The 56871-nt window shown below is 70.2% G+C and carries 55 protein-coding genes and 1 pseudogene (1 of these 56 only partly in view); 33 read left to right on the top strand and 23 right to left on the bottom strand.

From position 1 onward, the window contains the following. Both AB0M88_RS05750 and AB0M88_RS05745 read left to right on the top strand, forming a co-directional pair. Window positions 1-617: the 3' portion of a peptidoglycan recognition protein gene (locus tag AB0M88_RS05750; protein ID WP_364095919.1), read on the top strand. The gene continues 1321 nt to the left of window position 1, outside the view; the window shows 617 of its 1938 coding nt (coding positions 1322-1938); its start codon lies beyond the left edge, outside the window; it ends in the stop codon at window positions 615-617. A 46-nt stretch (window positions 618-663) separates the two neighbouring features. Next, the gene (locus tag AB0M88_RS05745) at window positions 664-1029 is read left to right on the top strand and encodes a VOC family protein (protein ID WP_364095916.1); all 366 of its coding nucleotides are present in this window, start codon (window positions 664-666) and stop codon (window positions 1027-1029) included. On the opposite strand, the gene AB0M88_RS05740 is transcribed toward AB0M88_RS05745, so the two are convergent. The 4 genes from AB0M88_RS05740 to AB0M88_RS05725 all read right to left on the bottom strand — a co-directional run bounded on the left by AB0M88_RS05740 (window position 1026) and on the right by AB0M88_RS05725 (window position 4507). Then, window positions 1026-1460 carry an SRPBCC family protein gene (locus AB0M88_RS05740; protein WP_364095913.1) on the bottom strand — a complete coding sequence of 145 codons (435 nt, stop codon included), beginning with the start codon at window positions 1458-1460 and terminating at the stop codon, window positions 1026-1028. The genes AB0M88_RS05745 and AB0M88_RS05740 overlap by 4 nt on opposite strands. Next, complete coding sequence (locus AB0M88_RS05735; RefSeq protein ID WP_364095910.1) at window positions 1457-1930, bottom strand: MarR family transcriptional regulator; 474 nt, start codon at window positions 1928-1930, stop codon at window positions 1457-1459. Before AB0M88_RS05735 ends, AB0M88_RS05740 begins: the two co-directional genes overlap by 4 nt. A 78-nt stretch (window positions 1931-2008) precedes the next feature. Next, the gene (locus tag AB0M88_RS05730; protein WP_364095907.1) at window positions 2009-3277 is read right to left on the bottom strand and encodes an MFS transporter; all 1269 of its coding nucleotides are present in this window, start codon (window positions 3275-3277) and stop codon (window positions 2009-2011) included. Between the two features lie 9 nt (window positions 3278-3286). Continuing rightward, complete coding sequence (locus AB0M88_RS05725) at window positions 3287-4507, bottom strand: FAD-dependent monooxygenase (protein WP_364095904.1); 1221 nt, start codon at window positions 4505-4507, stop codon at window positions 3287-3289. 115 nt (window positions 4508-4622) lie between these two features. On the opposite strand from AB0M88_RS05725, the gene AB0M88_RS05720 reads away from it, so the two are divergent. Continuing rightward, complete coding sequence (locus tag AB0M88_RS05720) at window positions 4623-5501, top strand: TetR/AcrR family transcriptional regulator C-terminal domain-containing protein (protein WP_364095901.1); 879 nt, start codon at window positions 4623-4625, stop codon at window positions 5499-5501. Window positions 5502-5561: 60 nt separating this feature from the next. Beyond that, window positions 5562-5897: a hypothetical protein gene (locus AB0M88_RS05715; protein ID WP_364095898.1), complete on the top strand. Its 336-nt coding sequence runs from the start codon at window positions 5562-5564 to the stop codon at window positions 5895-5897. Window positions 5898-6040: 143 nt separating this feature from the next. Here AB0M88_RS05715 and AB0M88_RS05710 read toward each other — a convergent pair whose 3' ends face one another. Next, window positions 6041-7045, bottom strand: a complete 1005-nt coding sequence (locus AB0M88_RS05710) for an NADP-dependent oxidoreductase (protein WP_364095895.1) — start codon at window positions 7043-7045, stop codon at window positions 6041-6043. 33 nt (window positions 7046-7078) lie between these two features. Then, on the bottom strand, window positions 7079-7537 hold the full coding sequence (locus AB0M88_RS05705) for a MaoC family dehydratase (RefSeq protein WP_364095892.1): 459 nt from the start codon (window positions 7535-7537) through the stop codon (window positions 7079-7081). A gap of 126 nt (window positions 7538-7663) precedes the next feature. Between AB0M88_RS05705 and AB0M88_RS05700 the strand changes: the two genes are divergently transcribed. Genes AB0M88_RS05700 through AB0M88_RS05690 form a run of 3 tightly spaced genes read left to right on the top strand, consistent with a single transcriptional unit; the run spans window position 7664 to window position 9827 of the window. Beyond that, the gene (locus tag AB0M88_RS05700; protein ID WP_364095890.1) at window positions 7664-8236 is read left to right on the top strand and encodes a hypothetical protein; all 573 of its coding nucleotides are present in this window, start codon (window positions 7664-7666) and stop codon (window positions 8234-8236) included. Window positions 8237-8265: 29 nt separating this feature from the next. Beyond that, window positions 8266-8901, top strand: a complete 636-nt coding sequence (locus AB0M88_RS05695) for a bifunctional 4-hydroxy-2-oxoglutarate aldolase/2-dehydro-3-deoxy-phosphogluconate aldolase (protein WP_364095887.1) — start codon at window positions 8266-8268, stop codon at window positions 8899-8901. Continuing rightward, window positions 8898-9827, top strand: a complete 930-nt coding sequence (locus tag AB0M88_RS05690) for a sugar kinase (protein ID WP_364095884.1) — start codon at window positions 8898-8900, stop codon at window positions 9825-9827. Before AB0M88_RS05695 ends, AB0M88_RS05690 begins: the two co-directional genes overlap by 4 nt. Here AB0M88_RS05690 and AB0M88_RS05685 read toward each other — a convergent pair. After that, window positions 9824-11143: an alpha/beta hydrolase gene (locus AB0M88_RS05685; protein WP_364095881.1), complete on the bottom strand. Its 1320-nt coding sequence runs from the start codon at window positions 11141-11143 to the stop codon at window positions 9824-9826. The two genes, AB0M88_RS05690 and AB0M88_RS05685, sit on opposite strands and share 4 nt — an antisense overlap. A 140-nt stretch (window positions 11144-11283) precedes the next feature. Between AB0M88_RS05685 and AB0M88_RS05680 the strand changes: the two genes are divergently transcribed. From AB0M88_RS05680 to AB0M88_RS05670, 3 genes are all read left to right on the top strand, one after another. Beyond that, window positions 11284-11868 carry an isochorismatase family protein gene (locus AB0M88_RS05680; RefSeq protein WP_364095879.1) on the top strand — a complete coding sequence of 195 codons (585 nt, stop codon included), beginning with the start codon at window positions 11284-11286 and terminating at the stop codon, window positions 11866-11868. Window positions 11869-11875: 7 nt separating this feature from the next. Further along, window positions 11876-12796: a DJ-1/PfpI family protein gene (locus AB0M88_RS05675; protein WP_364095876.1), complete on the top strand. Its 921-nt coding sequence runs from the start codon at window positions 11876-11878 to the stop codon at window positions 12794-12796. A 138-nt stretch (window positions 12797-12934) separates the two neighbouring features. Then, window positions 12935-13306, top strand: coding sequence for a hypothetical protein (locus AB0M88_RS05670; RefSeq protein ID WP_364095874.1), 372 nt, complete (start codon window positions 12935-12937; stop codon window positions 13304-13306). Between the two features lie 19 nt (window positions 13307-13325). Here AB0M88_RS05670 and AB0M88_RS05665 read toward each other — a convergent pair whose 3' ends face one another. Further along, on the bottom strand, window positions 13326-14189 hold the full coding sequence (locus AB0M88_RS05665; protein ID WP_364095871.1) for a pyridoxal-phosphate dependent enzyme: 864 nt from the start codon (window positions 14187-14189) through the stop codon (window positions 13326-13328). Window positions 14190-14219: 30 nt separating this feature from the next. On the opposite strand from AB0M88_RS05665, the gene AB0M88_RS05660 reads away from it, so the two are divergent. From AB0M88_RS05660 to AB0M88_RS05650, 3 genes are read left to right on the top strand one after another with little or no spacing between them, the layout of a single operon-like run. Beyond that, window positions 14220-14912, top strand: coding sequence for an HAD family hydrolase (locus tag AB0M88_RS05660; RefSeq protein WP_364095868.1), 693 nt, complete (start codon window positions 14220-14222; stop codon window positions 14910-14912). Next, window positions 14913-15929 (top strand): RNA polymerase subunit sigma-70, encoded by a 1017-nt coding sequence (locus AB0M88_RS05655; RefSeq protein WP_364095865.1) that lies wholly within the window; start codon window positions 14913-14915, stop codon window positions 15927-15929. Between the two features lie 37 nt (window positions 15930-15966). Beyond that, window positions 15967-16953, top strand: a complete 987-nt coding sequence (locus tag AB0M88_RS05650; protein ID WP_364095862.1) for an NADPH:quinone oxidoreductase family protein — start codon at window positions 15967-15969, stop codon at window positions 16951-16953. Here the strand turns inward: AB0M88_RS05650 and AB0M88_RS05645 are convergent. Continuing rightward, window positions 16950-17525, bottom strand: coding sequence for a GNAT family N-acetyltransferase (locus AB0M88_RS05645; protein WP_364095859.1), 576 nt, complete (start codon window positions 17523-17525; stop codon window positions 16950-16952). The genes AB0M88_RS05650 and AB0M88_RS05645 overlap by 4 nt on opposite strands. A 31-nt stretch (window positions 17526-17556) precedes the next feature. Here AB0M88_RS05645 and AB0M88_RS05640 point away from each other — a divergent pair, with 31 nt between their 5' ends. Continuing rightward, the gene (locus AB0M88_RS05640) at window positions 17557-18600 is read left to right on the top strand and encodes an amidohydrolase family protein (RefSeq protein ID WP_364095856.1); all 1044 of its coding nucleotides are present in this window, start codon (window positions 17557-17559) and stop codon (window positions 18598-18600) included. A gap of 110 nt (window positions 18601-18710) precedes the next feature. On the opposite strand, the gene AB0M88_RS05635 is transcribed toward AB0M88_RS05640, so the two are convergent. After that, window positions 18711-19277 carry a nucleotidyltransferase family protein gene (locus tag AB0M88_RS05635; protein ID WP_364095853.1) on the bottom strand — a complete coding sequence of 189 codons (567 nt, stop codon included), beginning with the start codon at window positions 19275-19277 and terminating at the stop codon, window positions 18711-18713. A gap of 144 nt (window positions 19278-19421) precedes the next feature. Between AB0M88_RS05635 and AB0M88_RS05630 the strand changes: the two genes are divergently transcribed. Next, complete coding sequence (locus tag AB0M88_RS05630; protein WP_364095850.1) at window positions 19422-19568, top strand: hypothetical protein; 147 nt, start codon at window positions 19422-19424, stop codon at window positions 19566-19568. On the opposite strand, the gene AB0M88_RS05625 is transcribed toward AB0M88_RS05630, so the two are convergent. Continuing rightward, window positions 19558-21270, bottom strand: coding sequence for an alpha-glucosidase (locus AB0M88_RS05625; protein ID WP_364095847.1), 1713 nt, complete (start codon window positions 21268-21270; stop codon window positions 19558-19560). The two genes, AB0M88_RS05630 and AB0M88_RS05625, sit on opposite strands and share 11 nt — an antisense overlap. Window positions 21271-21352: 82 nt before the next feature. Between AB0M88_RS05625 and AB0M88_RS05620 the strand changes: the two genes are divergently transcribed. The 7 genes from AB0M88_RS05620 (at window position 21353) to AB0M88_RS05590 (ending at window position 29763) form a co-directional block, all read left to right on the top strand. Continuing rightward, entirely contained in the window at window positions 21353-22369 is a 1017-nt protein-coding gene (locus AB0M88_RS05620; RefSeq protein WP_364095844.1) for a glycosyltransferase family 4 protein, read from the top strand. Between the two features lie 140 nt (window positions 22370-22509). Beyond that, window positions 22510-23652, top strand: coding sequence for a glycosyltransferase (locus AB0M88_RS05615; RefSeq protein WP_364095841.1), 1143 nt, complete (start codon window positions 22510-22512; stop codon window positions 23650-23652). A gap of 40 nt (window positions 23653-23692) precedes the next feature. Further along, window positions 23693-24790 carry a glycosyltransferase gene (locus AB0M88_RS05610; RefSeq protein ID WP_364095838.1) on the top strand — a complete coding sequence of 366 codons (1098 nt, stop codon included), beginning with the start codon at window positions 23693-23695 and terminating at the stop codon, window positions 24788-24790. Window positions 24791-24798: 8 nt separating this feature from the next. Further along, window positions 24799-26277, top strand: a complete 1479-nt coding sequence (locus AB0M88_RS05605; protein WP_364095835.1) for a glycoside hydrolase family 130 protein — start codon at window positions 24799-24801, stop codon at window positions 26275-26277. A gap of 73 nt (window positions 26278-26350) precedes the next feature. Further along, window positions 26351-27436 carry an SPFH domain-containing protein gene (locus AB0M88_RS05600; protein WP_364095833.1) on the top strand — a complete coding sequence of 362 codons (1086 nt, stop codon included), beginning with the start codon at window positions 26351-26353 and terminating at the stop codon, window positions 27434-27436. After that, window positions 27433-28512: a hypothetical protein gene (locus AB0M88_RS05595; RefSeq protein WP_364095831.1), complete on the top strand. Its 1080-nt coding sequence runs from the start codon at window positions 27433-27435 to the stop codon at window positions 28510-28512. Before AB0M88_RS05600 ends, AB0M88_RS05595 begins: the two co-directional genes overlap by 4 nt. Window positions 28513-28563: 51 nt before the next feature. Beyond that, window positions 28564-29763 (top strand): GDSL-type esterase/lipase family protein, encoded by a 1200-nt coding sequence (locus AB0M88_RS05590; protein ID WP_364095827.1) that lies wholly within the window; start codon window positions 28564-28566, stop codon window positions 29761-29763. On the opposite strand, the gene AB0M88_RS05585 is transcribed toward AB0M88_RS05590, so the two are convergent. Further along, entirely contained in the window at window positions 29757-30584 is an 828-nt protein-coding gene (locus tag AB0M88_RS05585) for a methyltransferase domain-containing protein (RefSeq protein WP_364095824.1), read from the bottom strand. The genes AB0M88_RS05590 and AB0M88_RS05585 overlap by 7 nt on opposite strands. 202 nt (window positions 30585-30786) lie before the next feature. On the opposite strand from AB0M88_RS05585, the gene AB0M88_RS05580 reads away from it, so the two are divergent. Beyond that, entirely contained in the window at window positions 30787-31818 is a 1032-nt protein-coding gene (locus AB0M88_RS05580; RefSeq protein WP_364095821.1) for a Gfo/Idh/MocA family oxidoreductase, read from the top strand. 96 nt (window positions 31819-31914) lie between these two features. Here AB0M88_RS05580 and AB0M88_RS05575 read toward each other — a convergent pair whose 3' ends face one another. Further along, entirely contained in the window at window positions 31915-32463 is a 549-nt protein-coding gene (locus tag AB0M88_RS05575; protein ID WP_364095819.1) for a helix-turn-helix domain-containing protein, read from the bottom strand. A 62-nt stretch (window positions 32464-32525) separates the two neighbouring features. On the opposite strand from AB0M88_RS05575, the gene AB0M88_RS05570 reads away from it, so the two are divergent. Continuing rightward, complete coding sequence (locus AB0M88_RS05570) at window positions 32526-33968, top strand: MFS transporter (protein WP_364095816.1); 1443 nt, start codon at window positions 32526-32528, stop codon at window positions 33966-33968. Between the two features lie 122 nt (window positions 33969-34090). On the opposite strand, the gene AB0M88_RS05565 is transcribed toward AB0M88_RS05570, so the two are convergent. From AB0M88_RS05565 to AB0M88_RS05535, 7 genes are all read right to left on the bottom strand, one after another. Beyond that, window positions 34091-34954, bottom strand: a complete 864-nt coding sequence (locus AB0M88_RS05565) for an alpha/beta hydrolase (protein ID WP_364095813.1) — start codon at window positions 34952-34954, stop codon at window positions 34091-34093. 52 nt (window positions 34955-35006) lie between these two features. Beyond that, on the bottom strand, window positions 35007-38834 hold the full coding sequence (locus AB0M88_RS05560; RefSeq protein WP_364095810.1) for a discoidin domain-containing protein: 3828 nt from the start codon (window positions 38832-38834) through the stop codon (window positions 35007-35009). Between the two features lie 97 nt (window positions 38835-38931). Continuing rightward, window positions 38932-40566: a glycoside hydrolase family 13 protein gene (locus AB0M88_RS05555; protein WP_364095807.1), complete on the bottom strand. Its 1635-nt coding sequence runs from the start codon at window positions 40564-40566 to the stop codon at window positions 38932-38934. A gap of 37 nt (window positions 40567-40603) precedes the next feature. Continuing rightward, a complete protein-coding gene (locus AB0M88_RS05550; protein ID WP_364095804.1) occupies window positions 40604-41497 on the bottom strand; it encodes a carbohydrate ABC transporter permease in 894 nt (297 codons plus the stop codon). Next, window positions 41497-42456, bottom strand: coding sequence for a sugar ABC transporter permease (locus AB0M88_RS05545; RefSeq protein ID WP_364095801.1), 960 nt, complete (start codon window positions 42454-42456; stop codon window positions 41497-41499). The genes AB0M88_RS05550 and AB0M88_RS05545 overlap by 1 nt, the downstream gene beginning before the upstream one ends. 57 nt (window positions 42457-42513) lie before the next feature. Then, the gene (locus tag AB0M88_RS05540) at window positions 42514-43899 is read right to left on the bottom strand and encodes an extracellular solute-binding protein (RefSeq protein ID WP_364095798.1); all 1386 of its coding nucleotides are present in this window, start codon (window positions 43897-43899) and stop codon (window positions 42514-42516) included. A 251-nt stretch (window positions 43900-44150) separates the two neighbouring features. Next, on the bottom strand, window positions 44151-45155 hold the full coding sequence (locus tag AB0M88_RS05535; RefSeq protein WP_364095795.1) for a LacI family DNA-binding transcriptional regulator: 1005 nt from the start codon (window positions 45153-45155) through the stop codon (window positions 44151-44153). Between the two features lie 343 nt (window positions 45156-45498). Here AB0M88_RS05535 and AB0M88_RS05530 point away from each other — a divergent pair, with 343 nt between their 5' ends. The 8 genes from AB0M88_RS05530 (at window position 45499) to AB0M88_RS05495 (ending at window position 52666) form a co-directional block, all read left to right on the top strand. Then, a complete protein-coding gene (locus tag AB0M88_RS05530) occupies window positions 45499-46986 on the top strand; it encodes a HEAT repeat domain-containing protein (protein WP_364095792.1) in 1488 nt (495 codons plus the stop codon). A gap of 100 nt (window positions 46987-47086) precedes the next feature. After that, window positions 47087-47596 (top strand): methyl-accepting chemotaxis protein, encoded by a 510-nt coding sequence (locus AB0M88_RS05525; protein WP_364095789.1) that lies wholly within the window; start codon window positions 47087-47089, stop codon window positions 47594-47596. Window positions 47597-47609: 13 nt separating this feature from the next. Then, the gene (locus AB0M88_RS05520) at window positions 47610-47843 is read left to right on the top strand and encodes a YchJ family metal-binding protein (RefSeq protein WP_364095786.1); all 234 of its coding nucleotides are present in this window, start codon (window positions 47610-47612) and stop codon (window positions 47841-47843) included. A 22-nt stretch (window positions 47844-47865) separates the two neighbouring features. Beyond that, window positions 47866-48720, top strand: coding sequence for a tryptophan 2,3-dioxygenase family protein (locus tag AB0M88_RS05515; RefSeq protein WP_364095783.1), 855 nt, complete (start codon window positions 47866-47868; stop codon window positions 48718-48720). Next, entirely contained in the window at window positions 48717-49946 is a 1230-nt protein-coding gene (kynU, locus tag AB0M88_RS05510) for a kynureninase (protein WP_364095780.1), read from the top strand. Before AB0M88_RS05515 ends, kynU begins: the two co-directional genes overlap by 4 nt. Then, window positions 49943-50986, top strand: coding sequence for an amidohydrolase (locus AB0M88_RS05505; protein ID WP_364095777.1), 1044 nt, complete (start codon window positions 49943-49945; stop codon window positions 50984-50986). Before kynU ends, AB0M88_RS05505 begins: the two co-directional genes overlap by 4 nt. Before the next feature lie 391 nt (window positions 50987-51377). Continuing rightward, window positions 51378-51737, top strand: coding sequence for a hypothetical protein (locus tag AB0M88_RS05500; protein WP_364095774.1), 360 nt, complete (start codon window positions 51378-51380; stop codon window positions 51735-51737). Between the two features lie 344 nt (window positions 51738-52081). Then, on the top strand, window positions 52082-52666 hold the full coding sequence (locus AB0M88_RS05495) for a GAF domain-containing protein (protein WP_364095771.1): 585 nt from the start codon (window positions 52082-52084) through the stop codon (window positions 52664-52666). Window positions 52667-53045: 379 nt separating this feature from the next. Here the strand turns inward: AB0M88_RS05495 and AB0M88_RS05490 are convergent, their stop codons facing one another. The 3 genes and pseudogenes from AB0M88_RS05490 to AB0M88_RS05480 all read right to left on the bottom strand — a co-directional run. Then, the gene (locus AB0M88_RS05490) at window positions 53046-53558 is read right to left on the bottom strand and encodes a SigE family RNA polymerase sigma factor (protein WP_364095768.1); all 513 of its coding nucleotides are present in this window, start codon (window positions 53556-53558) and stop codon (window positions 53046-53048) included. Continuing rightward, on the bottom strand, window positions 53555-54295 hold the full coding sequence (locus AB0M88_RS05485; protein ID WP_364095765.1) for a hypothetical protein: 741 nt from the start codon (window positions 54293-54295) through the stop codon (window positions 53555-53557). Before AB0M88_RS05485 ends, AB0M88_RS05490 begins: the two co-directional genes overlap by 4 nt. A 613-nt stretch (window positions 54296-54908) precedes the next feature. Beyond that, window positions 54909-55445, bottom strand: a pseudogene (locus AB0M88_RS05480) (DnaA/Hda family protein); the annotation flags it as partial. A gap of 331 nt (window positions 55446-55776) precedes the next feature. Here AB0M88_RS05480 and AB0M88_RS05475 point away from each other — a divergent pair. Continuing rightward, window positions 55777-56727 (top strand): aminoglycoside phosphotransferase family protein, encoded by a 951-nt coding sequence (locus AB0M88_RS05475; protein WP_364095762.1) that lies wholly within the window; start codon window positions 55777-55779, stop codon window positions 56725-56727. Window positions 56728-56871: the final 144 nt, after the last annotated feature.

Genomic DNA, 56871 nt, shown 5'->3' with positions numbered 1-56871 from the left:
CGGACGCCACGGCTCCGGTCTTCACGGCCGGGCCCGAGGTGGCGCTGCGGACGGGCGCGCTCGACGGCACGGTTCCGATCCGGCTCGGCTGGGCGGCGTCGGACGTCAACGGGCTGAGCTCGGTCCGGCTGCTGCGCCCGAGCGCGGTCGACCTGGGCACCGTCACCCACGGCCGGGACGGCACCCTGCGGCCCGGTGTCCCGGCCACCTTCACCGTGGCGGCGACGGACCGGTCGGGGAATGTCGCGAGCGGGTCGGTGACGCGTACGCCGGTGGTTGTCTCGGAAGCCGGATCACAACGGACCGGAACCTGGCGCACCCTGAGCAACCCGAATTATCTGGGCGGGGTCGCTCTGGGCAGCACCGCTGCCGGAGCGACCGCGAGCTGGACCTTCACCGGCCGCTCGGCCGCGTTGGTCTTCGGCCGGGGCGCCGACTCGGGCCGGGTGCGGATCTTCGTCGACGGCACCGATGCCGGCCTCGTCGACCTGCGGTCGACGTCGACCGTCTATCGCCAGGCGGTCTGGTCACGGTCGTTCGACGACGACGGCTCCCATTCCGTACGCGTGGAGCTGGAAGGTCCCGCCGTGCTCGACGGCCTGGTCTATCTCCATTGAGAAAGCCTGACAGCAGGTGTCAGCCTCGGCGTCCAGGATCGGTCTCATGAGTGGATTCGCATCGCTAGCCATGATCAATCTGGACGCCGAGGATCCGGCGGCCCTGGCCGTCTTCTATTCGCGGGTGCTGGGCTGGGAGGTGCTGCACACCTCCGACGAGTACGCCATGATCGGCGACGGCTCGACCAGCATCGGGTGGGGCAGACTGCCCGGCTATTCGGCCCCGGGCTGGCCGGTCGAGAGCGCGCCCAAGCGCTACCACCTCGACTTCTACGTCGACGACCTCGACAAGGCCGAGGAGCAGGCGCTGGCCCTGGGCGCGACCAAGCCGTCGGACCAGCCGAACGCCGAGCGCTGGCGCGTCCTGCTCGACCCGGGCGGCCACCCCTTCGACCTCTGCGTCCGAAGTTAGCCGCGCAGGAGCGCCGCGAGCGTGCCGAGGTTCTCCCGCATCCCGCGCTTGAAGAGCTTCTCGGCCAGCGGTCCGAGCAGCCCGGCCGGCCCCGGGAGGCCGGCGCCGCTGATCGTCCCTTCGAGGATCAGCCGCGTCGCGTCGCCCCGGGGCTCGACCCGGTAGTGGTAGGTGAACGGGGTCGGCCCGGTCAGCGAGGTGAAGGTGACCTCCTCGCCGGCGGTCAGGCCGGTGATCGCCACCTCGTTGAGGGCGGGGCCACCGGGCAGGTCGCGGTGCACCTCGTAGCGCGTCCCGAGGTCGCCCGTGCCGTCGACGCGCTCGACGCGCCGGACGGCGGAATACCACCTGGGCATGGTGGTGAAGTCGGCCACGAAGGCGAACACGCGCGGCGCGGGAGCGGCGATGTCGACGGTCAGTTCGAAGGTCACGGTGTCGGCCCTTCTTGGGCGGCCAGGCGTCGGTCGAGGGCGAGCCCGGCCGGCGACTGGTGGGTGAACGCGCTGAGGAACGCGATGAAGGCGCCGACGTCAGTGCCCTCGACGGCGTGGTCGAGCAGGTCGTACAGCCGGTTCTCGATCTCGGCGACGCGCCGGGCCCGGTCGCGGCCGGCGGCGGTGAGCGTGAGCCGGACCTGCCGCCGGTCGTGCTCGCCGACGGTTCGTTCGACCAGGCCGACGGCGACCAGCCGGTCGACGATCCGGCTCGGGCTCTGGCCGGTGTCGCACACGAGCATGTCGCCGAGCTCCCGCAGGGCGAGCGGCCCGTGGTCGGCGATGATGCGCAACGCCTCGGACTGGGCCGGCGTCACCCCGATCTCCGACAGCATCACGGTCAGCCGGCGGTTGCCCTCCCGCTGGGCCGCGAGGATGAGGTATCGCAGTTGCTCAGCCGTGCGCATCGGGCCGGCCCATTAGATGTCGCGACATGTGTGTCACGACATGGATTAGATGCCCGCCGAGCCCCAAGTCAATGGCTCTCAGGTTCTCGCCGGCTCGGTGATGCCGCTGGTCGCCTCCGTGCCGAACTCGACGCCGCGGTTCTCCTTGCCCAGCGCGGTCAGCACCGCGACCGCGATCAGCACCGGCACGACCGTCACCGCGAGGGCGAACGGGTAGCCGTGCGAGTCGGCCAGCGACTCCTGGATCGGCAGGTTGAAGGCGGCCAGGCAGTTGCCCAGCTGGTAGGTCACGCCCGGGTAGAAGCCGCGGATCTCGTCCGGCGAGAGCTCGGTCAGGTGGGCCGGGATCACGCCCCACGCCCCCTGCACCATGATCTGCATCAGGAACGAGCCCAGGCACAGCAGGCCGGCTGTGTGCGAGTACGCGAAGATCGGCACGATCGGCAGGCCGAGCACGGCCGCGATCACGATGATCCGGCGCCGGCCGAAGCGCTGGGACATGGTGCCGAACACCGTGCCGCCGATGATCGCGCCGACGTTGTAGATGACCGCGATCCAGGTCGCCGTGGTCGCCGACAGGCCGATGCCGGTCTTCAGGAAGGTCGGGTAGATGTCCTGCGTGCCGTGGCTCATCCAGTTGAACGCGGTCATCAGCAGCACCAGGTAGACGAACCGGCGCACGATCTTGCCGTTGAGCAGGATCTGCCGGATGCCGACCTTGGTGACCCGCGCGCGGGCCACCTCCCAGACCTCGGACTCCTTGACCCGGGCCCGGATCAGCAACGAGATCAGCGCCGGGATGATGCTGAGCGCGAACAGCCACCGCCACGACAGGCCGAAGACCGAGTGCACGAGCAGGAAGGCGAGCGAGGCCAGCAGGTAGCCGGTCGAGTAGCCCTCCTGGAGGACGCCGGAGAAGAAGCCGCGGCGCTTGGCCGGGATCTTCTCCATCGCCAGCGCCGCGCCGAGACCCCACTCGCCGCCCATCCCGATGCCGTAGGCCAGGCGCAGGATCAGCAGAACGGTGAAGTTCGGCGCGAACGCGCAGGCGAAGCCGATGACCGAATAGAAGCAGACGTCGACGATCAGCGGGATCCGCCGGCCCACCCGGTCGGCCCAGAGTCCGAAGATCAACGCGCCGACCGGCCGCATCAGCAGCGTGACGGTGGTGAGGAACGCCATGCGCTCCAGGGAGACGCCGAAGTCCTTGGCGATCTCGGCGTAGACGAGCACGACGATGAAGTAGTCGAAGGCGTCCATGGTCCAGCCGAGAAAGGCGGCCAGAAAGGCGTTGCGCTGGTCGGGCCTTAAGCGGCCCTCCTCGGGCGGGGCGGCGGCGGTGTCCATGAACGCCGGTTAACCACCGGCGCTCATCGATAAACGCGATTCCCCTTCCACGGCGTAATCCGGCAGGGTGATGGCATCGGACCGGCTCGCGATCCGGCGCATGACGGCCGACCACGGCCAGTGGTTCATCAGGTTCATCGACCGGGCGCGCAGCCAGATCATCGTCCGGGTCCGCGGGGCGAACCCCTTGATGCCGCCGGGCGGCAATTCCATCGCCGCCTTCGCGTACGGGTGGAGAACGCGCTGATAGGCCGGGAGCCCCGCCTCGTGGTCGCCACCCGCCGCCGCCAGCTCGCCGGCCAGCACGTACGCCCCGACCAGCGCGACGCTCGTGCCGAGCCCGGACAGGGGCGAACCGCAGGTGGCGGCGTCGCCGAGCAGCACCACCCGGCCGCGGTGCCAGGTCTCGACGGTGACCTGGTTGGTGGAGTCGAAGTAGAAGTCGTCGGCCCCCGGCATCGCGGCCAGGAAGTCGCCGACCCGCCAGCCCGCCCCGGCGAGCCGCTCGGCCAGCAGCTTCTCGGCCTCGGCGCGCGTGATCCGCTCGTACCGCGGCTCCGGTTCGAGGAAGCTCAGGCTGGCCTTGGCCGTACCGCCGTGCTCCGGGCGCAGGCCCGCGACCAGCCCGCCCGGAGCGTTGTACATGTAGAAGTAGTTCTCGGTGTCGCCCGGGTCGGGCACGGTGAAGTACGCGCCGTAGGCACCCAGGTAGTTCACGAACTCCTTCTCCGGCCCGAAGGCGATCGCCCGCACCCCGGAGTGCACGCCGTCGGCCCCGACCACCAGGTCGAACCGCTCGGTGCCGCCGCTGCGGAAGGTGACGTCGACCCCGGCGGCGTGCTGCTCCAGCCGCACGATCCGGTCGCCGAACCGGTAGTCGGTGTAGTCGGCGGTGGCGTCGTAGAGGATGCGGCCGAGGTCGCCCCGCGCGATCTCGATCTCGGCCACGATGCCCTCGCCGCCGAACGCGTCGGCCGTCATGACGGCGAGCCGCCGGTTGTCGCGGTCGACCATCGCGACGCCCCGCTCGTCGACCCGGTTCGCCTTGATCGTGTCGAGCAGCCCCATGCGCTCGACGACGGTGCGCGCGATGCCGCGTACGTCGACCGCGTGCCCGCCCGGCCGCGGGCCGGGAGCCGTTTCCACGATCGTCACCTCGGCGCCCGCCCGGTGCAGCCAGAACGCCGCCGCCGGACCGGCAATGCCCCCGCCGGAGATCAGAACCCGCATTTCCCCGCTCCTCTGCGTACGCTGTAATTGATGTACTAGCGACGGTAGGACAGCGCTTGAAGGCTGGCAAACTGCACTAGTACAGTGCGCTCAGGAACCGGGAGGTGTACTAGCCGTGGAACCGCCCTACCGCCAGATCGTCAGCGACGTGCGCCGCCGCATCGAGGCGGGCGAGCTGCGACCGGGCGACCGTGTGCCGTCGGCCCGGGCGATCACCCGCGAGTGGGGCGTCGCCATCGCGACCGCGACGAAGGCGCACGCGGCGCTGCGCGAGGAGGGCCTGACCGTGGCCCGCCCCGGTGTCGGCACCGTGGTGGCCGGCCCGTCGGCCGCCCGCGACCACGAGCTCACCCTTCCCCGCATGGTCGCCGCCGCGATCACCCTGGCCGACCGCGACGGCCTGGCCGACCTCTCGATGCGCCGCCTCGCAGGCGAACTGGGGGTGGCCACGATGTCGCTCTACCGCCACGTCGCCGGCCGCGACGACCTGCTGCTCGCCATGATCGACGCGACGCTCGGCACGGTCTCGCTGCCGCCGCGGCCGCCGCGCGGATGGCGTACCGCCCTGGAGCTGGTCGCCCGCGGCGAGTGGGCCCTCTTCCAGCGGCACCCGTGGCTCGGCCCGTCGATGTCGCTGACCCGGCCCCAGATGGCCCCGAACGCCATGCGCCTCACCGAGTGGGTGCTGGCCGCCTTCGACGGCACCCGGCTGGGTTTCACCGAGCGGATGTATGTGCAGGTGCTGCTGTTCAGCTTCGTCCGCGGCCTGGCCAGCGCCCTCGAGCCGGAGGTCGAGGCCCAGCGCGAGAGCGGCCTGACCGCCGACGAGTGGATGCAGATCCAGGAACCGGCCCTGGTCCAGATCATGCGAAGCGACGCCTTCCCCCACTTCAACGCCCTGGCCGAGGAGGAGTTCGACCTCGACCTCGACCGCCTGTTCGAGTTCGGCCTGGCCCGCCTGCTCGACGGCATCGAACCCCTGATGAAGGGTTGAACCTTCGCGATCTTCCGACGTTCAGACCTTCGCCAGTCCTTTCCCGACGGAGGTAGAACGATGACCGGTGTCACCACGACCACGACCGCCGGGGGCTCGTTCCGGCGCGGCCTCCTCGTCGGGCTGCTCGGCCAGGTGGCGGTGGCCGCGCTGGCGAGCCTCGGCCTGTTCCTGGCCGCCCGCCTCGGCGGCGAGGGCGGCGCGACGGCGGGCGCCCTGATCTTCCTACCGGTGCTGGTCGTGCTGTCTCTCGCCGGGCTGGTCATCGACGTGATCCTGGTGCTGATCCCGTCGGTGCGGGCCCGGATCGGCTCCGCCGGCGGCCTGTTCGCGGGCTGGCTGGCCGGCGCGGCCGGCATCGCGGCCGCGCTGGCGCTCCTGTTCCGGCTCGCCTGAGCTGGCCCGCGCCGCCGCTGAATCCGACCGGGCCGAGCCGATCTCGGGCCGACCTCGGGCCGACCTCGGGCCGACCTCGGACCGACCTCGGACCGACCTCGGACCGACCTCGGACCGACCTCGGGCCGGCGCCGAATCCGGCGTCAGGCCGACTCGACGATCAGCACCACCTTGCCGCGGCCGTGCCGGGACTCGACCGCGGCGTGCGCGGCCGCCACGTCGGACAGGGGGTAGGCGCGGACCGGCATCGAGAGAACACCACGGGCGGCCAGTTCGGCCACCTCGGCGAGGCGAAGCGGGTCGCGCGGGGCGCGGACCACCCGGGCGCCGTGCTCGGCCGCCGCGCGGTCGTCCACGATGGTGCCGATCCGCTCCGGCGGCACCCCGAGGGCCACCGACTGGGCGATCGCCTCGCCGCCCGCGGCGTCCAGGACCACGGTCGGGAGACGCTTGGCGATCAGCCGCACGCTGTGCGGCAGGCTTTCCCCGTACGCGACCGGGATGGCGCCGATGCCGCGCAGGTAGTCGTGGTTGGCCGGACTCGCCGTGCCGATCACCGTGGCCCCGGCCAGGCGGGCCAGTTGCACCGCGAGAGTGCCGACGCTGCCCGCCGCCGCGTGCACCAGCAGCACGTCCCCGGCCCGCACGCCGAGCTCCCGCAGCGCCCCGCTCGCCGTCTGGGCCGCCGCGACCAGGGCGGCCGCGGTCGGGAAGTCGAGATGGCCGGGCTTGCGGACCGCGTTGACGGCCGGCACCACGACCGCCGAGGCCTGCCCGTTGAACATCGTCGAGCCGAGCACCGCGTCACCGACCGCCCATGTCGTCTCGGAACCCGGGGTCGTCTCGGAACCCGGGGTCGTCTCGGAACCCGGGGTCGTCTCGGAAACCGGGGTTGTCTCGGAAACCGGGGTCGTCTCGGGATCTGGGCCCACGGCGTCGACGACCCCGGCGTACTCCTGGCCCACCTGCTGCGGGAACGAGGCCCGGTCGCGCGCCAGCCGGCCCTGCCGGAACGCGACGTCGAACGGCTGGACCCCGGCGGCCCTCACCCGTACGCGAATCTCGCCCGGACCGGGAACCGGGTCCGGAAGCTCGGCCACCCGCAGAACCGATGGCGGGCCGAAACGGTCGAAGACGGCGGCTCTCATGCCATCAGCCTGCAAGTTGAAGCTGGATTCAGGTCAAGGCCGCTTGGCGACCATGTTGACCGCGAGCAGGCTCATGACCACCACATCATCCTGGTTGAGCAGCTCGGCCCGGGTGCGGATGACACCACGATCGGGCTTCGAGCGCGACTCCCGGGCCTCGACGATCTCGACCCGCAGGCGGAGCACGTCGCCCGCGCGCACCGGGTGGGGCCAGCGCAACTCGTCGACGCCGGGTGAGGCCAGGCTGGCGACCTTGGAGAGGTAGTTGTCGGCGAGCAGCCGCATCATCAGCCCGGCGGTGTGCCAGCCGCTGGCGATCAGCCCCCCGAACGGGCCCGACGACGCGTAGGCCGGATCGATGTGCATGGGCTGCGGATCGAACTTACGGGCGAAATCCAGCAGTTCGTCCTCGGTGAGGGTCGCATAGCCGTATTCGTAGACCGCGCCCGGTTTGTAGTCCTCGAACCAACGATCGTCAATCGGAGCTGTCACACCGGCCAGCATGTCATGTTCACCCGGTGTTGATCCGGATGGCCGGAGAGCTGATGAAGGGTCGCCGCCCGGTCACGATCGGCGCGCACCCGCGGATCTCGTGCCGGTCATCGCTACGGTTAGCGGGTGTCCCAGATCCCGTGGTGGGGGCTGCCCCTCATCGCCGCCCTGTTCGCCCTGGCCGGAGCCGCGACCGCGCAGCTCGTGAGCGCCCGCACCGACTACCTGCTGAGGCGGCGGCGCCGCACCAAGCGGTGGTACGCGGAGCGCAAGGCGGCGTACGTCGAGTTGCTCGCCGTCTTCGAGCGCGACGTCTACCGCCTTCGGGCGGCGTTCGAGGCGGGCGACAAGCCGGCGTCCGGGCTCGCGTACGTCGACGAGGTCGGGCCGGCGCTGATGCAGGTGCGGCTGCTCGCCACGGGCCCGGTGCGCAGCGCCGCCATCGCCGTCCACCTGCTCCTGCAGAAACTGCACGGCGAGATGAATCCGAGCGCGGTCCCGGGCGTACGCCCGGAGACGCACTTCCGTGAGCTTCTCGCCCAGGTCCCTCTCGTCATGCAGCAGTTCGAGGCCGAGATCCGGGTCGAGCTCGGCATCGAGACCGATCCGCCGCAGTCCCTCAACGGTGGCCGCCGCGGCCGTCAACTGCTGCGGAGGGTGCCCGCGAGCCGCGAAGAGGAGTCCGGCGTCACTGGCTGATCGCACAGGGGTAGGGCAGGATCGAGGGCGTGACGTCTCTCGATCCGGTCTCCGCCTCCGTCGCCCGCAGCGGCATCGTCGCGATCCTGCGCGCCAAGACCGCCGACAGTTTCGCCGCGGTCGCCGACGTGCTGGTCGGGGCCGGGGTCACCGCGCTCGAGGTCACGCTCACCTCGCAGGGCGCGATCGACGCGCTGGCCGGGCTGCGCCGCCAGCTGCCCGCGACGGTCGCGGTCGGTGCGGGCACCGTGCTCACCGCCGACGAGGCCAAGGCGTCGATCGACGCGGGGGCCGAGTTCCTGGTCTCCCCGGTGCTCGACGCCGGGCTGGTCGCCGCGTCGAGCGTCCCGTTCTATCCGGGCACGTTCACCCCGACCGAGATCTACGGGGCGATGCGGGCGGGCGCGCCGCTGGTCAAGCTTTTCCCGGCCGGCAACCTCGGCCCGGGCTACCTGAAGGACGTCCGCGGCCCGCTGCCCGGCGCGCGCATCATGCCGACCGGTGGCATCAAGATCGAAGACGTGGCCGACTGGCTGACGGCCGGCGCGGTCGCGGTCGGGCTGGGCAGCCCGCTGATCGGCGACGCGGCGGCCGGAGGCGACCTCAAGAAGCTCGCGGCAAGAGCCCGCCAGGCGGTCAGTGCCGTCGCCATCGCACGATCATGAGCGGCGGCCTCTTCACCTTCGGCGAGACGATGGGGCTGATCGCGGCCGACGGCATCGGCCCGCTGGCCCACGCGCGCAGCTTCGGGTTCGGCATCGGCGGCGCCGAGAGCAACGTGGCGGTCGGCGTGGCCCGGCTCGGCGGCGAGGCGACCTGGCTCGGCCGCGTCGGCCCCGACTCGACCGGCGACCTGATCGCGGCCCGGCTGACCGCGGCCGGGGTGCGCACGCTGGCCCTGCGCGACGAGGCGTTCACCGGGCTGATGGTGCGCTACCGCCGGTCGGGCGCGTTCGCGCACGTCGACTACCACCGCGCGGGCAGCGCCGGCTCCCGCCTGACCCCGGCCGACGTCCCGGCGGGCGAGATCACCGGGGCCGCGGTCCTGCACGTCACCGGCATCACCCCGGCGCTCAGCGAATCGGCCCGTGCGGCCGTCTTCCAGTCGATCGAGACCGCCAAGTCGGCCGGCGTGACCGTGTCGGTCGACGTCAACTACCGCAGCAAGCTGTGGTCCCGTTTCGACGCGGCGCCGGTGCTGCGCGACCTGGTGTCCCGGGCCGACGTGGCGTTCGCCGGTCCCGACGAGGCGGCCCTCTTCGTCGACCCGGCCGACCCGCTCGGCGAGATGGCCAAGCTCGGACCGGCCGAGGTCGTGATCAAGGACGGCGCCCGCGGCTGCTCGGCACTGATCGACGGCGCGTCCTTCACCGTGCCGGCGATCCCGGTGACCGTGATCGATCCGGTCGGCGCCGGAGACGCGTTCGTCGCCGGCTACCTGGCCGACCGGATGGCCGGTGCCGCCCCGGCGGCGCGGCTGGCCACCGCGATCGCGGCCGGCGCCTTCGCGGTCACCGTTCCTGGGGACTGCGAGGGGCTGCCCGACCGCGACGAGCTGGCCGCCCTCGGCGGCGACGATCTGCGGCGCTAACAGGTGGTGCCGCGACGCGGCACCGTCAGGGAGATCAGATAGCGGTCGGTGATCTGCTTGATGCAATCGCTCAGGCTGTACGCCCCGTGCCCGGCCCCCTGATAGACCACGAACACGCCGTTCCGGCCGAGCTGCCGCTGGACCGAGGTCGCCCAGTTGATGCCGGTCGCCGGGTCGTGCCGCGAGTTGATCAGCAACAGAGGCGTCCGGGTGTGCACGTTCAGCGTGTGCTGCGGGTTGGCGACCGTGGGCCAGCCGAGACACATGGTGAGGGCCATGACCTGCGCGCCGTAGTGCAGATCGGGGGCCACCTTCCCGGCCGCCCGCAGGATCGCCGCATAGTCCTGAAAGTTCCGCACCGGCAGCGACCAGTCGTTGCAGAAGACGGGTGGAACGACGACCAGCGGAGGCGGCACCGGGATCGTCCCGGGCGCGGCCAGATAGGCGGCGAACCGGGTGTAATTCGGGCCCTTCAAAAGCCCGAGCTCGAGCGCGCTCAGCTCGAACGCCGAGATGTTCAGCCGCCCGGCCTCGGCCTCGGCGAACGCGGTCGCGTAGTCGGCGCGCACGTCCTGCCCGGGCGTCGCCGCCGCGAACGCGTCGAACGAGTCCTGCTGGGCCCACGACTGCTCGACCAGGAACCGCGACGTGCTGGTCGGGCGGTGGTCGACCACACTCTCGAGCACGATCGCCCGTACGCGGTCCGGATAACGTTCGGCGTACTGCTCGCCCAGCAGGGTGCCGTACGAAGTCCCCTGGAAGGTGACCGTCCGCTCGCCCAGGGCGGCCCGCAACGCGTCGAGGTCGCGGACCGTGCTCGCGGTGTCGGCGTGGTCGAACACCGCGGACGTGCACGCCGACCACAGCTCACGGTTGTAGGCCACGGTCCGGTCGAAATCGGCCTGGCTGCTCAGGACCGGCGGCGGCGCGTCGGCGCCGATGTCCGGTGGGCAGACGATCGGGGCGCTGTCGCCGACGCCCCGCGGATCGAAGCTGACGATGTCGAAGTGCCGCCGCAGATCGGGGCTGAACCGGTCGATCCCGGTGACGACACGGTCGACGCCGGAGTCGCCCGGCCCGCCCGGTCCGTAGATCAGCGTGCCGGCGCGGTGGGCCGGATCGGTGGCCCGGTGCCGCGCGACCGCCAAGCCGAAGGTCGGGCCGTCCGGGTGCGACCAGTCGACCGGCAACGTCAGCGTGGCGCACTCGGCCGCGTAGCCGGCGCCGCAGTCGTGCCAGTCGAGCCGGTTCGTGGCGCCGGGGGCCGGCCCGGCCACGCTCATCGCCAGGGCCACTGTGGAGGCAAGAAGTCGCATGCCGTCGATCCTTGGCCCGCCCGCGGCCGCCGGGAATCGGGAGCAACCCGGGGCGTACCCGTAGTGGGTGACCGGATCGTTCCGGGGGTGGCCCGGATGATGCCTTCTGCCCGCGCCCTCCGGGCGCGTTTGATGACAGGATGCAGAACGCGCTGATCGTCATCGACATGCAGGAGTCGTTCCGGGTCCGGCCGCTCTGGAAGACCCTCCACAACCCGGCGCTGCTCGCCAACGTGCACCGGCTGGTCGACGCGGCCCGGCGGCGCGGCGACGAGGTCGTCTGGGTGCTGCACGCCGAGGAGGGCAGCGGCGACGAGTTCGACCCGGCCAACGGGCACGTGCGGCTGATCGACGAGTTCGAGTCGGACAAGGACGAGCCGATCATCGTCAAGAGCTCGCACAACGCGTTCTCCACGACCAACCTGCAACAGGTGCTGACGACGCGCGGGGTCGGCTCGGTCACGGTCTGCGGCATCCGCACCGAGCAGTGCGTCGAGACCACCGCTCGGGTGGCGAGCGACTTCGGGTACGCCGTCACCTTCGTGACCGACGCGACGGGTTCGTTCCCGATCCCGCACTGGGACGCGCCCGACGCGCTGTCGGTGGACGAGCTGCTGGCCGACCCGCGTACGCTGGCCGCCGCCGACGTGGTCGCCCGAACCGAATACGCTCTGGCCGGCCGCTTCGCCACCGTCACCACCACGGACGCCTACCTGGGAGGCTGACCGGATCGTGAGCCGCGTGGTCTTCGTGCTGCTGCCCCAGGTGCACCTGCTCGACCTGGCCGGGGCGGCCCAGGTGTTCGGCACGACCGAGCGCTACGACCTGTCGTTCGTCGGCGAGACCACCCCGATACCGTCCTGGCAGGGCCTGCCGCTCATGGCCGACCTCGAGTGGCCGGCCCTCGGCCCAGCCGATCTGGTGCTGGTCCCCGGCTACCGCGACGGCCACGGCCAGGTCTCGGACGCCACGCTGAAGAGGATCGCGGCCCACCACGCGGCCGGCGGCACGGTGGCCAGCGTCTGCGCCGGGGCGGCCGTGCTCGGCCGGGCCGGGCTGCTCGACGGCCGCCGCTGCACGACCCACCACGAACTGCAGAACGACCTCGCCCGTGACTTCCCGGCGGCGACCGTGATCCGCGACGTCCTCTACGTCTGCGACGACCGGGTGGTCACCTCGGCCGGCATCGCCAGCGGCATCGACCTGGCGCTGCACCTGGTCGCCCAGCGGTTCGGCCCGGAAATGGCGGCCCGGGTGGCCCGCGAGATGGTCGTCTACGCCCGGCGCAACGGCGACGAGCGGCAGGCGTCGGCGATGCTGCGCCACCGCGGCCACCTGAGCGACGTCGTCCACCGGGTTCAGGACCGCATCGACGCCCAGTTCGCGTCGCCGCTGCCGCTGCCCGCGCTGGCCGCCGGAGCCGGGGTCAGCGAGCGCACCCTGACCCGGCTGTTCGCGGCCGCGATCGGCCGCACGCCGCTGCAATACCAGCAGGTGCTGCGGGTGGAGCGGGCCGAATATCTGATCGGGCACGGCACCACGGTCGAGGCGGCGGCCCGCGCGGTCGGCTTCACCGACGCCCGCATGCTGCGCAGACTGCGGTCCCGGCCCGGCGATCCGTCCGCAGTGGACAGACGGATCGGCACAGCCTGACGTCGTGCCGGACCGCCGCGCTGGAAACCGGGCGTTCATGCGCCGGGTTTCCGGCGCGGCGGGAAACCGGCCCGGCGCAAGGCTCGGCCCGAGCTGGGCCCAGCCGCCGCCGGCCACCGCGAGGACCAGCGCTGGACGTTGGCCCGGATCCTGGCGTTGATCGCGACGATGTTCCCTATCCGGGTCGCGATCACGACCGCGGGACAGGCGATGTGCCGGCTCGGCTCTCAGCTGCCGATCCACCGGCCGATCGAGCGAGACGAGCCGGCGATCGCCGCCCGGCGTTGGCCGCGCGTCTACGAGCTACCGGCCTATGCGCCAGAGCTCAACCCGGTCGAGAACGTCTGGCCGACCATCAAAGGCAGCCGGGCCAACCTCGCCCGCCGTCCGCACCGTCAACGACGCCACCACCGCGGTGAAGAACCGCCTCAAACATATGCAATACCGCACCGCCCTGATCAACGGCTACTTCACCGCAACGGGTCCACCTCCACCAACACCCCACCCTGACCCCCACCCCAAAAGGTGTCTAGACGTCGGGGTGGCCGAAGAGGCCCGGCAGGCCGCCGGTGTGCAGGAAGACGACCCGGTCGCCGTGGCCGCCGGCGATCAGGGACGCCATGGCCCGGCCGGTGTAGGTCGGGTCGAGGAAGACGCCCTCGGTGCGGGCGGCGAGCGCGAGCGCGTCTCGTACGGAATCGGTGAGCGCCGCATAGCCGGCGCCGACCTGGCTCCGGTCGATCCGCAGGTCGGCCGGTGCGACCGCGCCGCCCAGAAGGCCCGAGACGGTCGCCGCGGGGTCGGGGACCGCGCCGGTGTCGACACCGACCACCCGCGCCGGGCCGAGCTCCTTGACCAGGCCCGCCATCGTGCCGCCCGAGCCGACCGCGGTGATCACCACGTCGAAGGTGGTGACCTGCTCTGTTATCTCCCGCGCGCAGGCCGCATAGCCGTCGATCGAGGTCGGGCTCGAGCCGCCGAAGGGGATGACGAAAGCGGTGCCTTTCTCCCGGTTCACCACTTCGTCGAGTGGAGTGTCGCCCGCCCAGACAATTCGGGCATCGGCCATCTCGTCCAGCAGCAGATTGCCGGCCTTGCGACGCTCGGTGCCGCCGAGCACCAGCACGCAGCGTAGACCGAGCCGGGCTGCCGCGGCCGCGGTGAGCCGGGCGTGATTACTCTGCGGGCCGCCCGAGGTGATGACCGTGTCGGCGCCCGCGGCCAGCGCCTCGGCACACGTGTATTCGAGCTTGCGCACCTTGTTGCCGCCGCCGCCGAGGCCGCACAGGTCGTCCCGCTTGAGCCAGAGCTCTTCCAGGCCGAGCCGCTCGCGCAGCCGGGGCGCGCGCTCGACCGGGGTGGGCCAGGTGCCGAGGGAAATCGGTTCGATCACGGCACGAGTCAACCACTACGGTCCTGGGTTGTGCAGCTGCGCGGAGTACTCCTCGACCTCGACGACACCCTCCTCGACCAGCGCGGCGCGATCCGTCGCGCTCTGTTCGACTGGCTGCCGGCACTGGGCGTGACGCCCACGCCCGCGCTGCACCAACTCTGGGTCGATCTGCAGGAACACCACCTGGTCGCCTGGCGCGAGCGCACCACGACCTTCCAGGAACAGCGGCGCCGCCGGCTGCGGGATTTCCTCCCGGCCGTCAACTTCCCGTACGCCGAGTCCGACCTCGACGGCATCTTCGACGGCTACCTGGCCGCTTACCAGCAGGCGTACACGCTGTTCGACGACGTGCCCGGCCTGCTGGCCGCCCTCGCCTGCGCCGGTCTGGTCACGGCGGTCCTGACCAACGGGGTGATCGAGCAGCAGAACGACAAGATCGCCCGGGTGGGCCTGACCGGCCGTCTCGGCCCGGTCTTCACCGCCGAGGGCCTGGGCACGGCCAAGCCCGACCCGGCGGCGTTCTCGCTGGCCTGCTCCCGCTGGGGGTTGCCGCCGTCGGCGGTGCTCAGCGTCGGCGACCGCCACGACCTCGACGTGCTGCCCGCCCGCGCGGCCGGCCTCCACGCCGTCCACCTCGACCGCTACGACGAGGGCCCGCACGACGAGGCGTCCCGGGTGACCTCGCTGGTCGACCTGCCCGCGTTCATCCGCGACGGTGTTTGAATGGGCGTCATGGAGGGCGATGGCGGGTTCGTCGAAGCTACCGAGCCGTTCCGGCGGGAGCTGTTCGCGCACTGCTATCGCATGCTCGGCTCGATCCAGGACGCGGAGGACGTGGTACAGGAGACCTACCTGCGGGCCTGGCGATCCCACGGCGGGTTTGAGGGACGGTCGTCCATCCGCACCTGGCTCTATCAGATCGCCACCAACCGCTGCCTGACCGAGCTGGCCCGGCGGACCCGGCGGGTGCTGCCCTCCGCGATCAGTGAACCGGAGCCGGACCCCGACGCGACCCTGCGAGACGCCGGCAGCGAGGTGAGCTGGCTGCAGCCGGCGCCGGACGCCAGGGTGCTGCCGGACTCGGCCGACCCGGCCACTATCGTCGCGGCCCGTGCGGCTGTGCGCCTGGCTCTTGTCGCCAGCCTGCAATACCTTCCGCCGAGACAGCGGGCCGTGCTGGTGCTGCGGGACGTGCTGGCGTTTCCGGCCACCGACGTCGCGGCCATGCTCGGCACGACGACGGCGTCGGTCAAGAGCTCGCTGCAACGGGCCCGGGCGCGGCTCGAGGAACTCGACCTGACCGACGGCCAGATCACCGAGCCGGCCGCGCCGCGCGCTCGCGAGCTGCTCGATCGATACATCGCGGCGTTGGAGAACGCCGACGCCGCCGCACTGGAACGGCTGCTCCTGGCCGACGCCACCCTGGAGGCGACACCGCTGCGCACCTGGTTCGCCGGCCGCATTACCTGCATACCTTTCCTGCGCGACCACCTGCTGGGCTCACCCGGCGCCTGGCGCATGCTGGCGACCAGCGCCAACGGGCAGCCGGCCGCTGCGGTCTACACCCGCGACCCGAGCGGGAGCTATCAGCCGTACGGAATCTGCGTGCTCACCGTCACCGACGCCGGCATCCGCCGGATCACCTCCTTCGGCGACCCGGGACTGGTCGCCGCGTTCGAGCCGGTTTCCTTTCGGACGGGCGATTCCTTTCCCGGTTCGGCCGGGTCTTCCTGGGTGTAGCCGACCGGCCTCGTCACCCACCCGAAGGAAGCCGACCATGCGTGCCCTGCAGCAGACGTCCCTGAACGGCCCCCGCGACCTGCGCCTGATCACCGACGCTCCGGTCCCCCGCCCGGGCCCCGGCGAAATCCTGGTCCGGGTGACCGCCGCCGGGGTCAACTTCGTCGACATCCAGCAGGCCACCGGCACCTTCCCGGGCGGTCCGCGGCCGCCGTACGTGGCGGGAATCGAAGGCGCCGGCGAGATCACGTCCGTCGGCGAGGGGGTGACCGGCCTGGAACCCGGCACCCACGTCATCGGCGTCGGCATCGCCGGCGGTGCCTTCGCCGAATACCTGGTGCTACCCGCGGCCTCGGCGGTCCGCGTACCGGCGGGCTGGGCCGACGAGCAGGCGCTGGGACTGGTCGTGAGCTGGCCGACCGCGCTGGCCGCCCTCAAGCCACTGGGCCGCGTCGCCGCCGGGCAGACCGTTCTGATCCACGCCGCGGCCGGCGCGACGGGGCAGGCCGCGCTCACGATGGCCAAGCACTACGGCGCGACCGTGATCGCCACGGCCTCGCCGGCCAAGCACGACCTGGTACGGAGTCTGGGCGCCGACCACGTCCTCGACTCCCGCGGCGCCGACCTCGTGAGCGAGGTCATGCGGCTGACCGGTGGCGCCGGCACCGACCTGGTGCTGGAGTCAGCCGGCGGCCCCACCCTGCACGCCAGCCTGGCCTCGGCCAAGCGGATCACCGGACGGGTCGTCGTCTACGGCCTGGCCGGCGGGGAAGCCACGATCACCAACTGGGACCTGGTCTACAAGCACCAGATTCACCTCATCGGCCTGAACATCGGCACGCTGATCCAGGCCGCACCATCGATCTTCGGTGAGGTGATGGGTGAGATGTTCGGACTTCTCGCGGCCGGAGTGCTCGGTCCCGGCCGGCCCACCACCTACCCACTGGCCGACGGCCCGAAAGCGCTGGTCGAGCTGGCCGCGCGGGCCACCGTCGGCAAACTCGCCCTGCTGCCCTTCCCTTAGTCGCGGCGAACTTCGGTGCGCATGACCCACCGCCACTTCGCGATCTTCCGGACCCGGGTGAAGCCGTACCGTGCGTACAGCTCTTCCGGCCCGGTGTGCAGAAAGGACCCTCGTTGGGGCGGCCGCTCCTCGGTCTGCTCCGGATAGGCCTCGACCACACCGCCCCCGGCCCGCCGGATCTCGTCGAGCGCCGCCGCGACCGCCGCCGCGGCGACGCCCTTGCCACGGTCCTTGGCGTTGGTGAAGACGCAGCCGATCCGCCAGTCCGGCGGGACGTCGGCGCCCGCGTCGTAGGCCCGCTTGTTCTTGATGGTGGGAAGCTCCGGCGGCGGGCCGAACTGGCACCAGCCGACGCAGCGGTCACCGTCGTACACCAGGATCTGGTGGACCGTTCCCCGCGTCACGTGCCGGAGCTTCGCCTCGCGGTTGCCGGCCGCGGTGTGCCCCTCGCCGACACCTTCCGGGTGGAAGCCCATGCACCAGCACCCACCCCACACGCCGTTGTTGGCCTCGACGAGCGCGGCGAAGTCGTCCCAGGTCTCCGCAGTGAGCATCCGAGTCGTCAACGTCATGCGCCCAGTGTGACCCGATAAGGTGATGCCGGTGGCAGTCCTACGAGTCCGCGGTTTCGGCCTTCCCGAGGGTGAGCCGGTCGATCTCTACGCCGACGGTGACCGGTGGACGACCGATCCGGTGCCCGGCGCCGAGCTGGTCGCCGAGGGCTGGCTGCTGCCCGGCCTGGTCGACGCGCACACCCACCCCGGAGCCGAGAAGCCGGGCCAGCCACTGGATGACACCGTCCTGCGGGAAGACCTCCGGGCGCACGTGCACTCGGGGGTCACGCTCATCCGCGCGCCGGGCCTCGCGGGCGATCCGCCGGAGTGGTTCGGCCACGCGGACGACAGCCCGCGTGCCGTCCACGCCGGACCGTGGCTCGCCCAGCAGGGTCAGTTCATGGCGGGGTGGGGCCGCCGCCCCGGGTTGACCGACCTGCCCGCGGTCGCGGCCGAGCAGGCCTCCCGCACCGGATGGGCCAAGATCATTATCGACTGGAAGCCGGACGACGACGTCGTGCCGGTCGACGTGCTCCGCGAGGCGGTCACCCGCGTGCACGCGGCCGGCGGCCGGCTGGCGGTCCACTCCCAGCAGGCGGCCGGCGGGACGGTCGCCGTCGAGGCCGGAGTCGACTCGATCGAGCACGGGATGGGCCTGAGCCCGGAGTTGTTGCCGCGCATGGCCGAGCGGGGCATCGCGCTGACCCCGACGCTGGCGGCGATCACGGGAGGCCTGGCCGAGATCAACGCCGATCCGGAACGTGCCCGCAAAAGCTGGTATGTGCCCGGGGCGAGCGCGCACGCCGGGCTGACGGCGGCCGCGGTCGAGGCCGGGGTCACCGTGCTGGCCGGCACCGACACCCGGCCGCACGGCGGCATCGCCCAGGAGATCCGCGCCCTGGTGGCGGCCGGAGTGTCACCGCACGAGGCACTGGCCGCCGCATCCTGGACCGCCCGGTCGTACCTCGGGCTGCCCGGCCTGCTCGACGGCGCCCCGGCCGACGCGGTCGTGTTCGACGCCGACCCCCGCACCGACCTCGGCCGGCTCGACAAGCCGCTAGCCGTGATCGTCCGCGGAAGGCGCGTCCGCTAAGAACATCGCGTCTTCCGCACGCGGCGCGGCGCAAGCCCGCCCGGCGCAGCTTTCTCCGCCGGGCGGGCTTGTGCCGCGCTTCCTCGGGCCGGCCCAGCGCTTCCTCGGCGTCAGCCCAGATCGGCCGGGGTGTCGATGTCGCTGTCGTCGGCGACGTCGCCGACCGGGACCACGCGCACCTCGGCGGCGTGGGCGCGCAGGTAGTCACGGGCACCCCGGTCGCCGGTCGCGCTCGCGGCCACGCCGGCCCAGTGATGGCGGCCCAACAGCACCGGATGTCCGCGCCGGCCCTCATAGCCGCCCATCATCAGAGCGCCGGGCCCCGCCTCCGCGAGGACCCGCTGGACCGCCTCGGCCGTCACCCCCGGCATGTCGACCAGCAGCACCACCGCCGCCTCGGCCACCCCGTCGGCCAACCCGGCGAGCCCGGCCCGCAGCGACGACCCCATCCCCGACGCCCAGTCCGCGTTGACCACGGTCTCGGGCAGGTCGGGCGCCTCGGACCGCACCCGCTCGGCCGCCGCTCCCAGCACCACCAGAGTCTGCGCGCACCCGGCCGCCCGCAACGTGTCGACCGCCCGCCGCACGAGCAGCCGCCCCTGATAGGCCACGAGCGCCTTGGGCATCCCGAATCGCCGCCCCGCCCCGGCGGCCAGCACCAGCCCAGCGACATCCATGCGCCCGAGGCTAGTCGAGGTCGCGCCCGCCGACCCGCCCTCACCCTCGACGGCTGTCTGCCTAACTGTGAGGTGTCGGTTTAGCGCGGCTCGATCGGGGGGTAATGGCACGCCGCCATTCCCCCACCCGATCGAGGAGCACGGATGTCTTTCCAGGCAGTCCTTTACATCATCGCCGTCATTCTTCTGGTTCTGGCCGCCCTGCCGATCGGCACGCGCGGGATCAGCCTGGCCCTGCTCGGGGCGGCCTGCGCGCTACTGGCCTTCTCCTGGAACACCATTACTCAATGACCCGCCGATAGATGACCGCCTGCCACGGGGCCAGAGACAGCTCGGTGGCAGGCGCGGGCAGGTTGGACAGCACCAGCTCGGCGCCCGTCCACGACACCGCGTCCGGAATCGGAGCCTGGACCGTCGAGCCGGTGAAGTTGCCGATGACCAGCAGTTCGGTCGGGCCGAGGCGGCGGGTGAAGGCGTACAGGCGGTCGTCGTCGGGCAGCAGCATGGTGAAGTCGCCGTCGACCACCGCCGGTTCTGCATGCCGCAGGGCGATCAGCTGCCGGTAGTAGTGGTAGACCGAGTCGGGGTCGTCGTACTGGGCGGCCGCGTTGATCTCGGTGTAGTTGGGGTTGACGGCCAGCCAGGGGGTTCCGGTGGTGAAGCCCGCCTGTGGCGAGGCATCCCACTGCATGGGCGTACGCGCGTTGTCCCGGCCGCGCGCCCGCAGCACGGTGAGCACCTCTTCCGGTGACCGTCCCTCGTGCTCGATCGCCTGCCGGTACTGTCCGAGCGCCTCGATGTCGCGGAAGTCGGCGATCGACCGGAACGGGAAGTTGGTCATGCCGAGCTCTTCGCCCTGATAGACGTACGGCGTGCCGCGGTGCAGATGCAGCACCGTGCCCAGCATCTTGGCCGAGGCGACCCGGTGGGCCGGGCTGTCGTCGCCGTAGCGGGAGACCGCCCGCGGCTGGTCGTGGTTGTTCCAGTAGAGACTGTTCCAGCCGACGTCGGCCAGCCCGGCCTGCCAGCGCCCGAGGATCGCCTTCAAGTTCGACAGGCGCAGGGGGATCAGCCGCCACGGGTCGCTGCCGCGGTCGGCCCAGACGTGGTCGAACTGGAAGACCATGTCGACCTCGTGCCGGGCCGGGTCGGTGAACAGTTTCGCCTCGTCGACGGTCACCCCGGGCATCTCGCCGACGGTCAGCAGCGCCTCGCGCCCGGCGAACACCCGGTCGTACATCTCGTGCAGGAATTCGTGGATGCGCGGCCCGTTGATGTAGCTCGCCGAGCCGTCGGCGAAGGCGGCGCCGGTCGGCATCCGGCCGTCGGGCAGGGAGCCGTCGGGGCGGACCGCCTTGGAGATCATGTTGATGACGTCCATCCGGAAGCCGTCGACGCCCCGGTCGAGCCACCAGCGCATCATCGAGTAGACCGCCTCGCGGACCGCCGGGTTCTCCCAGTTGAGGTCGGGCTGTTTGCGGGAGAAGAGGTGCAGGTAGTACTCGCCGGTGGCCTCGTCGAATTCCCAGGCCGAGCCGCCGAAGGCGGAACCCCAGTTCGTCGGTTCCGCGCCCGGCGTTCCGGGCGCCATTCCCGTACGGGCGGGGCGCCACCAGTACCAGTCGCGTTTGGCGCTGGTCGCCGACGAGCGGCTCTCGATGAACCAGGGGTGTTCGTCCGAGCTGTGGTTGACCACCAGGTCCATCACGACCTTGAGGCCGCGGGCGTGCGCGCCCTTCAGCAGATCGTCGAAGACGGCGAGGTCGCCGAAGAGCGGGTCGATGTTCTGGTAGTCGCTGATGTCGTAGCCGTTGTCGTCCTGCGGGGACGGGTAGACCGGGGACAGCCAGATCACGTCGACGCCGAGTCCGGCCAGGTGGTCGAGGTGGTCGATGACGCCGCGCAGGTCGCCCATGCCGTCGCCGTCCGCGTCGGCGAAGCTGCGGGGATAGATCTGGTAAACGACCGCGCTCTTCCACCAAAGATCCGTCATGGCTCTTCTCTAACACGAGAACAGCGGATCAAACCCGAAGGCATACTAAAGACGTGTCCTTGTCCGGAAACTCCGAAAAGTCGTGAAAGTGGCGATGCTGGGCCCGATCGCCTGGCGTACGCCGCCCCGGCACTACGGGCCGTGGGAGCTGATCACCAGCCTGCTCACCGAGGGCCTGGTCGCGCGCGGCATCGACGTGACGCTCTTCGCGGCGCTCGACTCGGTCACCACGGCGACGCTCGACGGCGTCAGTCCCCGGGGGTACGAGGAGGACGCCGACCTGGACGGGCGCGTCTGGGAAGCCCTCCACGTGAGCTACGTCCTGTCCCGCTCGCACGAGTTCGACCTGGTGCACAACCACCTCGACTGGCTGCCGCTGGCCTTCTCGGCCCACTGCGCGGCGCCGATGGTGACGACCATCCACGGGTTCTCGGGGCGTGACATCCTGCCGGCGTACCGACGGGCCCGGTCGCAGTTCGTGTCGATCTCCGACAGTGACCGGGCAGCGGAACTCGACTATCTGGCCACCGTGCACCACGGGATCGACCTGGCCGGACTGCCGCCGGGGCCGGGCGGCGACGACCTGATCGTGTTCGGCCGCATCCACCCGGACAAGGGCACCGATCTGGCGATCGACATCGCCGAGCGGTCCGGGCGGCGGCTGGTCATCTGCGGGATCGTGCAGGACCGGGCGTTCTTCACCGAGCGCATCGAGCCGCGGATCGACGGGGAACGGGTGCTCTACCGGGGATCGGTGGGGCCGGCGGAGCGGGCGGCGGTTCTCGGGTCGGGAGTGGCGCTGCTGCACCCGATCCGGTTCGCCGAGCCGTTCGGGCTGTCCGTCGTCGAGGCGATGGCGTGCGGGACGCCCGTCATCGCGTACCGGAAGGGATCGATGCCGGAGGTCATCGACGAGGGGGTGACCGGACGGCTGGTCGCCGACGTCGACGAGGCGGTGGCGGCGGTGGCCGGCGTGCCGGGTATCGACCGGGCCAGGTGCGCCGAACGGGCCCGGGAACGGTTCTCGGCCGACCGCATGGTCGAGGACTACCTGGCGATTTACCGCAAAATCGTCAGTTCAAAAGGCCGCCCGGGTTAACGTCAGAATGTGAATTGCACGTTAACCGGGGCAATTTATCCCCGCGCGTTGCAATGACATCCGCGCGCCCTGAGCCCGTCCGTCGAGCGCGCAGAGTCGTGCTGCGGGGGAGGCAGCCGCGGACAAAGAAAGGCCCCGTCATGCCCGCTACTTATGGCTTTCTCAGCACATACCCACCGACCGAATGCGGTTTGGCGACATTCAATGCGGCACTCGCGACCCATCTGAATACGACCGGCGGCGCCGGCGTGGTCCGGCTGCTGGCCGGCGACGACACCGGCGGCGGCATCGAGCTCGACCGGAACGCCGCCCGCGTGGTTCACACCTGGCACACCGACACCCCGGGCGGCTGGGCCGCCGCGGCCAACGCCCTCAACCGCTTCGACGTCGCGGTGATCCAGCACGAGTACGGCGTCTACCCGGGCGACGCCGGCAGCGAGGTGCTGCCGCTGCTGCGGGCCCTCAAGGTGCCGGCCATCGTCGTGCTGCACACCGTGCTCAGCCATCCCGACCCGCTGCAGCGCTCGGTGCTCGAACGGATCGCCGTCTCGGCCGACGCGCTGGTCACCATGACCGACACCGCCCGGCAGCGGCTGACCGCCGGGTACGCCGTCGACCCGCGCAAGATCTCGGTGATCCCGCACGGCGCCCGCAGTCACGACCGCGCCGACCAGGCCGGTCACGACCGTCCGCAGCTGCTCACCTGGGGACTGCTCGGGCCGGGCAAGGGCATCGAGTGGGCGCTGCGGGCGCTGGCGCTGCTGCCCGACCCGCGGCCGGTCTACACGATCGCCGGGCGCACCCACCCCAAGGTGCTGGAGCAGTTCGGGGACGCGTACCGGGATTCGCTCAAGGCCCTCGCCGGGCGTCTCGGGGTGACCGAGGCCGTGCGCTGGGAGGACCGCTACCTCGACGACGCCGCACTGTCCCGGCTGATCCTCTCGTCGGACGTGGTCGTGCTGCCCTACGACTCGACCGAGCAGGTCACCTCGGGCGTGCTGATCGAGGCGGTCGGCGCCGGGGTGCCGGTGGTGGCGTCCGAATTCCCGCACGCGGTCGAGTTGCTGGCCGACGGACCGGGGCTGCTCGTACCGCACCAGGACCCGGAGGCGATGGCGGCCGCGATCAGGCACCTGCTGGCCGACCCCGGGCTGGCCGGCCGCCTGACCGGTCTGGCCGGCGGCCCGACGCTGCGCTGGCCCGCGGTGGCGGCGCGCTACGAGGCCCTGGCCGGGCGCCTGACCGCCGACCGGGCGCCCGTCGCGGCGTCGGTTCCGGCATGACTCGCTCGGCACTTTCCCGCTGGTCAGAGGAGACGACCGCATGACGGCTGGGCTGCGGCTGGTCCCGCCCCCGATCCAGATCACCGACGCACCGTTTCCCGATTGGAGCCACCTCGTCCGGCTGTCCGACGACACCGGCCTGCTCGAGCACGCCCGCAACGCGATCGTGCGGCGCGAGCACGGCTACTGCGTCGACGACGTCTCCCGCGGCCTGCTCGTCGCCTGCCGCGAGCGCCGGCCGAGCGGCCAGGTGGTCGCCCTGGCCGAGCGTTACCTGGCCTTCCTCACCCACGCCCAGGGCCCGGACGGCGGGTTCCGCAACCGGATGAGCTACGACCGGCGCTGGCTCGACGAGCCGTCGGCCGGCGACTGGTGGGGCCGCGCGCTGTGGGGCCTGGGCACGGCGGCCGGTCGCTCCCCGGTGCCGTGGATCCGGCGGGAGGCGCGGCTCGCGTTCGACCTCGGCGTACGGCTGCGGTCGGAATGGCCGAGGGCCATGGCGTTCGCCGGGCTCGGCGCGGCCGAGGTCCTCCGGACCGACCCGCGGGCGCGGGACGCGGCCGGCCTGCTGGCCGACGCGGCGACCGCGGTCGGCCGGCCCGGGCCGGATCCGGCCTGGGTCTGGCCGCAGCGGGAGCTCACCTACGCCAACCCGGCGCTCGCCGAGGTGGCGATCGCGGCCGGCGATCTGCTCGGCGACGAGCCGCAGCTCGAGGCCGGCCTGCGGATGCTGGGGTGGCTCTGCTCGATGCAGGAGAACGAGGGCCATCTGTCGACGGTTCCGGTCGGGGGCTGGCGTTCCGATTTGATCGGGCACAGCGAGCCCCGGCATCGCTTCGATCAGCAGCCGATCGAGGCCGCGGCGACCGCCGACGCGTGCGCGACGGCGAGCGCGGTGACCGGGGACGACGTCTGGGACGCCCCGCTGGTGCAGTCGATCGCGTGGTTCCTGGGCGACAACGACACGAGGACGGTCATGCACGACCCCCTAACCGGCGGATGTTATGACGGATTGACGGCAAATGGTCCTAATCTGAACCAAGGAGCCGAATCCACCCTCGCGCTCGTCTCCACGCTGCAGCATGCGCGCAGATTGGCGACCCGTAGTGCGACCCGACCGTCAGGCGGCCTAGCGTGACCGCAGTCATGAACTCGCAGACCCTCATCACCCGGCACGACGTCGTCATGGAACCCGACGACCGGCGCGTGGTGATCAAGCTGTTCGTCCCCGGCGAGGACGCCCAGGTGGGGCAGAACCGGGCGTCCAGCCTCATCGAGCGCATCCTGCAGCTCGACGAGGACGAGACCGCCCGGCTGCTCGATGACGTCCTGAGCCGGTTCGCCGGGCGCCACCACGACCTCATGGGCGTCTTCCAGCACCACTACGAGGTCGTCCAGCACCGGGTGCCGGCCGAGATCGACCTCTCGCCGACCGCCCGCACGCTGATCGGCGCCTACTTCAGCCACGAATACTCGGTCGAGGCGGCCGCGCTGTGCAACCCGTCGATGGTGGCGCACCCCGACCAGACCGACCTCGAACCGGGCCAGCTGCGGGCCGCGATCAGCCTGCGGCAGATCGGCGAGGGCCACATCTCCTCGGTCGGCTTCTGTACGGCGGTGCTCGGCCCCGGCGACGCGCTGAGGCTGGAGGACCGCGGCGGACCGTTGCTCATCGGCGCCCGCAGCGGCGCCAAACACCTGCGCCAGCAGCTGTCCGCGGCGATGATCGACGCGGACATCGACAACGAGGCGTCGGCCTACCTGATCTCGGCGCTGCCGGAGTGGTACACCGACGAGGAGTTCGAGGACGTGCTCGTGCACGTCCCGGCCGAACTGCTGACCCGGCTGACCAGCCAGGCCACCCTCGACCGGATCCGGCACATCGTGGCCGCCGACTACGCGGTCACGTTCCCGGCCACCGTGCCGATGCACCAGCGGGTGCTGTGGCCGACCACCCCCGACGAGAGCAACGGCATGGAGGACGCCCGGTTCGTGCAGGTGCTCGACCCGGACGGCCGGCAGTCCTACCAGGCGACCTACACGGCGTACGACGGTCGCAAGATCTCCGGTCGGGTGATCTTCAGTCGCGACCTGCGGCACTTCGAGATCACGGCACTGCACGGGCCGGCCGCCCGCAACAAGGGCATGGCGCTGTTCCCGCGCTACGTCAACGGGCGCAAGCTGGCCCTCTGCCGGTCCGACGGCGAGACGCTCGGGCTCAGCGAACGCGACGACCAACACCGCTGGCAGAACGCCGTACCGCTGCTCACCCCCCACCGCGGGTGGGATCTCATCCAGGTCGGCAACTGCGGTTCGCCGATCGAGACCGAGGCCGGCTGGCTGGTGCTCACCCACGGCGTCGGGCCGATGCGGCGGTACGCGATCGGCGCCATGCTGCTCGACCTGGAAACACCCGAGCGGGTGATCGCCGACCTGCCCGAGGGACTGCTCGACCCGGACGAGGTCGAGCGCGAGGGGTACGTGCCGAACGTCCTCTACTCCTGCGGCGGGGTGCTGCACGACGGGCGGTTGTGGGTGCCGTACGGCGCGTCCGACGTCCGGGTCGGCTTCGCCAGCGTCGACCTCGACCGTCTGCTCACCCGAATGGTGCCGACCGGCTACTGAAGACCCGGATACCCGCAGTGGCCGGTGATTGCTAGCGTCACCTGCGCTGCGGGTTATTTCTTTGGGGGTTCGCGTGGGTCTGTGGGACAAGCTCAAGGGCGAGCTGATCGACATCATCGAGTGGACCGACGACAGTCGGGACACCATCGTCTGGCGGTTCCCCCGCTACGACAACGAGATCAAGATGGGCGCCAAGCTCATCGTCCGCGAGTCGCAAACGGCGGTCTTCGTCAACGAGGGCACGATCGCCGACGTCTTCCCGCCCGGCACCTACACGCTGACCACCCAGAACATGCCGGTCCTGAGCACGCTCAAGGGCTGGAAGTACGGGTTCGAGTCGCCGTGGAAGGCCGAGGTCTACTTCGTCAACACCCGGCAGTTCCCGGGCCAGAAGTGGGGCACCCAAAACCCGGTCATCGTGCGGGACCCCGAGTTCGGCGCGGTGCGCCTGCGCGCCTTCGGCTCGTTCACCCTGCGGGTGAGCGACCCGGCCGCGCTGCTGCGCGAGATGGTCGGCACCGACCCGCAGTTCCGCACCGAGGAAGTACGCGAATACCTGCGCCAGCTCGTCGTCGGCCACCTGGGCAGCGCGCTCGCCAAGGCCCAGGTCCCGATGCTCGACCTGGCCTCCAAGCAGCTCGAGATCGGCAACACGCTCGCCGCGGTGATCAGTGACGAGCTGGCCTCCTCCGGCATCGCGATCCCGAAGTTCATCATCGAGAACATCTCGGTGCCGCCCGAGGTCGAGGAGGCGCTCGACAAGCGCAGCTCGATCGGCGTCGTCGGCGACCTCGACAAATACACCAAGTTCCAGACCGCCAACGCGATCGAGGACGCGGCCAACAACCCGGGCGGTTCGGGCGAGGGCTTCGGCTTCGGGCTCGGGATGGCCGCCGCCCAGCAGGCGGGTGCGGCGCTCAACCGCCCGACCTCGTCCGGTCCCCCGCCTCTGCCGACCAAGCAGTGGTTCATCGGCGTGAACGGCCAGCAACAGGGGCCGTTCGACGCCGCCGGACTCTCCGGTCAGGCGCGCTCGGGGGCGCTGACCCGCGACACGCTGGTCTGGGCCGAGGGCATGGCCGGCTGGACCGCGGCCGGTCAGGTGCCCGAGCTGGCCTCGGTGTTCGGTGCCGTCCCGCCGCCCCTGCCACCGCAGTGAGCGCTTCCCAGTACCCCTGCTCCAATTGCGGGGCCAACGTCGAATACGCGCCGGGCACTTCGGTTCTCCAGTGCCCCTACTGCGGGGCGAGGACGCCGCTGCAGCCGACCGGGGTGCAGGTGCGCGAACACTCGTACGCCGAATTCGCGGGACTCCCCCGCAAGCCGATCGCCACCCTGGCCCCGCACGTCTTCAAATGCCGCGGATGCGGCGCCGTGACCGAGAGCGACAAGCTCTCCGACCGGTGCCAGTTCTGCGACGCGCCGCTGGTCACCGACGGTGTCGACGGCGACATGGTGACCCCCGAGGCGGTGCTGCCGTTCGAACTCGACCGGGCCCGCATGCGGGAGGCGCTGCGCAAGTGGGCGTCGTCGCGCTGGTTCGCGCCCAACAGCCTCAAGAAGGTCACCGAGGCCGAGAAGTCCCGCAGCACCTACCTGCCCCACTGGACGTACGACGCGGAGACGACGTCGGCCTACCGGGGTGAGCGGGGCGACCACTACTGGGAGACCGAGACCTACACCGAGAACGGCGAGACGAAGACCCGCCAGGTGCAGCGGACGGCCTGGCACCCGGTAAACGGCGTGGTCGACCACAACTTCGACGACGTCCTCGTGGCGGGCACGACGCACGTGGCGCCCAAACACCTCGACACGCTCGAACCGTGGCCGCTTCCGCAATCGGAGGCCTACCGGCCGGAATACCTAGCCGGGCACGAGACCCTGCGCTACGACGTCGAGCCCGAGCAGGGCCTGGCGAAGGCCCAGGAGACGATGCAGTCGGCCATCCGCGACGACTGCCGGCGCGACATCGGCGGCGACGAGCAGCGCATCCACAGCGTCGACACCGAATACCGCGAGGTCATGTTCAAGCTGATGCTGCTGCCGGTCTGGGTGGCGGTCTACCTGCACGCGGGCAAGACCTTCAACGTGCTGGTCAACGGCCGCACCGGCGAGGTGGCCGGCGAGCGGCCGTACAGCGCCCTGAAGATCGCCCTGGCGGTCGCCCTGGCCGTCATCGTGATCGCCGCGGTGATCGTGCTGTGGGCCCTGCACAACCAGGGAGCACATCAGTAGCAGCCGGCCGCCGGCCATCCGCCCGGCTTACCGGCGGCCGATACGGGAGGCATGCGCCGACCTGTCATCGCCCTGGTCTCCCTCGCCGCGGCCGCCCTGGGGTCCCTCGGGATCCCGGCCGCGGCAAGCGCCGACACTCCGGCGCCTCCGGCCGCCGGCGCCTCGGAATTCTCCGAACTTCCGGCCGCCGGCGCCCCGGGGTTCTCCGAGACTCCGGCCGCCGGCGCCGCCTCGGATACCGACCCGGCGTCGAGCAGCGATCCGGCATCGAGCGCCGGCCCCGCCTCTAGCGCCGACCCCGCCTCAGACACCGACCCCGCCTCTAGCGCCGACCCCGCCTCAGACGCCGGCCCCACTTCGAGCGCCGACCCCGTCTCGAGCGCGGCGCCGATCCGGGTCATGCCGCTCGGTGACTCGATCACCTACGGCCTCGGGCCGGCGGTCGAGAACGGCTACCGCACCGACCTCTACGGCCGGCTCACCCGGGCCGGCCTGAACGTCGACTTCGTCGGCGGCGTGCGGTCCGGCGACGGCGCCGACCCGGACAACGAGGGCCACCCCGGCTGGACGATCGAGCAGATGTCGGCCCAGGTCGACCGGTGGATCGCCGAGGCGCGGCCCGACGTGGTCCTGCTGCACGCCGGCACCAACGACATGCGGGCCTCGGCGACCGTACCCACCGCGCCGGCCGCCCTCTCCACCCTGCTCGACCAGATCGCGGCCGACCTCCCACAGGCCCAGGTGTTCGTCGCCCAGATCACCGGCGCCGGCACCACCGCCAACCGTCCGATGTGGAAACGGCGCATCGACTCCTACAACGCTCGGATCCCGGCGATCGTCGAGTCCAAGGGACCCCACTTCCACGTCGTCGACCAGACCGGCGTCGAAGGCATCGACCTGACCGACATCGTGCACCCCAACACCTTCGGGTACGCCAAGATGGCGTGGAACTGGTATCAGGCGATGATGCCGATCCTCGACCCCGGCCGCGGGGCGTGGCCCGAGACCGCCAATCCGTACGCCCTGACGGTCGCCCAGCGGTGCATCGGGCAGTCCAGCGGCGACATCGCGACCTACGGCCTGGGGTGCCACACCTGGTATCGCCGGCCGGAGACCACCGGCTCGACGGTGCGGACCTGGCAGCTGCCGGTCCCGGTCACCAAGCGCGTCAAGGTGGTCCGGACGCTCGACGGCAAACCGGTGGCCACGACCGTCAAGGTGACGACCACCCGGTGGATCGAGGGTTACTGACCGACAGTGCCGGCGACCACCCAGATCGTCAGAACGGCCAGGAAGTCGCCCCGCGCGCCGGCCGCGTCGACGTGGGAGAACCACTCGTCGCGCAGGCCGGGAGGCGACATCCACGTCTCCTGGCCGACCAGCGGGTTGATCATCGGCAGCACCACGGCGGCCGAGGCGGGGTCGGCGAACAGGCACGTCACCGGCGTCGCGGTGACCTGGCGGAGACCGCGGGCAACCAGGCGGCGGCGCAGCGTGCGGCCCATGTCGAACTGCTTCGGGGTGAGCCGCCCGTGCATGATCTCCATGACCTGGCGGGCCAGGCCGGCCGGCACCCCGTCGAAGGCGAGCGAACCCCAGTCGGTGTCGATCAGGCAGATGCGGCCGCCCGGACGGGTCACCCGCACCAGTTCGGCGATGCCCCGCTCGGCGTCGTCGACGTGCTGGAGGACCCGCTCGCACCAGACGCCGTCGAAGCCGTCGGTGGGCAGGTCGAGCGCGCACACGTCGCCGGTGCGGTATTCGACGTTGCTGCCGTCGTGCCGCCGCCGGGCGACCGCGATGGTGGCACTCGACGAGTCGACCGCGAGCACCTCGCCGGTCGGCCCCATCTCGGCGGCCAGCCACCGCGCCACGTCGCCGGCGCCCGAGCCGGCGTCGAGCAGCCGCTGGGCGGGCTCGGGTCGCAGGGCGCGCAGGGCGGTCTGACGTACGCGGAGGATCTCCGGATGGCGGCCCATCTCGTCGAGAGCGGCCAGCAGCATCGCGGTCATCTCGGACGGCTGGCCGTCGAGGTCGGCGAACGGTGTACGTTCGATCTGCGCGGGCGTCATGCGCCATTCTTTACACGCCGCACCCCCTGTCGCCGGGTCGTGGTCACTCATCCGACAGGACGGGATCACGGCCCGACTCACGGGGTGGGTCCCGGCACCGCCAGACGGTGGCCGTCACCTTCGCGCTCGCCCGCCACTCGGCCCTTTCCGAATAGCGGACCGTGGGATCGGCGATCTCGGCGTGATGTGGCAGGCTTTCGGGATGAGTGATGCGGTGCGGTTCGGACTTGTCGGTTATGGCTTCGGCGGGCGCGTGTTTCATGCCCCGCTGCTGACCTCCGCGGCGAACGTCGAGTTCGCCGGCGTGATGACCAACAGTCCCGAGCGCCGCGAGCAGGTCCTCGCCGACCACCCGGGCGTCGCCACGTTCGGCTCGCTGGCCGAGATGGCCGCGGCCGGCGTCGAGGCGGTCGCCATCTCCACTCCCGCGGCCACCCACGCCGAGCTGGCCGAGGAGGCGCTCGGCCGGGGCCTGGCCACGGTCGTCGACAAGCCGTTCACCATGGATCTCGATTCGGCCAAGTCGGTCGTGGCCACGGCACGCGAGGGCGGCGTGCTGCTCAGCGTCTATCAGAACCGGCGCTACGACTCCGATTTCCGTACTGTGCAGAGGCTGATCGACGACGGCCAGCTCGGCGCGATCCGCCGTTTCGAGTCGCGCTTCGAGCGCTGGGCTCCCGACTGCAAGCCGGGCGCGGCCGGCGGCGGCACCCTCCTCGACTTCGGCTCCCACCTGGTCGACCAGGCGCTCGTGCTCAACGGCCCGGCCACCCGGGTCTATGCCGAGATGCGCGGCGCGGGCGACCTCGACGACGACATGTTCATCGCGCTGCACCACGTCGGCGGCGTCGAGTCGCACCTGTGGGGCAGTTGGCGGCAGGCCGCGCCGGGCCCTCGTTTCCGGGTCACCGGCACGACCGGCACCTACATTGTGGACGGCATCAACAGCATGGACGGCCAGGAGGCGGTGCTGAAGTCGGGCCGCTCGCCGGCCAAACTGGGCGAGCGCTGGGGTGTCGAGCCCGAGCACGCGTGGGGCCGGCTCTACCGCGGAGCGACCGGCGCGACGATCGAGTCGTCCCGCGGCCGGTGGGATCTCTACTATCCGGCCTTCGCGGCGGCCGTGCGCGGCGAGGGCCCGGTGCCGGTCGACCCGGCCGACACCCTGCGCGCGATGGCCGTGCTCGACGCGGCCCGGGTCAGCGCGCGCACGGGCACGTCAGTCACCCTCTGAGACCGCGAGAAAGCGGCGCGCGGGTTCACCGTCTGAGCCGGCGAGGAAACGGCGCGCGGGTTCGCCCTCTGAGAGCGCGAGAAGCGGCGCGCGGGTTCACCCTCTGATGCCGTCCAGCGCATAGCCGAGCACCCGGTCGCGCTGGGCCTCGTCGACATAGCCGGCCGACACCAGGCCGGAGACCATCCGCAGCACGTCGTCGAAGGTGGCGTCGGCGCGGACCGCTCCGGCCTGCTGGGCGCGCACGAAGAGGGGTTCGCCGGCGGCGTACATGATTTCGCGGCAGCTGCGGAACATCTCGCTGTCGCGGTTGAGCGCCTCATAGATCGCGCGCTTCGTCGCGGCATAGCCGACGAAGCGCTGCAGCCAGATCGCGAGCGCCTCCCACGGTGGCCGGTCGGCGACCTGGGCCGCGACGGCCGCCAACTGGTCGATCTCTTCGACGTAGACGCTGCGGAAGAGGTCGTCGCGGGTCGGGAAGTTGCGGTAGAGCGTGCCGATGCCGACCCCGGCCCGCCGCGCGATGTCTTCCAGCGAGGCGTCGGTGCCGTTCTCGGCGAAGGCGTCACGTGCCGCGGCCAGCAGGGCGTCGAAGTTTCGCCGCGCGTCCGCGCGTTGCGGGCGGCGCACAAGATCAGAACTCAACGAGATCCTCCCCACAGAAACGGCACCTTGAACCGGAGGCACCCCTCCACTAATCTGGAGGCATGCCTCGACTTTACCAGAGTTCACCACGCCTGACCTTCGTGGTGCTAGCGGCCGCCGCGGCCGCGTTCTCGCTGATGCAGTCGCTGGTCACGCCGGTGCTCCCGACGATCCAGCAAGATCTGCACACCAGCTCCGGCACGGTCACCTGGGTGCTCACCGCGTGGCTGCTCGCCGCGTCGGTCGCCACCCCGCTGATGGGCCGGATCAGCGACATGATCGGCAAGGACCGCACCCTTCTGATCGCTCTCGCCGCGATCGCCGTCGGCTGCCTGGTCGCCGCCATCGCCCCCAACATCGGCGTGCTGATCGTCGCCCGTGTCCTCCAGGGTCTCGGCGGCGCCGTCTTCCCGGTCTCGTTCGGCATCCTGCGCGACGAGTTCCCGCCCGCACAGGTCTCGTCGGCGGTCGGCGCGATGGCCGCGGTCATCGCGACCGGCAGCGGCCTCGGCATCGTGCTCGCCGGCCCGATCGCGGGCGCGCTCAACTGGCGCTGGCTGTTCTGGATCCCGATGGGCGTCGTCGTGCTGGTGGCCGTCGCCGCCTGGCGCCTCGTGCCCTCCTCACCCCACCGCACGCCCGGCCGCGTCAACTGGGCGGCGTCGGCGCTGCTCTCGGCCTGGCTGGTCGCCCTGCTGCTGCCGCTGAGCGAGGCGACGTCGTGGGGCTGGGGCTCGGCGCGCACGATTTCGCTGCTGGCCGGAGCCCTGCTGCTGTTCGTCGCCTGGCTCGGTGCCGAGCTCCGCTCGGCCAACCCGCTGATCGACATGCGGATGATGCGGCTGCCCGCGGTCTGGACCACCAACCTGGTCGCCCTGCTCTTCGGCGCCGTGATGTTCGGCGTCTTCGCGTTCCTCCCCCAGCTCATGCAGGTGCCGGCGGCCTCCGGCTACGGTTTCGGGGCCAGCGTCACCGGCGCCGGCCTGCTGATGCTGCCGATGCTGGTCACGATGGCGATCTTCGGCTCGCTGAGCGGCCCGATGTCCCGCTGGATCGGCAGCAAGGCCCAGCTCCTCGGCGGCGCCGCCCTGAGCACGCTCGCCTGCCTCTCCCTGGCCCTCGAACACGGCGAGCGCTGGCCGGTCGCCACGGCCGGCGGCGTCTTCGGCATCGGCCTGGGCCTGGTCTACTCCTCGATGATCAACCTGATCGTCCAGAGCGTCCCGATGCACCAGACCGGCACGGCGAGCGGCATGAACACCAACATCCGCACCATCGGCGCCTCGATCGGCACCGCGGTCGTCAGCTCGATCATCACCTCGCACCCCGGCCCGGCCGGCCTCCCGGCCGAGTCCGGCTACACCACCTCGTTCGTCATCCTCGCGGCGACCGGCGTGGCCGCCCTCCTGGTGGCCCTGCTCGTGCCGGCGACCCGGCGGCCCGCTCCGGCCCTGGCCGGCGAGCCGGTCGAGGCGATCCCCGAGCTGACCCCCGTCGAGGCCTGACCACCACACATTTCTCGAGGCAAGACCCAAGGCCGGCGCCGGCTTCTCCCGGCGCCGGCCTTTCCCGTACGCGAGGAAGCGGCGTCGCCAGATCGTCGCGAGGGGCGAGCGGGTCGGGCCGCTCAGCGGGTTTTGAAGGTGGCGAGCATCGCGTCGATCTCGTTGATCAGGGAGATGTGGCCCTCGCCCGGCACGAGGTGGGAGTCGGCGCCCGGGATGTGGGCGCTGAGCCACTGGCCGTGGGTGAACGGGACCATCCGGTCCTGGTCGCCCTGCCAGATCGAGACCGGAACCGTGAGCGCGGCCGGGTCGAAGCCCCAGTCGGCGACGAAGGCGAGGTCGTCGTCGCGCCAGCCCGCGATGCCGGTGGAGAGCGCGTGCCGCGACGACTCGGCCAGGAAGGCCGCGACCGGTCCCTCCAGAGCCTTCTTGTCGACGTCGGAGATCAGGTCGCCGAAGGCGGCGACGACGGTTTCCGGGGTGATGTGGGCGAACGCCGGCTCGGCGGCCGCCATGAACTCCGACAGCTGCGAGGGGCCGGCCAGCGCGGCCCCGAACTCGGCCACGTTCTCCTCGCCCATGCCGGCCAGCCAGTCGAGGCCGGGGGAATCATAGGGCGCCACCCCGGCCATCGAGACCGCGCCCCGGCAGCGCCCGGGCAGCAGGGCGGCGCAGGCCAGGGCGTGCGGCCCACCGCCCGACCAGCCGAGGGTGACGAAGTCGGCGATGCCGAGCGAGTCGAGCAGCGCGGCGATGTCGGGAGCCACGTCGGCGACGCGGCGGCCCGGCTGCGGGGTGGATCCGCCGTAACCGGGACGACCGGGGGTCAGGACCCGGAAACCGAGGCGGAGGGCGGCATCGTTCAGCGGTGCGCTGCGTGTGGCGCCGCCCGGTGTGCCGTGGTGCAGGACGAGGGCGGGCCGGTCGGCCTCGCCCTCGATGAGATATTCCAGCGTGCGCCCGTCGGGCAGCTCAACCCGTTCCATGTGAACAACATAAGGGTGAGGGGCCCGCGCGGAGCGGGCCCCTCGATAAAGATCAGTTCCGGTTGATGGTGAAGGTCGTGGTCGGGTTGTTGATGTCGACCGCGTTGTTGCTGAACTGCAGGTTGGTGAAGGTCGCCGAGCCGACCGCCGGGCCCTGGCCGGACTCGGGCAGCGGGTTGGCCCAGATGCCGAAGCCGGACTTGGCGTCGAACTGGTCACCGCTCTTCTGCGCACCGCTGATCGTGATGTTGGTGAACACCGTGTCGGTGATCGGGTTCTGCGGCGCGTTGCCCACGTAGTTGGTCTGGAACATGATCCCGGAGTAGGTCGGGTCGACGATGTCGACGTTCGATACCCGGATGCCCTGGAAGACCTTGGACGCGGAGAACAGCCAGATCGCCGGGAAGGTCTGCCCGCCCCAGAAGTGGCCGCCGGACCGGACGAGCGAGATGTTGTCGAACGTCGTCGGCGGGCTGGCGCCGAAGCCGTTCATCGGGATGCCGAAGTCGAGCGAGCTGATCGTGATGCCGGCGTAGACCAGCTGGTCGGCGACGTACAGGTTCTTGAAGGTGTTGTTGTAGCCGCCGTAGACGGCGATGCCGGCGGCCCGCCAGGTCAGCGTGGCCGACAGGTTGGACAGCGTGTTGCCGGTCTCGTCACCGCTCGCCTGGTCGATCGCCGAGAACAACGCGAAGCTGTCGTCGCCGGTCGCCCGCGCGTCGTCGTTGTCGATCAGGTTGCCGGTGCTGTTGTTGGTGAGGTTGATGCCGTCCGCGAAGGTGTCGCGGATCCGGTCGTTGGTGAACGTCGAGTTGTCGACGTTCGTGCCCCAGACCAGGCACATGACGTGCTCGGTCCAGATGTTGTTGACCGTGATGTTGTGGACGCCGTGCAGGTCGAAGACCTTGCCCGGGCCGTCCTGGCGGATGTTGTAGTTGCCGAAGAACGAGAAGCCGTTGAACGACGATCCGTCGCCGCCGGTCTGGACGGAGAAGCCGGCGTCCGAGTTGTTCTGGGTCTGCGGGGTGAGGAACCGGGTGTACCACGGTCCCGCGCCCACAATAGAAAGAGCACGGCCGTAGACGTTGAGCTTGCCCTGGATGGCGTAGGTGCCGGCCGGGAGGTAGACGCCCGTCTTGGTGGTGTCCTGCCGGGCCGCGTCGAGGGCGTTCTGCACCGACTGCTGGTCGGTGCCGGCCGGAACCACGTACTTCGAGGCGTCCGGGTTGGCGACCGGCGCGACCTGCTCGGTGTTGATGAAGTCGATCGCGATGTTGCCCGGGTTGCCGCCGTCCTTCTGCAGCTTGATCGTCGATCCGGCCGGCACCGTGCCGTTCAGCATGATGTTGGCCTCGTCGTAGATGTGCCGCGGGCCGCTGCCCGAGTTCTGCGGCGCCGTCTCGTCGCCGTAGAGCCAGGCGTACTTGGAGTCGAGCGGCAGCGTCGTGTTGAGGGTGCCGTTGACGTAGACGTTGATCGAGCTGGTGGTGCCGTCCGGGATCGAGAACCGGGCGACCAGCGTGTTGGTCGACGCGCGCGTCGTCCACTGGACGAAGGCACCGGTCGAGTTCAGCGTGACGGCCTTGCGGCCGGAGGCCTCACCGGCCAGGTCGCCGACCGTACGGTTGGGGCCGACGACCGCCGCGCCGCCGCCGGTCTGTCCGTCCTCGGCCTCGTAGGCGTCGTATGGCATGTTGGCGCCCCGCCCGACGAAGAACGGCTTGTCGCTGGTGTTGTTGGCCTGCTTGACCGACAGCTCGTTCGGGTCGACGGCGACGACCGTGTGCACGGTGTACTTGCCGTTGGCCGCGGTCCACGTGCCGAGGTTGATCGACGGCGAGGAGGCTCCGGCGGCCAGCGTCCCGGTGTACGACCCGGTCAGCGTCTTCACCACCGTCGACCCGTTGAGGATCGTCACCGTCACGCCGTGGGAACCACTGCCCGAGGCGATGGTGCCCTGGTTCTTCAGCGTCGCGGTGAAGGTGACCGTGTTGCCGGCCGACGGGTTGCCGGGCGACCAGGAGACCGCCGAGGCGACCAGGTCGGAGCTGGCCACCGGCGCGACCACGAGGTTGGCCGGGTTGGTGTAGGAGTTGTTGGCGTCGTTGGTCTCGATGACGGTGTTGGCCTCGTCGACGACCGCTTTGACCGGGTAGGTCCCGGCGGAAACGGCACCGACGTTGGCCGAGACGGTCGTCGACGCGCCGGCCGCGAGAGCCGGAACAGCGGCGGTGCCGGCCTTGGTCGTACCCAGGTAGAAGTTGACGTTGGAAGCCGGGCTACCGGCCGTACCCGCGTTGCGTACGGTCGCCGAAAGGGTGACCGCGTCGGTCTCGACCGGCGAGGCCGGGGAGAACGACATGCCGCTGACCGTCAGGTCGGGGTTGGGTGCCGGCGTGCCGATCGCCTGGATCTCCGCCACCTGCCCGCTCGGCGCACCGCTGTTGGCGGTGAAGGACAGGCGCAGGTCCGCGGTGGTCGCGCTGACCGGGACGGTCACCGTGTTGCCGGTGGCCGGGTTGAAGGTGTACGCGGCCGAGCCGACCAGCGTGGTGAAGGTCGTCGAGCTCTGCTCCCGGCCCTGGACCGAGAACGTCTGCTGCCGGGTGCCCCAGGAGCTGTCCGGGTTCAGCTTGACCACGACCGAGCTGAGCGACGCGTTGGCGCCCAGGTGCACGGTCAGGTTGGCCGGGTAGGCCGAGCCCTCCCAGTACGTGGCCGTGTCGTTGTCGTTGGCGTTGGTGGCCACGAACGTGAACACCGACGAGGTCGCCTCGATCGGCTTGCCCAGCGCGAGGTTGGTCCCGTTGCTGACCGTGCCGGTGCGGGTGACCGTGTTGCTGGCCGAGCTTTCGTTGCCCGCCGCGTCCCGCGCCTTGACGTAGTAGGAGACGGTCGCGCTGTCCGGCTGGCTGTCGGTGTACGTCAGGGCGTTGACCGTCGTCTTCAGCGTCCCGTTGGCGTACACGTTGTAGCCGGTCACGCCGACGTTGTCGGTCGACGCACCCCACGACAGCTTGATCTGGCCGCCGGCCGGCTGGGTGTACGACAGCGTCCCCGGCGTGGTCGGCGCCTGGCTGTCACCGCTCGCGCCGGTGCGGGTCACCGTGTTGCTGTTGCCGGACTGGTTGCCGGCCGCGTCGTGGGCGCGCACGAAATAGGAAACCGTGGCGCTGTCCGCCCGCATGTCCGTGAAAGTGAGGACATTGCCGACCGTGGTCAGCAGGCTGCCGTTGGCATAGATGTCGTAGCCGGTGACGCCCACGTTGTCGGTCGAGGCGTTCCAGGACAACCGGATCTGCCCGGACGCCGGCTGGGTGTAGGCCAGGTTGGACGGCGCCGACGGGGCGGTGGTGTCACCGCTGGCCGGACCGTACACCTCCATCTCGGAGAGCTGGCCGGCCGACCAGCCGGTGTTTCCGGTGAAGTTCAGGCGTACGTATCGGGTCGTCGCCTGCCCGCTCAGGTTGATCGTCGCGGTGTTGCCGGTGGCCGGGTTGAACGTGTATCCGGCGCTCGCCACCAGGTTGCTGAAGGCCGAGTTGTTGGTGCTGCCCTGCACGGACAGTGTCTCGGTGCGGGTCGCCCACGAGGTGGCCGGCGGCAGCTTGAGGACCAGCTGGTTGATCGCGACCGAGGAGCCCAGGTCGACCTGGAGCCACTGCGGGAAGGCGTTGTTCTGGCTCTCCCAATAGGAGTTGGCGTTGCCGTCACCCGCGTTGCCGGCCGGGTAGACGTCGGTGAAGCTGCTGGCGGTAAAGGTCTTGCCGGCGGCCAGGTTGGGACCGGCGGCCATCGCCATCGTGGGAGCGGAGATGAGGGCGGAAACGACCCCGACCGCGGCAGCCGCGGCGAGAAGTCGTCTTCTGAGTTTGTGCATGGCGGGAGCGCACCTTTCTGGTGAGTGAACCCCTGCCTCCTGATCGCCTTGACCGCGCTGCCCGGCGCCGCCCGGTGGAGGGCGGCGCCGGCAGGACTCAGCGCATGCGCAGCCAAACGGCGGTGTCCGGGGGGATGCGGTCACCGTCGAGAGGGCCACTGGCGAGCAGAAGGGACTCGTGGTCCGGCAGCGCGACCGACGCTCCGGACATGTTGACGACGCAGGCGAACGCCGCGCCGCGGCAGTAGGCGAGAACCTCCGGATGCAGGTCGATCCACGCCATCGCCGGTTCGTGCAGGCCCGGCTCGGCTCGGCGCAGCGCGATCGCGGACCGATACAACGAGAGCATCGAACTCGGGTCACCGCTCTGGGCCTGGGCGGTCAGCCCCTTCCAGTCCGCGGGCTGGGGCAGCCACGGCGTGACGGTGCTGAACCCGAACGGCGACTCGTCGCCTGACCAGGGCAGCGGCACGCGGCAGCCTTCGCGACCGTGCCCACGCCGGGCCCACATCGGGTCCTGACGCTGATCTTCAGGGATCGCCTCGTTTTCCCAGAGCCCGAGCTCATCGCCCTGGTAGATGTAGGTGGCGCCGGGCAGGGAGAGCGACAGCAGGGCGGCCGCGCGGGCCCGGCGGGTGCCGAGTTCGAGGTCGACCGGCGTGCCGTCGAGGTTGTTGTCGAAGCTGAAGGTGGTGTCTTCCCGGCCGTAGCGGGTGACGTGCCGGGTCACGTCGTGATTGGACAGAACCCAGGTGGCGGGTGCGCCGACCGCGGCGTGGGCGTGGAGCGTACGGTCGATGCTCTCCCGCATCAGCACCGGATCCCAGGCGCAGCCGAGGAGGTCGAAGTTGAACGCGGCGTGCAGTTCGTCGGGGCGGAGGTAGTTGGCGAACCGCTCGACCTCCGGCATCCAGACCTCGCCGATGAGGGCGCGGTCCCCGTCGTACGAGTCGGAAACGCGGCGCCAGGCGCGATAGACGTCGTGGACCCCGTCGAGATCGTGGAACGGATGCGGGGTGTCCGCCATGACCTCGGGCAGTGACGGGTCCTTGAGCAACAGCGCGGCCGAGTCGATGCGGATGCCGTCGACTCCGCGGTCGAACCAGAACCGCAGGATGCTCTCGAACTCCTCCCGCACCTTGGGGTGGTCCCAGTTGAGGTCGGGCTGCTCCGGGGCGAACAGGTGCAGATACCACTGCCCGTCCGCCGTACGCGTCCAGGTCGTGCCGTCGAACTCCCCTCGCCAGTCCGTCGGCATCTCGTCGCCGTTCTCGCCCCGCCCGGGCCGGAACCAGAACAGCTCCCGCTCGGGCGCGTCCGGGTCGGCCAGGGCGGCCTTGAACCAGGGGTGCTCGCTCGAGATGTGGTTGGGCACGATGTCGACGATCATGCGGATGCCGGCCGCGTGCGCCTCCTCGATCAGCGTCTCGGCTTCGGTCAGGCTGCCGAAGACCGGGTCGATGTCGCGGAAGTCGGCCACGTCGTAGCCGGCGTCGGCCATCGGCGACGGGTACCACGGGCTCATCCAGATCGCGTCGACGCCGAGGTCGCGCAGATGTCCCAGGTGCGCGCGGATGCCGCCGATGTCCCCGACGCCGTCGCCGTTCCCGTCGGCGAAGCTTCGCGGGTACACCTGGTAGATAACCGCGCTACGCCACCACGGACCACCGTCTGTTGTGGACACAAGCACCTGCTTTCTGCGTATATTTCGTTGATTTCGGGCGCCCTTCATCGGCCGGGCGTTCGGCCCGGCGATCTTTGAGAAAGGGCTAGCCCTTGAGGCTGCCGGTGGTCAGGCCGGCCATGATGTTGCGCTGGAAGATCAGGAAGATGACCACGGTCGGGATCGCGGCGATGACCGAGGCGGCGACGACCACGTTCATCGGGGAGCCGCCGGAGAACGCGTAGATGCCGACGCTGAGGGTCTGCGTCTCCGTCGACGGCATCACCAGCTTCGGCCAGAGGAAGTCCTTCCAGACCGCGGTCACCCCGAAGATCGAGACCACGCCGAGGATCGGCCGCGACATCGGCAGGATGATCGACCAGAGCGTCCGCAGCGGCGACGCGCCGTCCACCATGGCCGCCGCCATCAGGTCCTCGGGGATCGAGTCGAAGAACCGCTTGAGCAGGAAGATGTTGAACGCGTTGGCGATCAGCGGCAGCCAGATCGCCCACGGCGAGTCGAGCAGGCTGAGGTGCACGACCGGCAGGTCGATCGCGGTCACGTACTGCGGGACGATCAGCACCATCGCCGGGATCATCAGCGTCGCGAGCATCAGCCCCAGGACCACGTTGCCGAAGATCGGGCGGAGCTTGGACAGCGCGTACGCCGCCGCCGTGTCGAAGATGAGCTGGAAGATCACCGCGCCGGCCGCGTAGTAGAACGTGTTGAACATCAACTTGCCGAGGTTGAGGTTGTTCCACGCGTCGGAGTAGTTCGACGCCTCGGGATGTTTCGGGAACAGCGTCGGCGGGGTCCGCGCGATCTCCTGACCCGACTTGAGCGCGCCGGTGACCATCCAGTAGAGCGGCCCGATGAAGACGAGGGTGAAGACGAGCACCACCGCGACGAGCACGATCCAGTAGAAGACCCGGCCGCGGCCCCGGCCGATCTGAGCGTCGGAGATGAGGGTCCGGCTCCCGGAGTCGGTTGTCTTGGCCATCAGGCGTTCTCCTTCGTGGTCAGCCGCACGTAGACGGCCGAGAAGGCGGCGAGGACCAGCAGCATGATGACGCCCAGCGCCGCGGCGCCGTTGAGGTCGTTCTGGAAGAACCCGTGCTGGTAGATCATGTAGGCCACGGACGTGGCCGAGTCCTCGGTGCCGGCGCCGTTGGCCAGGATCAGCGGCTCGATGAACAGCTGCATGGTGGCGACGATCTGCAGCATCGCGAGCAACGCCAGGATCAGCCGGGTCTGCGGGACGGTCACGCTCCAGATCCGGCGGAAGATGCCGGCGCCGTCCAGTTCGGCCGCCTCGTAGAGCTCGCCCGGGATGGTCTGCAGGGACGCCAGATAGATCAGGACCGCGCTGCCCATGTTCATCCACGTCGAGGCGATCACCATGGCCGGGACCGCGACCTGCGTCGACTGCATCCACTGCGAGGTCGGCAGGTGCAGGGCGCTCAGGATCGCGTTGAACAGACCGGCCTTGCTCGGGTCGTACGCGTAGTACTTGAAGAGGAACAGCGACGAGGCCGGCGGGAGCATCACCGGCAGGTAGACCAGGATCCGCAGGTAACCCTTGGCGTGCCGCAGCTCGTTGAGCAGGATCGCGACGAAGAACGGCACCGCGTAGCCGAGAAGCAGGGCCAGAACCGTGAAGTAGAGCGTGTTCTTCCACGCGGTCCAGAAGCTCGGGTCGTGCACGATGCGGACGTAGTTGTCCCAGCCCACCCAGGTGGTCACGCCGCGCCGCGTGTGCTGGAAGCTCATCAGGACGCCGCGGATCATCGGGTACCAGTAGAAGAGGGCGAAGCAGAAGACCGCCCCGATCAGGAACGTGTATCCGGTGACGTTGTCCTGGAACTTGCGGCCGGCGCCCGTCTTCCGGGCCCGCGCGAGATAGGGCGAGGACGCCCGGCGCGGCCGCCTGGTGGCGTCCGGGACGGTGGTGGTCGCCAAGGGAGACTCCTTCTCCTCGATGCGGGGGCCTTCCGGCCCCCGCATCTGCTGGCTCGGTCAGCTACCGGAGGCCATCAGCGTGTTGACCTTGGTCTCCGCGGTCGACAACAGCTGGTCGACGTTGGCGTTCTGCTTGGTCAGGACGCTGGACATCGCGCTGTCGAGCACCGCGTAGATCGCCTGGGCGTTCTTCGGCTCGACCTTGACCGGCACCGGGTTCTGCTCGAAGAGGGCGAAGTTCTCGGCCGGCAGGTTGGCGTTGGCCTTGCGGTCCGCCTGCTCCTGCGTCGCCGACGGGCTGCCGTTGGTGAACAGCTGCGGCTCGGGCAGGCCGACCGGCTGGTTCTGCGGCTTGGCCCGGGGGTAGTCGAACTGCCCCTTGCCTGGGGTCAGCTTCTCGAAGGCGAGCCACTTCAGGCCGGCCTTGACCTGGTCGGGCGTGAGGCCCTTCTTGAAGAAGTAACCCTCACCGCCGCCCAGGGTGGCCTTGGCCGGGCCGTCCTGGCCGGGCATCGGGCCCATCGCCCAGTCCTGGTACTTGCCCTTGAACTGGGTGACGATCGCGGTGGTGACGTCGGGCGCGCCGATCAGCATGCCGACCTTGTTCGACGCGGCGAGGGTCAGCAGGTCGGGCCACTGCAGCAGCTGGCGGGTGCCCATGCTGTTGTCGGTGAAGCGCATGTCCTTCAGGTTCTGCAGGACCTGCTTGCCCATCGGGTTGTTGAAGTCGGCCTTCTTGCTGTCGTCGCTGAGCATCTGGCCGCCCTGCGAGTACAGCTCGGCGGTGTAGTGCCAGCCGCCGGTGTTGCCGGCGCTGTAGTCGCCGTAGCCGGCGACGCCGCCGCCCAGCGCGGCGATCTTCTTGGCCGCGGCGCGGACGTCGGCCCACGTCTTGGGCGGGTTGGCGACGTCGAGACCGGCCTTGGCGAAGAGCGTCTTGTTGTAGAGCAGGCCCATCGAGTAGTTCTTCGTCGGGATGGCGTACTGCTTACCGCCGTCCTGGAAGATCGCCTTGGCCTGCGGGTCGATGTCGTCCCAGGTCGGGATGTTGTCCTTGGTCGCGTACTGGCTGATGTCCATCGCCTGGCCGGAGTCGAGCACCTGCTGGACGTCGGTCATGTACGCGTAGAAGACGTCGCTCTCGGTGCCGCCGGTGAGGCGGGCCGTGAAGTCCGGCGGGTTGTCGCACTGCTGGCCGACACTCACGCTCTTGATCGTGATGTTGGGGTTCGCCGCCTCGAAGGCGGTGACGTCGTCGTTCCAGTCCTTCTGCAGGTCCTTCTGCGAGGCGTCCGGCTGGCAGTCGACCGAGATGGTCACCTTGCCGCCGGCGCTCTTGGAACCGCTGTCATCGCTGCTCTTGGTCGAGCACGCCGCCAGGCTGAAACCCAGGCCGGCCGCCAGGGCCGCCGCCATGGCCTTCCGGTAATGCGGTACGGACATCAGTCCATCCCTTCGCCGAACGAAGCTATCCATGAATTTCACTGATCTGCGCTGTCGTCACCGCGTGATCCCGGGTCTGGCCGAGGCCCTGCGTGAGTGGAGTCACTGTAACTAGGCCGTCGTATTTCGGCAAGGTTTCGACTGAGCTTTGAAAAGATGCGACTGAAAGCCCGACAGATGTCCACAGGACCGGCCTTCGACATGAAGAAAGGGCGGGCCCGCAGGCCCGCCCTTTCCGTACGTTCGTGCTGCTAGACCCGGGTCAACGCGGGACCCGTCGAGCCGCGCACCACCAGCTCGGGCTCGAACAGCAGCTCGTCGGCCGCGACACCGCTGCCCTCGATCTGGTTGACGAGCAGGTCGACCGCCGCCTGGCCCATCATCTCGATCGGCTGCCGCACGGTCGTCAACGGCGGGTCGGTGCAGGTCATCAGCGCCGAGTCGTCGTAGCCGACCACCGAGATGTCCCGCGGCACCTCGAGGCCGAGCCGGCGGGCGGCCCGGATCGACCCGAGCGCGATCACGTCACTGGCGCAGATCATGCCGGTCACGCCCTTCTCGATCAGGCGCGCCGCGGCCAGCCGGGCACTCTCCATCGAGAACGTCGTGCGCTCGACGAACCACGACTCCCCCTGCACCCCGGCGATCTGGGCCAGGGCGTTTATCTTGCGCCGCGACGGCACATGGTCCTCCGGACCCATGACCATGCCGACGCGCTGGTGCCCCAGCGACTTCAGATGCCCGTACGCCTGCTCGACCGCGACCGCGTCGTCGGTCGAGATGTGCGGGAACCCCAGGTCGTCGACGCCCGCGTTGACCATGACCACCGGCATGCGACGGTCGGTCAGCGCCCGGTAGTGCCCGTGCTCGGCGTCGGCCAGCGCGTACGACCCGCCGGCGAAGACCACCCCCGACACCTGATGGTCGAGCAGCATCTCGATGTAGTCGCGCTCGGGCACGCCGCCGATCGTGCGGGCGGCCAGCAGCGGGGTGAACCCACGCTGCGCGAGCGAGGCGGTGACCACCTCGGCCAGCGCGGGGAAGATCGGGTTTTGCAGTTCGGGCAGGACGAGGCCGACCAGCCGGCCCCGCTCGCCCCGCAGTTTGGTGGGCCGCTCATAACCCAGGACATCGAGCGCGGTCAGCACCGACGCCCGGGTGGCCTCGGAGACACCGTTGCGCCCGTTGAGCACGCGGCTCACGGTCGCCTCGCTGACCCCGGCCTTCTTAGCCACCTCGGCTAGACGTTTGGTCACGGCGGAATCCTACGTCAGCGCACTGCAAAACCAGCACAGGCGTTTGCAGGTGATCTTTCAAACCGTGACCGGACTTGCAGACTCCGTCATAAGTCCCGGCAGAGCCCGCAACCATTGTTTCGACGATGTTGCGCGGAGTGCCCACCCGCGCCACGCGGCACCGGAACTTATGCGAGTAAGCAACCACTCTCCGCAACCCCCGTCGCCGCAGGATCCGTCACCGCTTACACCACGGTTCCATAACGCACCACCCGCCGAATGCGGCCGCAAACCTCGGTTCGGTAAGGCGCACAGCCCGGAAAAGCAGGAGCGGCCGCCGGACCCGGCCCGGCACGATGGCGTCGTGAACTTCGCGGATGCGCTTCAGCAGGTCGGCCCGCTCGACGACGAGGCCCTTGACCGGCTCGGTGGCATGCTCGGCGAAGTCGACGAGAAGGACGCCCTCGGCGCGGTGACGGCGCTCGGCCGGCGGGTGCGGCTGACCGCGAGGATGGACGGCCGGACGCGGGCCCAGCGCTGGGTTTCTCACGAGTCAGGCCCGCTGCGTGGGCACTTCGTTGCGGCCTCCGGGGCCCACTCGGCGCTCGTCGATCGGTTCGCGGCCGGCGAACGCGGGCCGATCGTGCTCGTGGTGGCGTCGTGGGCGCGCTACTTCGGCACGCGGGAACGCGCCGTCAACATCATGCAGGCCGGGTTCGAGATCCAATACCTGCCCTTCCTCGTCCTGCGGACCGCCGACTGGGCCGAGCCGGTGCGCGACGCCGCTCGCACGATCGTGAGCCGCCGCATCGGCACCCCCGAGCGCCTGGCCGCCGCGGTGCCGATGGCCGTCTACGTGGCCGGCCGGGATCGTGGCGGCTGGGCGATCGACACCATCCGTGACCGGGTGCGGGCGGAATTCGACCGGTTCGGCCCGGCGCTGCTGGCGAGCCGGGAGACCTACGCCCGGCGGCTCGGCTTCGAGATCGCCCGCGAGCAGGGCCGGGTCGACTACGCCGAGCAGGTTCGGCGGGCCGGGCACGACGGCGACACGATCATTCGCGGCTGGGCGGCCGGGGCCGCCCGCGCCGAGGCGGTACGCCGAGGCGACCGGAAGACGTTGCGGTCGCTGGCGCGGTCACGGTTTGCGGGCGTACGCGTCGAAGCGCTCATCGGTCTCGTCAAGCTCGGCCACGACGACGACCTGACCGCGGCGCTCGACGATGGGGCGGCACTCGTCCGTGCGTACGCGAGAAGCCGCACCACCGATGCGGCCGCGCATTACCGGGTCACCGTGACCACCGCGCCGAGCCCGGGTTCGATCGCCGGTCTCGGAGAGACCGGCGTCTACGCGGACGCCGCCCTCCTCGCTCCCCTGCTCGCCTCGGCCGACGCCCCACTCCGGGCGGCGGCGATCCGCGCGCTGGCCGCACTCGACAGCATGCCGGTGGACGACGTCCTCCCCCTGCTTCGCGACCCGGCTCCGGCGGTCGTCCGCGAGGCCGCAAACGCTCTCCGGTTCCGCCGCACCCCGCCCGAGCTGCCCTGGCAGCTGCTCGCCGATCCGCGCCCGGAGGTGCGCCGTGCCGGTTACCGCCTGACCGCGGCCCGCCCGCGGCACGAGCAGCTGCGGGCCGCCCTACTGCTGGCCCACGACGCCGACCCGGCTCTGGCCCGCAGCGGGCTGAGCGCCGCCCACCGCCTTCTTCACGGCCTCGGCGACAACTGGTGGAGCCGCCGTCGTTTCCCGATCCCGCCGGACACGCACCCCGAGCTGATCGACCTGGCCACCCGCCTCGGCGAGCCGGGCGCGCGGCTGGCCGCGGGCATCCGGGCGACGCCGCCGGAATAGGGCGAGCCGGGCGCGGGGACTGGCCGCGGGCATCCGGGCGACGCCGCCGGAATAGCGGGAAACGCCGACGACGGCGGGCACCGAATGGGATCGTGGCGGAGTGAGCGAGTGGGACCAGGGTGACGACTGGGCGGCCGACACCGCCGAGCAGGAGGACTGGTCGGCGCCCGCGCAGTCGCCGGAGTCGGCGCACCGGCTGGCCGACGTCAGCAGCGACATGGCGACCGCCTGCCGGAACGCCGTGAAGGCGGCCGAGATGGCGGTCGCCGTCATCCAGCGGCTGGAGTCCAAGGGGACCGAGATCGGCAAGGTGGTGCAACTGATCGCCACCATCGCCAAGCAGACCAATCTGCTCGCGCTGAACGCGACCATCGAGGCCGCGCGGGCCGGGGAGGCCGGGCGCGGGTTCGCCGTAGTGGCCAGCGAGGTCAAGGACCTGGCCAACGAGACCGCGACCGCCACCAGCGAGATCGGCACCCAGGTCGGCGGCATCCGGGCCGACACGCAGAACGCGGTGGAGGCGATCGAGGAGATGCAGGGCCTGATCAGCGAACTGGTCCGGTGCCAGCAGGTGATCAGCGGGATCGTGGTCGAACAGCAGGCCGGCTGAGAGACTACGAACCATGGCGAAACAGGCTCTCTGCCCTTGCGGGCGCGGTCTGCCGTACGCGGAGTGCTGCGGCCCGGTCCACCAGGGCGCCCCGGCATCCTCCGCCGAGGTTCTGATGCGCTCGCGATACAGCGCGTTCGCGCTCGACGACGACGATTACGTGCTGCGCACCTGGCATCCGCAGACCCGTCCGCCCGCGATCGAGCCCGACTCCGGCCTGCGCTGGGTCGGCCTCGCCAACATCTGACCTGGTGTGATCTCCTTCAGAGATGGCCGAGAACCAGCGACCTCTCGAGGACGGCATCGTCCGCGATTTCAAGGTCAACCTCTCGTACGGGCGTTACCTGCACCTGGATGAGATCCTGCACGCTCAGCACCCCGTGAGCACCCCCGAACACCACGACGAGCTGCTGTTCATCCTGCAGCACCAGACCTCGGAGCTCTGGCTCAAGCTGGTGCTGCACGAGCTGCGGGCGGTGCAGCGCCAGCTGGCCAAGGACGAGCTGCGGCCGGCGCTCAAGGGCCTGGCCCGGGTCAAACACATCCAGCGCACGCTGACCGAGCAGTGGTCGGTGCTGGCCACGCTGACGCCCAGCGAATACGCCGAGTTCCGCAGCTTCCTCGGCACCTCGTCCGGCTTCCAGTCCTACCAGTACCGGGCGGTCGAGTTCATGCTCGGCAACAAGGACCGCCGGATGCTCTCGATCTTCGACGCCGAGCCGGACGCCCGCTCGCTGCTCGTCGAGGCCCTCGAAACGCCCAGCGTCTACGACGAGTTCCTGCGCCATCTGTCCCGGCACGGCCACGACGTGCCGGTCGAGCTGCTGCAGCGCGACGTCACCCTGCCGTACACGTTCAACGAGGACCTCGTGCCGGTCTTCAAGCGCATCTACTCCGACCCGGAGCAGTTCTGGGGCGCCTACGAGGCGTGCGAGGAACTGGTCGACCTGGAGGAGAACTTCCAGCTCTGGCGGTTCCGGCACCTCAAGACCGTGGAACGCACGATCGGCTTCAAACGCGGCACCGGTGGCTCCAGCGGCGTCGACTTCCTCAAGGCCGCCCTCGACCTCACGTTCTTCCCCGAGCTGTACGCCGTACGCACCGAGATCGGAGTCCCCCGTTGAGCGACGACCTCCTCGAACGCGCCGCCGACCTGGACGCGTCCGACCCGCTGGCCCGCTACCGCGACGACTTCATCACCCCGGCCGACGCCGACGCCGTCTCGTATCTGGACGGCAACTCGCTCGGCCGCCCGCTGGCCGCGACCGGCGCGCTGATGGACCAGTTCATCCAGCGCCAGTGGGCGGGCCGGCTGATCCGCGGCTGGACCGACAGCTGGATGGAGTGGCCTCTGGTTCTCGGGGACCGCCTCGGCCAGATCGCGCTCGGCGCCGCCCCGGGACAGGTCGTGATCGGCGACTCGACGACCGTGCTGATCTACAAGCTGGCCCGGGCCGCGCTCGCCGCCCGCCCGGGCCGCCGCAAGATCGTGCTCGACACCGACAACTTCCCCACCGACCGCTACGTGCTCGAGGGCATCGCGGCCGACCGCGACCTCGAGCTGGTCTGGATTTCGACCGACCCGCTCGAGGGCATCCACGCTTCGCAGGTGGCTTCGGCGGTGGACGAGGACACCGCGCTCGTGCTGTTCAGCCACGTCGCCTACCGGTCCGGCTGGATGGCCGACGTCGCCGAGATCAGCCGCGTCGCGCACTCGGCCGGTGCCCTGGCGATGTGGGACCTGTGCCACTCGGCCGGGTCGGTGCCGATCTCGCTCGACGCGTGGGGCGTCGACCTGGCGGCCGGCTGCACCTACAAATACCTCAACGGTGGTCCGGGGGCGCCCGCCTTCGCGTACGCCCGCCGGGAGCTGCTCGCCGAGCTGCGGCAGCCGATCTGGGGTTGGATGGGACACCGGGCGTCGTTCGAGATGGGCCCCGGCTACCAGCCGGCCGAGGGGGCGCGGGCGCTGCTCAGCGGCACCCCGGCGATCCTGGCGATGGTGCCGCTGCACGCCAACCTCGACATGCTGGCGTCGGCCGGGATCGAGGCGGTCCGCGCGAAGTCGGTGCTGCTGACCGAATATGCTCTGCGACTCGCCGACGCGTGGCTGGCCCCGCTCGGCGTTTCGGTGGTCTCGCCGCGCGACCCGGCTCGGCGGGGCGGCCACGTGACGCTGCGGCGGCCCGGGTTCGCCGATCTGCTCGACCCGCTGTGGGAGAGCGGGGTGATCCCCGACTACCGGCAGCCGGACGGCTTGCGGATCGGGCCGGCCCCGCTGAGCACCAGTTTCGGCGAGGTGCACCGGGGGCTGTCGGTCCTGCGCGAGCTGCTCGCCAAGCAGTCGTGACGCAACTTCTCGCGGCCGAGTCGCTGTGGTGGGACGGCGAGTGGAAATCCGGTCAGGGGCTGCGGCTGTCCGGCGACGACGTTGTGCCGATGGCCGCTCCGGACACTGTGGACCGGCGGCCGGGGACCCTGCTGCCCGGCCTCACCGACCATCATGTGCACTCGGCCCTGGTCGACCTGCCGACGGTGCGGGCGGGCGGCATCGGCGCGGTCTGGGATCTGGGCGGTGTCCTGGAAACGGTCGCCGACCTGGCCCGGCGGGCAGCCCCTGTGGACAACGACGGGAAGTTGTCGGGGGCGGGTGATTTACTGGCCCCACCCAGTACGGGGTGGGGGCGGTCCGGGGGCGGCCGAAAACTGCCGAAAATTCGTTTCGCGGGGCCGTTTCTCAACGCGCCGGGCGGCTATCCGAGCGACCGGGCGTGGGCGCCGGCCGGAAGCTGGCGTTCGCTCACATCGCCCGACGAGGCCGCGGACGCGGTCGGCGAGGCGCATCGCGCCGGGGCCACGCTGATCAAGATGACGGCGCATGCGGGCGGCCCGCTGCTTTCGCTCAAGACGATGACGGCTGTTGCCGATTCCGCGCATGCGCTTGCGTTGCCGGTGGTCGTGCACGCCGAGGGCGACGGAACCGTCGAACTGGCCCTCGACTGCGGCGCCGAGTTCCTCGCCCACACGCCCTGGACAGCGCGACTCGACGAGGGCCTGGTCCGCGCCTGCGCCGACCGGATGACGTGGATCAGCACGCTCGACATCCACGGCTGGGGGACGAAAACCCCGGAATCGGTCACCGCAGTCGGCAACTTGCGGCAATTTCTTTCGTACGGCGGAAGCGTGCGCTACGGCACCGACCTCGGCAACGGGCCGCTGCCACCGGCGATCAACCCGCGCGAGATCCGCCTCATGCAGTCGGCCGGGATGGCCCCGTCCGACATCCTGGCCTCGATGGCCGGGCCGGGCGTCGCGTGGGTTCCGGGCGGCCTCGACCTCGATCCGGCGCGGTTCGCGGATGTTCTGGCGACAGCAAGGGTGATTTCATGATCGTGGTTACCGGCGCCACCGGGCGTCCGGGTCGGCGCGTCGCCCGGATCCTGGGCGGCGGAACGAGGCTGGTCGTACGTGACCCGGCCCGTGCACCCGCCTTTTCCGACGACGCCGGCGTGGCAGAAGATCATGCGCGTTCCCCGGAAAGTGCGAAATGGTATATCCGATGCATTGTCATCGGCATTTCCGCGCGTCGCGGGCCAGCATGGGTTGCACAGAGTGTGACGGCTCTGCCGGCCCCTCGCGTGCGATCAGCTCACCGAAGAGACGGGACCGCCGAGCAGCTGGCACCGCTGTTGGCCGCAGTGGCCCCGGCGGTGGGCGCAGGAACCCCCGACCGAAGCAGGGGTTACGGTGGATCATTGGTAATCCGAGGATGAGGCTGCAGATGATCAATGTGCAGGAGTTCGCGCGACGGCTGAGCACTCTCGGAGCTGATGCGTTCACCGGCGACGACGTCGTGGACCTGGCAACCGCCGCCGATGTCCGGATCAGCGCTGACGTCGAGATCGACGCCACCATGGCGCAGCGCTTGCTCGACCAGATCTCGCCCACGCTGCCGGTGACCGGAGCGCAGATCGCGGCGTCGCCATGGCCGCCACCCCAGTCTTCCCGGCCGGCAGCGCCTTCGGTGTCATTCTCCAGCCCCGGCGCCGTCGACGGCCCGGCTGATCAGCTGTCGCGACCCCGTAGTTCTGGGCCCGCGCGTAGCGGTCGGCGACCGAGCGCTCGACGAACTGGCAGCTGAAACTGCTGGCCATTCCCGCAGTTCCCACTGCTTGGATGGCGCCGACAAGTGCCCGATACCGTACGTGTACCGATCTACTGCCGGCCGCATGGGACTCGAAGCCGGCTGGACTGCATCCGGACTGTGTTTCGCTCTAGCCGACGTCGCGGCGCTGCTTGTGCTGAGCCTCTGATCGCATGGCGGGCCAGTGGAGGAGCCGCAGGCCGCGCTGCCGGCCGCGCTGGGCCGCGGAGAGTCGGACACGGTGTGCGACGCTTGCGGCGCGCAGGCAGTTCCACTTCGAAGTGCCTTGCGCGGGCATAGCCGGCCACCGCGCACGCTCACTAGGCTCGATGTGACCGAGAGTGATCATCTGGGTGGGGAGACATGTCATGAGGTGCAGCGGTACCTACGAATACCTGGACGGCCCCGAGGAGCAGGCGCGGCTCGATGCGGTGCGCCGCTACCAATTGGTGGATGAGCCGGTCGACGACACGTACGAACGGATCGCATTCGTCGCTGCCGCCCTTTTCGGCACTCCGATCGCGACGGTGTCGCTGGTCGAGCAGCATCGCGTTTGGCTGGCCGCTGCCTACGGCCTGCCTGACGTCCGCGAGGTGGGCCCGGAGCCCGGTCTGTGTGCGTCGGCCATCGCCCAGGACGGCGTCTATGTGGTCAACAACGCGGCCACCGACCCGCGGACGCACGAGCACCCCCTCGTCCGCGGCGAGCTGGGCCTGCGGTTCTACGCGGCAGCGCCGATCCGGACTTACGACGGCTACCGACTGGGCACGGTCAACGTGATCGACAACCGGCCGCGCGAGGCGACGCAACAACAGTTGACCGCCCTGGAGCACCTGGCCGCGATAGTGTCCGACGAACTCGAACTACGCCTGCTGGTGATACGCAGCGCGATGGCCGAGCAGCGCATGCGAGAAACGGTCAACTGAGTAAGAAGCGGCCCGCCCGCCGTATCACTCTGTGCCAGCCCAGGCAGCTAGGCGTTAACGTCTTGGCTCCAACCTTCACCGGCGGACGCCATGAGTCAGACCGGCTCGGGTGCAAGGTCTTCTTTGGTGACATGGGCCTTCGGTTCCCTGTCGATCCATCGCGGCCCTTGCTTGATACGTCGTGGCATGCGGTCGTCCTGCGACGTCCAGATCACCATGTCGATCAGGCGCAGGTCCGGAACCTCTGACAACTCGGGCAGCGCCGGTGCCAGGTACCGCCGGAGCTCACGAATGACGGCCTGATGGGATTTCGCCCCACGATCCTGCCCAGCTCGTTCGCCCGCCGGGCCCGGTTGTGCCGAACTCGCCTCGATGTGGTTCAGCCGAACAACGAGTTTCCAGACGTCGGTTCGGCCGATCGGCCGAGCAGGTGGCGTAGTCGGGTCAGTGAGCGGGCGCTCTGAGAGGTCACCGTGCCGGCCGGCAGGCCGAGGATCTCGGCGACCGCCTCGACGCTGAGATCTTCCCAGTAGCGCAGCACCACGATGGCCCGATCGCGCGGTGGTAGCCGGCCGAGCGCATCGATGAGCGTAAGCCGCAGATCAGCGTCCTCATGCCTTCCTGGCACGTCGTTGAATTCGGCGGTCACCACCTCGTGCGAGCGTTTGGCCCGATGGTGGTCCAGGAAGGCGCGTGAGAGCACCTGCCGGGCGTACGCGTGGGGATTGTCGCGCCGGCTGATCTGGTGCCAGCGCACGAACATCCGGGCCAGTGTCGTCTGGGTCAGATCAGCGGCCAGGTCCCAGTCACGGCACAACAGGTAAGCGGTACGCCGCAGCTGGCTCGCGGAGGCCCGGGCATACTCCGCGAAGTCGTCGTCGGCGCCGCTCACTTGGGGAACTTCGTCGACAGATGCGGGAAGGCGGCGGCGCCCTTCGTGTTCAGCTCCGGGTCGATCTTCAGACCCCACCGGGGGTCTGCGCCCACCTCCGCGGCCTCACGTGCGGTCAGGGGCTGCTTGATCGTCGTGCCGTCCACGACCGGGCAGTTGGCCAGGTCGAACTGCAGGAGGGTGTTGTCGGGGTGATGTACCCACACGATGGTGTGCTGGTAGCAGTTGCCGGGAGCCGACTTGGTCATGTACTTCGTCCCGTTGCCGAGCGAGATCCAGGTACCGAGACCGCTGAAGTCCGACTCCTTGCGCGTCATCACGTGCAACCGGATCATGCCGGGCCCGTTACCGCTGTCGAGGAAGGTCTGCACCGACACGTCGCCGTCCTCCGTGATGCCGGCGTAATGGCTGGTCTTGCCCTTAGGCAAGTTCTGCAGCAGCAGTTCGAGCATGCCGGCCGGTGTGGCCTTGACCCGAAGGGCGGGGGGCGGAGAACTGCTCGCCGCCGCGGACGGGGTTGCCGCGACGACGACCGCGGGCGTCTCCGAACCCGGTCCTCCGGTGCCGCGAACGATGGGGATCGCGGCCAAGCCGGTCACGATGAGCACGGCCAGGCCGGCACCGCCGGCCCGCAGTCGCTTCACGGTGCGCATCCGGCGGCCATGGGCCACCGCTTTTTCGACGAGATCACCGATCGGCGGCTCGGCCCACTCGATCGTGCGGAATTCCTCGCGCATGGTGCTCCTCTTTCAACCGTCAGCGGTTTCCGTGTCTGCACGGGCTGACTCCACCGCCCTGTTTCATATGTGACGCAAGACACAAGAGCGATAGGGCTGTGCCGCTTCGAGCACGACTCCGGGTGAACGCCCAACAGCCAACGACCGGGCGGACGACAACGGCCGAGGAAAGTGGCCACTAACGAGGCACTGCATGATCACCTGCCCGCTCATCGGCTATGTCCGTGCGCCGAGCAGCGCGGGCACGTGCCGAGGGTGACGGCTGCCCTGGGCGCCGCACACGATCCGCGGCAGAAGACGACGCTGCGACGCAGTTGAACGCCCCAACCAGGCGAGGGATGTCAGCGGCCTCCGAGACGCCCGGAAATCATGGTCCTAAATCAGTCGAACTCCGTAGCCTCTACGCATGCCGCTCTCGACGGCACTAACGACCCGTGGCTGCTGCGGATGAACGCTGCCGACCTTGAACACGCACGCACGCAGGCATCCGGCCGGGCTGTTAAGGCGCTGAGTGCTGCTGGCCGAGGGAACGCTCACGGTTCGTAGCGGCTTGCGAAGAGCTTGTGCGCGGTCTCTGCGGCAGATCCGTGCACATCGGGTCCGGGGAGGCTCACTTCCGTCGCAGTGTGACCAGGGTGCCCTGGTCCGGTGGTTGGATGTCCGCAATCAGGCCCCACTCGAAGCGGGTCCGCAGGCGGTCATCCAGAGTGAACAGTTGCCGCGGTGAGCGGTTGGAACTGATGACGATCTGCTTGTTGGCGTCGTGCAGGGCGTTGAAGGTGTGGAAGAACTCGTCTTGTGCTCGCTCGCTGTCCGCCAAAACCTGGATGTCGTCGATCAGCAAGATGTCGACCTCGCGGTAGCGGCGCCGGAAGGCCTTGGTCTCGTCCTGCAGCGGCGAAAGGAGGAGCTCATCGATAAAGTGCCGGGCTGCCACGTATCGGACAATCCGCGTGTCGTCGACCTTCTCGGCGTACAGCCTGATTGCTTGCAGCAGGTGTGTCTCGCCCAGCCCGGGACCCCCGTAGATGAACAGCGGGTTGTAGGGCCCCGCCGGTGACTCGGCTACGGCGACAGCCGCGGCGTGTGCGAAACGGTTGGCTGCGGAGACGACGAACGTCTCGAACGTATGGGCGGGGTTGAGCTGGTCCTCTTCGATGACGGCGAGGCTAGGCTCGAGACCCTCGGTTCCGCAACGGTGCCGCAGCACTCGGCCGAAGCAGCGCCAGCCGCGCGATCCGCCGTAGCGCTCCTGCGCCTCGAGCGGGTCCGCGCTCGCGCAACCTCCGATGCCGAACACCGGCGATAACCCGGCTCGGCCACCAGCCCAAGGACAGCATGCCGTGATCGCTCGCAAGATCAGCCGGGATACCGCGCCAACTCGGCGGCAAATGAGTGCGGCCACGGTTCTGTAAGGGGAGGCCCCGCCATCCGTAAAGTGGACACCTCATGACTCTGCCCGGTGTGTTGGAGGACTGCGGTTGTCTCGGAAGGCCGACATCGACAACGCCGCCATCAACGCGCTCCTCCACAGGGTCTTCGGCGCCTCTGTCCCGTTGAGCTACCAACGCACTCCGGACGGTGTTTCAACCCAGGTCTACCGGATCTGGCGAGGCTCAGAGGTCTTCTACCTGCGCATCGCCGAAGAAGCCGATGAAAACCTCGAGACCGAAGCCGAGCTGCACCGACGCCTCCGCAGCCTCGGCGTGAAGGTCGCCGACATCGTCCACGTCGAACCCTTCAACGCAGACATCGTCCGCTCAACAATGATCACCACCGAAATCCCAGGTGTCTCGGCGGCGGAGATCGCTGACCCGGCGCGGGCAGCGTCGATCGTCGAGCAAGCCGGCGCCGACCTCGCCGTCATCAACCAGATACCAGCCGACGGATTCGGTTTCGTCCGCAGACGCAACCACCGCTGGCCACTACAAGCCGAGTATCCGCAATACGAGAACTTCCTAGTTTCCTACCTTCCGCATCCATGGCCTGGCCCATTGGCATTCCTGTTCAACCAGGCCGACCTCACCATCATCGAAGATCTCATCGAACATGAGCGCACCAGACTGCTGACCTCAGCAGTGCTGTCGCACGGCGACTTCGACCTGACGCCGATATTCTGTGCCGGCGACCGCTACACCGGCCTCATCGATTTCGGAGAGATCCGTGGCACCGAACCACTGTTCGACCTCGGCCACTTCCACCTGCACGACCAGGAAAGCAGCCCCGCCACCCTACTGCCCGCCCTACTACGCGGCTACTCAGGGATACAAACCCTGCCCGCCGACCACCTAGAAGACATTCGCCGCAGCGCAATCCTGCTAGGGCTACGTCAACTCTGCCGCTGGCTCGGACCACCACGGCACTACCCGCTCGACAACCCCGCAGTCACCCACCGCGCGCGACGAATCGACGAGCTGATCGCCCAGCATTGAACCATCCACTCAGCCGCAGAACCACTACCGGCGACAACGAGCACGGACGGCGGCTACTTGTTTCATTGATCTACGACCGCAGCCCGGCCAGGCTGGGTCGAGGTGACCGGTGGGTTCGCTCTCACGGCGGCTGCCCACCGCAGT

Source organism: Actinoplanes sp. NPDC051411, assembly GCF_040682075.1.
In the GTDB taxonomy this organism is placed as follows: Bacteria; Actinomycetota; Actinomycetes; order Mycobacteriales; family Micromonosporaceae; genus Actinoplanes.
The sequence above is the reverse complement of the archived record's forward strand: the minus strand, read 5'-3'. Positions and strand labels throughout refer to the sequence as shown.

Bases quoted from the DNA above. Each gene is read 5' to 3' on its own strand.
- AB0M88_RS05615 (WP_364095841.1), top strand. From the start codon at position 22,510: ATGCCCGCTACTTATGGCTTTCTCAGCACATACCCACCGACCGAATGC.
- AB0M88_RS05485 (WP_364095765.1), bottom strand. From the start codon at position 54,295: ATGCGCGAGGAATTCCGCACGATCGAGTGGGCCGAGCCGCCGATCGGT.
- AB0M88_RS05630 (WP_364095850.1), top strand. From the start codon at position 19,422: ATGTCTTTCCAGGCAGTCCTTTACATCATCGCCGTCATTCTTCTGGTT.
- AB0M88_RS05500 (WP_364095774.1), top strand. From the start codon at position 51,378: ATGATCAATGTGCAGGAGTTCGCGCGACGGCTGAGCACTCTCGGAGCT.
- AB0M88_RS05605 (WP_364095835.1), top strand. From the start codon at position 24,799: ATGAACTCGCAGACCCTCATCACCCGGCACGACGTCGTCATGGAACCC.
- AB0M88_RS05745 (WP_364095916.1), top strand. From the start codon at position 664: ATGAGTGGATTCGCATCGCTAGCCATGATCAATCTGGACGCCGAGGAT.
- AB0M88_RS05565 (WP_364095813.1), bottom strand. From the start codon at position 34,954: ATGGAACGGGTTGAGCTGCCCGACGGGCGCACGCTGGAATATCTCATC.
- AB0M88_RS05515 (WP_364095783.1), top strand. From the start codon at position 47,866: ATGGCCGAGAACCAGCGACCTCTCGAGGACGGCATCGTCCGCGATTTC.
- AB0M88_RS05540 (WP_364095798.1), bottom strand. From the start codon at position 43,899: ATGTCCGTACCGCATTACCGGAAGGCCATGGCGGCGGCCCTGGCGGCC.
- AB0M88_RS05610 (WP_364095838.1), top strand. From the start codon at position 23,693: ATGACGGCTGGGCTGCGGCTGGTCCCGCCCCCGATCCAGATCACCGAC.
- AB0M88_RS05560 (WP_364095810.1), bottom strand. From the start codon at position 38,834: ATGCACAAACTCAGAAGACGACTTCTCGCCGCGGCTGCCGCGGTCGGG.
- AB0M88_RS05590 (WP_364095827.1), top strand. From the start codon at position 28,564: ATGCGCCGACCTGTCATCGCCCTGGTCTCCCTCGCCGCGGCCGCCCTG.
- AB0M88_RS05585 (WP_364095824.1), bottom strand. From the start codon at position 30,584: ATGACGCCCGCGCAGATCGAACGTACACCGTTCGCCGACCTCGACGGC.
- AB0M88_RS05730 (WP_364095907.1), bottom strand. From the start codon at position 3,277: ATGGACACCGCCGCCGCCCCGCCCGAGGAGGGCCGCTTAAGGCCCGAC.
- AB0M88_RS05735 (WP_364095910.1), bottom strand. From the start codon at position 1,930: ATGCGCACGGCTGAGCAACTGCGATACCTCATCCTCGCGGCCCAGCGG.
- AB0M88_RS05520 (WP_364095786.1), top strand. From the start codon at position 47,610: ATGGCGAAACAGGCTCTCTGCCCTTGCGGGCGCGGTCTGCCGTACGCG.
- AB0M88_RS05725 (WP_364095904.1), bottom strand. From the start codon at position 4,507: ATGCGGGTTCTGATCTCCGGCGGGGGCATTGCCGGTCCGGCGGCGGCG.
- AB0M88_RS05570 (WP_364095816.1), top strand. From the start codon at position 32,526: ATGCCTCGACTTTACCAGAGTTCACCACGCCTGACCTTCGTGGTGCTA.
- AB0M88_RS05715 (WP_364095898.1), top strand. From the start codon at position 5,562: ATGACCGGTGTCACCACGACCACGACCGCCGGGGGCTCGTTCCGGCGC.
- AB0M88_RS05685 (WP_364095881.1), bottom strand. From the start codon at position 11,143: ATGCGACTTCTTGCCTCCACAGTGGCCCTGGCGATGAGCGTGGCCGGG.
- AB0M88_RS05580 (WP_364095821.1), top strand. From the start codon at position 30,787: ATGAGTGATGCGGTGCGGTTCGGACTTGTCGGTTATGGCTTCGGCGGG.
- AB0M88_RS05710 (WP_364095895.1), bottom strand. From the start codon at position 7,045: ATGAGAGCCGCCGTCTTCGACCGTTTCGGCCCGCCATCGGTTCTGCGG.
- AB0M88_RS05645 (WP_364095859.1), bottom strand. From the start codon at position 17,525: ATGACGTTGACGACTCGGATGCTCACTGCGGAGACCTGGGACGACTTC.
- AB0M88_RS05655 (WP_364095865.1), top strand. From the start codon at position 14,913: ATGGGCGTCATGGAGGGCGATGGCGGGTTCGTCGAAGCTACCGAGCCG.
- AB0M88_RS05690 (WP_364095884.1), top strand. From the start codon at position 8,898: ATGAGCGGCGGCCTCTTCACCTTCGGCGAGACGATGGGGCTGATCGCG.
- AB0M88_RS05650 (WP_364095862.1), top strand. From the start codon at position 15,967: ATGCGTGCCCTGCAGCAGACGTCCCTGAACGGCCCCCGCGACCTGCGC.
- AB0M88_RS05555 (WP_364095807.1), bottom strand. From the start codon at position 40,566: ATGAAGGGCGCCCGAAATCAACGAAATATACGCAGAAAGCAGGTGCTT.
- AB0M88_RS05635 (WP_364095853.1), bottom strand. From the start codon at position 19,277: ATGGATGTCGCTGGGCTGGTGCTGGCCGCCGGGGCGGGGCGGCGATTC.
- AB0M88_RS05625 (WP_364095847.1), bottom strand. From the start codon at position 21,270: ATGACGGATCTTTGGTGGAAGAGCGCGGTCGTTTACCAGATCTATCCC.
- AB0M88_RS05550 (WP_364095804.1), bottom strand. From the start codon at position 41,497: ATGGCCAAGACAACCGACTCCGGGAGCCGGACCCTCATCTCCGACGCT.
- AB0M88_RS05680 (WP_364095879.1), top strand. From the start codon at position 11,284: ATGCAGAACGCGCTGATCGTCATCGACATGCAGGAGTCGTTCCGGGTC.